The 57,671-nt window shown below is 64.7% G+C and carries 23 protein-coding genes (2 of these 23 cut by a window edge); 14 read left to right on the top strand and 9 right to left on the bottom strand.

The features are described 5' to 3' along the window. The 4 genes from BT179_RS08540 to BT179_RS08525 all read left to right on the top strand — a co-directional run. Nucleotides 1–11,535, top strand: the 3' portion of a protein-coding gene (locus BT179_RS08540) for a non-ribosomal peptide synthetase (protein ID WP_072430714.1). The gene continues 810 nt to the left of window position 1, outside the view; 11,535 of the gene's 12,345 nt are visible here — the last part of the coding sequence; the start codon falls outside the window, past its left edge; the stop codon is at nt 11,533–11,535. After that, entirely contained in the window at nt 11,535–25,070 is a 13,536-nt protein-coding gene (locus BT179_RS08535; RefSeq protein WP_072430713.1) for a non-ribosomal peptide synthetase, read from the top strand. Before BT179_RS08540 ends, BT179_RS08535 begins: the two co-directional genes overlap by 1 nt. Beyond that, nucleotides 25,067–28,312, top strand: a complete 3,246-nt coding sequence (locus BT179_RS08530; RefSeq protein WP_072430712.1) for a non-ribosomal peptide synthetase — start codon at nt 25,067–25,069, stop codon at nt 28,310–28,312. The genes BT179_RS08535 and BT179_RS08530 overlap by 4 nt, the downstream gene beginning before the upstream one ends. 480 nt (nt 28,313–28,792) lie before the next feature. Beyond that, a complete protein-coding gene (locus BT179_RS08525; RefSeq protein WP_072430711.1) occupies nt 28,793–31,261 on the top strand; it encodes a TonB-dependent siderophore receptor in 2,469 nt (822 codons plus the stop codon). A gap of 150 nt (nt 31,262–31,411) precedes the next feature. Here the strand turns inward: BT179_RS08525 and BT179_RS08520 are convergent, their stop codons facing one another. The 5 genes from BT179_RS08520 to pvdM all read right to left on the bottom strand — a co-directional run bounded on the left by BT179_RS08520 (nt 31,412) and on the right by pvdM (nt 40,933). After that, on the bottom strand, nt 31,412–35,569 hold the full coding sequence (locus tag BT179_RS08520; protein ID WP_072430710.1) for a non-ribosomal peptide synthetase: 4,158 nt from the start codon (nt 35,567–35,569) through the stop codon (nt 31,412–31,414). A gap of 37 nt (nt 35,570–35,606) precedes the next feature. Next, nucleotides 35,607–37,265, bottom strand: coding sequence for a cyclic peptide export ABC transporter (locus BT179_RS08515; RefSeq protein ID WP_072430709.1), 1,659 nt, complete (start codon nt 37,263–37,265; stop codon nt 35,607–35,609). A gap of 89 nt (nt 37,266–37,354) precedes the next feature. Continuing rightward, nucleotides 37,355–38,251: a dihydropyoverdine dehydrogenase gene (locus tag BT179_RS08510; RefSeq protein WP_072430708.1), complete on the bottom strand. Its 897-nt coding sequence runs from the start codon at nt 38,249–38,251 to the stop codon at nt 37,355–37,357. Between the two features lie 34 nt (nt 38,252–38,285). After that, nucleotides 38,286–39,566 (bottom strand): pyoverdine-tailoring periplasmic protein PvdN, encoded by a 1,281-nt coding sequence (locus tag BT179_RS08505; RefSeq protein ID WP_072430707.1) that lies wholly within the window; start codon nt 39,564–39,566, stop codon nt 38,286–38,288. Beyond that, a complete protein-coding gene (pvdM, locus tag BT179_RS08500) occupies nt 39,563–40,933 on the bottom strand; it encodes a pyoverdine-tailoring dipeptidase-like protein PvdM (protein ID WP_072392109.1) in 1,371 nt (456 codons plus the stop codon). The genes BT179_RS08505 and pvdM overlap by 4 nt, the downstream gene beginning before the upstream one ends. A gap of 260 nt (nt 40,934–41,193) precedes the next feature. Here pvdM and BT179_RS08495 point away from each other — a divergent pair, with 260 nt between their 5' ends. Then, nucleotides 41,194–42,810 (top strand): pyoverdine maturation tyrosinase PvdP, encoded by a 1,617-nt coding sequence (locus BT179_RS08495; RefSeq protein WP_072430706.1) that lies wholly within the window; start codon nt 41,194–41,196, stop codon nt 42,808–42,810. Nucleotides 42,811–42,912: 102 nt separating this feature from the next. Then, complete coding sequence (locus BT179_RS08490) at nt 42,913–43,218, top strand: hypothetical protein (protein ID WP_072430705.1); 306 nt, start codon at nt 42,913–42,915, stop codon at nt 43,216–43,218. Nucleotides 43,219–43,454: 236 nt separating this feature from the next. On the opposite strand, the gene BT179_RS08485 is transcribed toward BT179_RS08490, so the two are convergent. After that, on the bottom strand, nt 43,455–43,781 hold the full coding sequence (locus tag BT179_RS08485) for a DUF6124 family protein (RefSeq protein ID WP_072392118.1): 327 nt from the start codon (nt 43,779–43,781) through the stop codon (nt 43,455–43,457). Nucleotides 43,782–44,355: 574 nt separating this feature from the next. Here BT179_RS08485 and BT179_RS08480 point away from each other — a divergent pair. Then, nucleotides 44,356–44,763 carry a DUF6088 family protein gene (locus BT179_RS08480; protein WP_072430704.1) on the top strand — a complete coding sequence of 136 codons (408 nt, stop codon included), beginning with the start codon at nt 44,356–44,358 and terminating at the stop codon, nt 44,761–44,763. After that, a complete protein-coding gene (locus BT179_RS08475) occupies nt 44,744–45,706 on the top strand; it encodes a nucleotidyl transferase AbiEii/AbiGii toxin family protein (protein ID WP_072430703.1) in 963 nt (320 codons plus the stop codon). Before BT179_RS08480 ends, BT179_RS08475 begins: the two co-directional genes overlap by 20 nt. A gap of 47 nt (nt 45,707–45,753) precedes the next feature. Here BT179_RS08475 and BT179_RS08470 read toward each other — a convergent pair whose 3' ends face one another. Genes BT179_RS08470 through BT179_RS08460 form a run of 3 tightly spaced genes read right to left on the bottom strand, consistent with a single transcriptional unit; the run spans nt 45,754 to nt 50,281 of the window. Further along, the gene (locus tag BT179_RS08470) at nt 45,754–47,148 is read right to left on the bottom strand and encodes an efflux transporter outer membrane subunit (RefSeq protein WP_072430702.1); all 1,395 of its coding nucleotides are present in this window, start codon (nt 47,146–47,148) and stop codon (nt 45,754–45,756) included. Between the two features lie 10 nt (nt 47,149–47,158). Further along, complete coding sequence (locus BT179_RS08465) at nt 47,159–49,129, bottom strand: MacB family efflux pump subunit (protein ID WP_072430701.1); 1,971 nt, start codon at nt 49,127–49,129, stop codon at nt 47,159–47,161. After that, entirely contained in the window at nt 49,130–50,281 is a 1,152-nt protein-coding gene (locus BT179_RS08460) for an efflux RND transporter periplasmic adaptor subunit (RefSeq protein ID WP_072430700.1), read from the bottom strand. Between the two features lie 311 nt (nt 50,282–50,592). Here BT179_RS08460 and BT179_RS08455 point away from each other — a divergent pair, with 311 nt between their 5' ends. From BT179_RS08455 to BT179_RS08430, 6 genes are all read left to right on the top strand, one after another. Next, nucleotides 50,593–51,075 carry a sigma-70 family RNA polymerase sigma factor gene (locus tag BT179_RS08455; protein WP_072392130.1) on the top strand — a complete coding sequence of 161 codons (483 nt, stop codon included), beginning with the start codon at nt 50,593–50,595 and terminating at the stop codon, nt 51,073–51,075. 153 nt (nt 51,076–51,228) lie between these two features. Further along, complete coding sequence (locus BT179_RS08450; RefSeq protein WP_072430699.1) at nt 51,229–52,563, top strand: lysine N(6)-hydroxylase/L-ornithine N(5)-oxygenase family protein; 1,335 nt, start codon at nt 51,229–51,231, stop codon at nt 52,561–52,563. A 272-nt stretch (nt 52,564–52,835) separates the two neighbouring features. Next, a complete protein-coding gene (locus BT179_RS08445; RefSeq protein WP_072430698.1) occupies nt 52,836–56,117 on the top strand; it encodes an ATP-binding protein in 3,282 nt (1,093 codons plus the stop codon). A 193-nt stretch (nt 56,118–56,310) separates the two neighbouring features. Next, on the top strand, nt 56,311–56,745 hold the full coding sequence (locus BT179_RS08440; RefSeq protein WP_072392139.1) for an ANTAR domain-containing protein: 435 nt from the start codon (nt 56,311–56,313) through the stop codon (nt 56,743–56,745). A gap of 112 nt (nt 56,746–56,857) precedes the next feature. Then, the gene (locus BT179_RS08435) at nt 56,858–57,472 is read left to right on the top strand and encodes a response regulator transcription factor (RefSeq protein WP_072392142.1); all 615 of its coding nucleotides are present in this window, start codon (nt 56,858–56,860) and stop codon (nt 57,470–57,472) included. A gap of 115 nt (nt 57,473–57,587) precedes the next feature. Next, nucleotides 57,588–57,671 carry the 5' portion of a pirin family protein gene (locus BT179_RS08430; RefSeq protein ID WP_072392146.1) on the top strand. Its footprint extends 783 nt past the window's final position, so the window shows 84 of its 867 coding nt (coding positions 1–84); its start codon is at nt 57,588–57,590; its stop codon lies off the right edge, out of view.

Below are 57,671 nucleotides of genomic sequence, written 5' to 3'. Positions count from 1 at the left end.
AGCCGTCATGAATTCGCCATCGACGGCGCCTTGGCCGAGCAGCTGCGCAGCACAGCCCAGCAGCATGGCGTGACGTTGTTCATGCTCTTGCTCGGCGCGTTCAATGTGCTGTTGCATCGCTACAGCGGCCAGTGCGATATCCGTGTCGGCGTGCCCATCGCCAACCGCAATCGCGATGAAATCGAAGGCCTGATCGGCTTTTTCGTCAACACCCAGGTGCTGCGTACCGAGCTCGACGGGCAGACACGGGTGGTAGATCTTCTGCGGGCCGTCAAAGAGGCCGCCCTCGGCGCCCAGGCCCATCAGGACCTGCCGTTCGAACGCCTGGTAGAAGCCTTGAAGCTGGAGCGCAGCCTCAGCCATACGCCACTGTTCCAGGTGATGTACAACCATCAGCCGCAGGTGGCCGACCTCACCCGCATCAGCACGGCATCCGGGCTGGAGCTGGGCATGATCGACTGGCAGGGCCGCACCACCCAGTTCGACCTGACCCTGGACACCTTCGAGAAGGCCGGCAAGCTGCACGCCGCGCTGACCTACGCCAATGACCTGTTCGAAGCCCCGACCATCGCGCGCATGGCGCGGCACTGGCTGCGTCTGCTGGCGGCGATGGTGGCCGATCCATCGCAGCGCATCGGCGAATTGCCCCTGCTCGATGCCGACGAGCATCAGGTCCTGGTGCACGACTGGAACACCACTGCCCAGCGCTACCCCACCGACCGGTGCATGCATCGGCTGATCGAAGCCCAGGTGGCGCGCACTCCGCAGGCCGTGGCGGTGTCTTGCGGCGAGCACAGCCTGACCTACGCCCAGCTCGACGCCCGTGCCAACCAACTGGCCCACCTGCTGATGGCGCAGGGCGTACAGGCGGACAGCCTGGTGGGGATCTGTGTCGAGCGCTCGGTGGAAATGGTTGTTGGCCTGCTGGCGATCCACAAGGCCGGCGGCGCCTATGTGCCACTGGACCCGGAATACCCGCAGGAGCGCCTGGCCTACATGATTCAGGACAGTGGCATCGCCTTGCTGCTGACCCAGGGTTCGCTGTCGGCGGCACTGCCCACCGATGACGTCAGCGTGATCCTGCTTGATCAGCCGGCCGGCTGGCTCGACGCCTACAGCGAACGCCGCCCCGAGGTGGTGGTCGATCCGTTGAGCCTGGCCTATGTGATCTATACCTCCGGTTCCACCGGCCGGCCCAAGGGCGCGGGTAACAGCCATGCCGCGCTGGTCAACCGTCTGTGCTGGATGCAACAGGCCTACAGCCTGGACGGCAGCGATGCGGTGTTGCAGAAGACACCGTTCAGTTTCGACGTGTCGGTATGGGAATTCTTCTGGCCCCTGATGACCGGCGCCCGGCTGGTGATGGCCGCGTCGGGAGCCCATCGCGACCCGCTGCAACTGATCGACAGCATCAACCGTCACGGCATCAGCACGCTGCACTTCGTGCCGTCGATGCTGCAAGCGTTTATCCACGAGCCCGGCGTGGAAACCTGTACCGGGCTCAAGCGCATCGTCTGCAGCGGTGAAGCCTTGCCCCTGGATGCCCAGCATCAGGTCTTCGCCAAGCTGCCGAACGCCGGGCTCTACAATCTGTACGGTCCGACCGAAGCGGCAATCGACGTGACCCACTGGACGTGTGTCGACGAAGACGCCGATTGTGTGCCGATCGGGCAGCCGATCGCCAATCTGCGCACCCATGTGCTCGACGCCCAGCTGAAACCGGTGCCGTGGGGTGTGTCCGGTGAGTTGTACCTGGGCGGGGCGGGGTTGGCGCGCGGTTATCACCGGCGCCCGGCATTGACCGCCGAGCGCTTTGTACCGTGCCCGTTCCATGCCGGCGAGCGCCTGTACCGTACCGGTGATCGCGTGCGCCAGCGTGCCGACGGCGTGATCGAATACCTTGGCCGCCTCGACCATCAGGTCAAGCTGCGTGGCCTGCGCATCGAGCTGGGTGAAATCGAGACCCGGCTGGTGCAACACCCGCTGGTGCGCGAGGCGGTGGTGCTGGTGCAGGACGGCAAGCACCTGGTGGGCTATGTGGTGCTGGAAAACCCCCAGCCGCCCGAGCAGTGGCAACAGGACGTCAAGGCCTGGCTGCTGGGCAGCCTGCCGGAATACATGGTCCCGACCTACCTGATGCCCCTGGCCAGGCTGCCGGTGACCGCCAACGGCAAACTGGATCGCAAGGCCCTGCCGCAACCGGATGCCGCGCCGCAGCAAGCGTTCGTCGCTCCTCAGGATGCGCTGCAGATTGCGCTGGCCGGCATATGGCAGGACGTTCTGGGGCTGGAGCGGGTCGGCCTGGAAGACAATTTCTTCGAACTGGGCGGTGATTCGATCATCTCCATTCAGGTGGTGAGCCGTGCGCGACAGCTCGGTATCCACCTCAATCCACGCGATCTGTTCCAGCACCAGACCGTGCGCAGCCTGGCGCTGGTGGCCAGCGTCGAGCATCACAATGCCGTGGACCAGGGGCCGGTCACCGGCCAAGCCCTGCTCGGACCGATCCAGCATCGGTTCTTCGCGCAGCCGATGCAGGACCGAGCGCACTGGAACCAGTCGTTGCTGCTCAGCCCGCGCGAGCCCGTGGACGCGCAGCGACTCGACGAGGCGCTGACCTGCGTCATCAATCACCACGACGCCTTGCGCCTGCGCTTCGTCGAAGAAGCGGACGGCTGGCGACAGAACCATGGGCCGCTGCTGCAAGGCGCTGGCCTGTGGCTGCGCGATGCGCAATCGGTCGAACAACTGGGTGCGCTGTGCGACGAAGCGCAGCGCAGTCTTTGCCTGCGGGATGGGCCGCTGATGCGGGCGATGCTGGTCAGCCTGGCCGATGGCAGCCAGCGGCTGGCGCTGGTCATCCATCATTTGGTGGTGGACGGCGTGTCATGGCGTGTATTGCTGGAAGATTTGCAGCAGGCCTACGAGCAGTTGGCGGCGGGTGGCGGTGTGACGTTGCCGGCCAAGACCAGTGCGTTCCAGGGCTGGACCGAGCGCCTGAGCGCCGAAGCGTCGCGTTTCGACGACCAGTTGGCCTATTGGAAAGCCCAGCACCAGGGCGCGCAGGACCTGCCATGCGAGCGTCCGCAAGGCAGCCTGGAAAACGCCCATGGCGCCAGGATCCAATGGCGCCTGGACGCCGGGCTGACCCGGCAATTGCTGCAACAGGCACCAGCGGCGTATCGCACCCAGGTCAACGATCTGCTGCTGACCGCGCTGGCTCGCACCGTCAGCGGTTGGAGCGGGCAGCCGGGTACGCTGGTGGAGCTGGAAGGCCATGGCCGCGAAGACCTGTTCGATGACATCGACCTGACCCGAACGGTCGGTTGGTTCACGAGTCTGTTCGCCGTGAACCTGACCGCCGCCGACGACCTCGGCGCTTCCATCAAGGCGATCAAGGAACAATTGCGCAGCGTTCCCGACAAGGGCCTGGGCTATGGCGTGTTGCGCCATCTGGCTGCGCCCCAGGTGCGAGCCGAGCTGGCCGACCTGCCACCGGCGCGCATCACGTTCAATTACCTGGGCCAGTTCGACCGACAGTTCGACGAATCGGCGCTGTTCGAGCCGTCCAGCGAAGGCAGTGGCATCGCCCAGGACCCCACGGCGCCCCTGGCCAACTGGTTGACCGTGGAAGGGCAGGTGTACGGCGGCGAGCTGACCATGAGCTGGGGGTACAGCCGTGAGATGTTCGACAGCGCCACCGTGCAGCGACTGGTGGATCGATACGCCCTCGAACTCACGACGCTGATCGAACATTGTGCCAACCTGGCCGTGCCGCAAGCCACGCCCTCGGATTTCCCCATGGCCCGCATCACCCAGGCGCAGCTCGATGGGCTGCCCGTGCCGACCGGCCAGCTCGACGACCTGTACCCGCTGTCGCCGATGCAGCAGGGGCTGCTGTTCCACACCCTCTACGAGCAGGCCGCGGGCGAATACGTCAACCAGCTGCGGGTGGATGTGCAAGGCCTGGAGGTGGAGCGCTTCCGCGCGGCATGGCAGGCGTGCATCGATGCCCAGGACATCCTGCGCAGCGGCTTCGTCTGGCAGGGCGACCTGCAGCAGCCGTTGCAAATCGTCCACAGGCACCTGCCGGTGCCGTTCACCGTGCTGGACTGGCGTGAGCGTGCCGACCAGGCGCAGGCCCTTGCCGCGCTGGCCGAAGACGAGCGGGCCAAAGGCTTCGACCTGAGCCAGGCACCGCTGTTACGGCTGGTGCTGGTGCAGACCGGTGCCGGGCAATGGCATTTCATCTACACCCATCACCACATTCTGATGGACGGCTGGAGCAATGCGCAGCTGCTCGGCGAAGTGATGCAACGCTACAACGGCCACGCCTCGGCCAGCGTCACAGGGCGATACCGCGACTACATCGCCTGGCTGCAGCGTCAGGACGAGCAACTCGGCAAGGACTACTGGACGGCGCAACTGGCCACCCTGCAAGAACCGACCCGACTGGCCCGGGCCACCTCTGGCAGCGACAGCCAGCGCGGGCACGGCGACCTGTTCCAGACCCTCGATGCCCCGCGCACCCAGGTGCTGGAGCGCTTTGTCCGCCAGCAGAAAGTCACCCTCAACACCTTGGTGCAAGCGGCGTGGCTGTTGCTGCTGCAACGCTACACCGGCCACGACAGCGTGGCCTTCGGTGCCACCGTGGCCGGGCGTCCGGCGGATCTGCCGGGCATCGAGCAACAGGTCGGGTTGTTCATCAACACCCTGCCGGTGATCGCCGCGCCGCGTCCGGATCAATCCGTCGGGGCCTGGCTGCAAGCGGTACAGGCGCAGAACCTGGGCCTGCGGGAGTTCGAGCACACGCCGCTGGCGGATATCCAGCGCTGGGCCGGGCAAGGCGGCGAGGCGCTGTTCGACAACATCCTGGTGTTCGAAAACTATCCGGTTGCCCAGGCCCTGCAGGACGGCGCCGGACAAGGGCTGGTGTTCGGCGAGGTCGCTCACCTGGAGCAGACACATTACCCACTGAGCGTCGCCGTGACCCTCGGCCAGACCCTGGCGCTGCACTACAGCTTCGACCAGGCGCATTTCAGCCCGGCGACCATCGACCAGATCAGTCGTCACCTGATGCACCTGTTGGAAACCTTCGCCGAATCGGCGACCCGCAACCTGGGACAGATCGCCCTGGTGGACGCCGGGGAACAGGCCCGGCAACAGGCCGCCAACCATCGGCAGCCATACCCGACCGACATCGCCGTGCATCAGCGCATCGCCCGCTTGGCGGCGCTGAAGCCCCACGCCACGGCGGCGATCTTCAACGGGCAACGGTTCAGCTATGGCGACATCGACCGTCGAGCCAATCAACTGGCCCATGCCCTGATCGCCCGCGGCGTCGGCCCGGAAACCCTCGTCGGCGTGGCCCTGCCGCGCAGCGAAGGGGTGATCGTCGCGTTGCTGGCGGTGCTCAAGGCCGGCGCCGCCTACGTGCCGCTGGATACCAGCTACCCCCGCGAACGCCTGGCATACCTGATCGAGGATTCGGGGCTGGCGCTGTTGCTGACCGATTCGCGGGTGTCGGCGCAGCTGCCGCTTGAGGGGGCCGCCCAGGTGCTGGAACTCGACAGCCTGGACCTGCGTCAGCAACCCCTCGATGCGCCCGATGTCCAGGTCGATCCGCAGAACCTGGCCTACGTGATCTACACCTCCGGTTCCACCGGTAACCCCAAGGGCGTGAGCGTGGCCCATGGCCCGCTGGCGATGCATTGCCAGGCCATCGGCGAGCGCTATGAAATGCGTGACAGCGATTGCGAATTCCACTTCATGTCCTTCGCCTTCGACGGCGCCCATGAGCGCTGGCTCACCAGCCTGACCCATGGCGCTTCGCTGCTGATTCGCGACGACAGCCTGTGGACGCCGGAGCAGACCTATCACGCGATGCGCGAACACGGCGTGACCGTGGTGGCGTTTCCGCCGGTGTACCTGCAACAACTGGCCGAGCATGCCGAGCGCGAGGGCAACCCGCCGACAGTGCGGATCTACTGCTTCGGCGGCGATGCGGTGCCCAACGCCAGTTTCGAACGGGTCAAGCGCGCCCTAGACCCGGACTTCATCATCAATGGCTACGGCCCCACCGAAACCGTGGTCACGCCGCTGATCTGGAAGGCCGGCCGCGACGTGGCCTGCGGTGCGGCCTATGCGCCGATCGGCAGCCGCATCGGTGATCGCAGTGCCTATGTGCTGGACGCCGACCTCAACCTGCTACCCCAGGGCATGGCCGGTGAGCTGTACCTGGGCGGCACGGGCCTGGCCCGGGGATACCTGAATCGCCCGGGGCTCACGGCCGAGCGCTTCGTCGCCGATCCGTTCAGCAACGGCGGCTTGCTCTACCGCACCGGTGACCTGGTGCGCCAGCGCGCCGACGGCACCTTCGATTACCTGGACCGCATCGACAACCAGGTGAAGATTCGCGGGTTCCGCATCGAGCTGGGCGAAGTCGAAGCCAGCCTGCAAGCCCTGGACGGCGTGCGCGAAGCCGTGGTGGTGGCCCAGGAAGGCACCGCCGGCAGCGGCAAGCGCCTGGTGGCCTATGTCGTGGCCGATGAGTCCGCGGCCCGGCGCCCGGCGTTCGCCGAGCAACTGCGCGAGCAGCTCCAGGCCACCTTGCCGGCGCACATGGTCCCGGCCTATCTGCTACTGCTGGAGCGCTTGCCACTGACGCCCAACGGCAAGCTTGACCGCAAGAACCTGCCCAAGCCTGACGTCAGCCAATTGCAGCAGGATTACGTAGCGCCGCGCAGCACCCTGGAACAACACCTGGCGTCCATCTGGCAGGATGTGCTCAAGCTCGGGCAGGTAGGGCTGCGGGATAACTTCTTCGAACTGGGGGGCGATTCCATCGTCTCGATCCAGGTGGTCAGCCGCGCCCGTCAGGCCGGCATCCACTTCACCCCGAAGGATCTGTTCCAGCACCAGACCATCGAGGCGCTGGCGAGCGTGGCGCGCTCGGGCCAGGCTGGCCCGGTCATCGATCAGGGACCGGTGGTCGGCGAACTGCCGCTGTTGCCGGTACAACGGCTGTTCTTCGAACAGGCGATCCCCGAGCGTCAGCACTGGAACCAGGCGGTGATGCTCAAGCCCACAGAAAGCCTCGATCCCCGGTTGCTGGAGCAGGCCCTGGACGCGCTGCGGGTGCATCACGATGGCCTGCGCTTGAGTTTCACCCCCGGGCAGGCGGGATGGACGGCACATTACCGCTCGCCGGCCAGCCCTTGCGCTGACCTGCTCTGGGTCGTGGATGCGCCGGATGCCGATGCATTGCACGACATCGCCAACCAGGCACAGCGCAGCCTCGACCTGCAGGACGGCCCGTTGTTGCGGGCCGTGCTGGCCAATCTGGCCGATGGCAGCCAGCGGCTGTTGCTGGTGATCCACCATTTGGTGGTGGACGGTGTGTCCTGGCGCATCCTCTTCGAAGACCTGCAAGACGCCTATCGCCAGTTGTCCACCGGCCAACAGGTGCGGCTGCCGACGAAAACCACTTCGGCCCGGGTGTGGGCCGAGCATCTGCAGGACTATGCGCGCAGCGCCGCCTTGCAGGAGGAACTGACGTATTGGCAGGCCTGTCTGGAGGGTGTCGACGGGCAATTGCCGATGGACAATCCACTGGGCGGCCAGCAGGAGCGTCTCGCGCTGACGGTGCGCACCCGACTCGACGCGTCGTTGACCCGTCGATTGCTGCAGGAGGCGCCCCAGGCCTATCGCACCCAGGTCAACGACCTGCTGCTCACCGCCCTGGCCCGGGTCATGGTGCGCTGGACCGGAAGCGACAGCGCCCTGGTCCAGCTCGAAGGTCACGGCCGTGAAGCCCTGTTCGACGATGTCGACCTGACCCGCACCGTCGGCTGGTTCACCAGCCTGTACCCGGCCAGGCTCACCCCGACGGCCGACCTGGGCAGTTCCCTCAAACAGATCAAGGAGCAACTGCGGGCGATCCCGAACAAGGGCATGGGATTCGGTGCCCTGGCCCGACTGGGGGATGACTCGGCGCGGGCGATCCTGGCCGCGCTGCCGACACCGCGCCTGACCTTCAACTACCTGGGCCAGTTCGATGCCAGTTTCGACGAGGCCGACGGTGCCCTGTTCGTACCGGCCAGCGAAGGGGCCGGGGACGAGCTGGACCCGCAAGCGCCGTTGTCCAACCTCCTGGCGCTCAATGGCCAGGTATTCGGCGGTGAACTGAACCTGGGCTGGACCTTCAGCCGCGAGGTGTTCGACCCGGCCACCATCCAGGCCCTGGCGGACGATTACACCCGCGAGCTGCAAGGGCTGATCGAGCATTGCTGTCAGGGCGGGCAGGGCGGCGTGACGCCGTCGGACTTCCCCCTGGCCAGCCTGAGCCAATGGCAACTGGACGGGCTGCCGGTGGCGATGACGCAGATCGCCGACCTCTACCCACTGTCGCCGATGCAGCAGGGGATGCTGTTCCACAGTGTCTATGGCGAGGCCAGCGGCGACTACATCAACCAGTTGCGCCTGGACGTCGAAGGGCTGGACCCGGAGCGCTTCCGCCAGGCCTGGCAGGCGGCGGTGGATGCCCACGACATCCTGCGTACGCGCTTCGTCTGGCAGGGGGACCTGCCGGAGCCGGTGCAACTGGTCAGCAAGCACCTGGAACTGCCCTACCGCCTGCATGACCTGCAAGGCGATCCGCAGCGCGATGAAACCTTGCTGGCGCTGGCCGATGCCGAATGCCGACAACTGGCCCTGGACTCTGCGGCCCTGTTGCGATTGACCATCGCGCGTCTCGATGAGCAGCGCTACCACCTGATCTATACCCATCACCACATCCTGATGGATGGCTGGAGCAACTCGCAGTTGCTCGGCGAGGTGCTGCAACGCTACAGCGGCAATCACGTCGCCGTGCAGGGCAGCCGCTATCGGGACTACATCGCCTGGCTGCAACGCCAGGATGGCGCCGCCAGCCAGGCGTTCTGGATGCCTGCGCTCAAGCGCCTGGAGGCTCCGACGCGCCTGGCCGACGCCATGGCCCGCCCGGCTGAGACCGGCATCGGTTACGGCGACCATGTGCAAGTGCTGGACGAAGGGTTGACCCGACGCCTGGAAACCTTCGCCCGGGCCTCGAAAGTCACCGTCAACACCCTGGTGCAGGCGGCGTGGCTGCTGCTGTTGCAGCGCTACACCGGCAAGGACACCGTGGCCTTTGGCGCGACGGTGGCCGGCCGCCCGGCGGACTTGCCCGGTATCGAGCAGCAGATCGGCCTGTTCATCAACACCTTGCCGGTCATTGCCAGCCCACGGGCCGAACAGTCCCTGGACAGTTGGCTGCAAGCGGTGCAAGGGCAGAACCTGGCGCTGCGGGAATTCGAGCACACCGCATTGCTGGACATCCAGCGCTGGGCCGGCCAGGGCGGTGACGCACTGTTCGACAGCCTGCTGGTGTTCGAGAACTACCCGGTCGCCCAGGCCCTGGAGCAGGGCGCGCCTCAAGGCCTGCGCTTCGGCCCGGCAGCCACCCGGGAGCAGACCAGCTATCCGTTGACCTTGCTGGTGAGCCTGGATCGACAGTTGTCGGTGCACATGAGCTACCAGCGCGCCAGTTTCCAGGCCGACACCGTGGTGCGCCTGGCGGCGCACCTGGCTCAGTTGCTCGGACAGATGACCGGCCAGGGCGAGCGCTGCCTGGGGCAGTTGTCCATGCTCGGCTTCGATGAGCATCAACGCCTGACCCACGACTGGAACCCGGTGGACGCTCCGTTCGAGCAAACCCTGTGCGTCCATCAGGCGATCGCCCGCCAGGCCGAAGCCATGCCGGATGCCCTGGCGGTGACGTTCGCCGAAAACCGTCTCAGCTACAGCGAACTGGACGGTCGCGCCAATCGCCTGGCCCACAAGCTCATCGAACTGGGCGTGGGCCCGGAAGTTCGGGTGGGCGTGGCGATGCCGCGGTCCGAACACTTGCTGGTCGCCTTGCTGGCAGTGCTCAAGGCCGGCGGCGCCTACGTGCCACTGGACCCGGATTATCCGGCCGAGCGCGTGGCCTACATGCTCGACGACAGCCGTGCCCGCGTGCTGCTGACCGAGCAGGCCGTGGCGGTGACCTTGACAGTTCCGGCCGACACCGCCGTGCTGATGCTGGACCGCATCGAGCTTGGGCAATATTCCCTGGATGCGCCGGCGACCGGGGTCACTCCGGACAACCTCGCCTATGTGATCTACACCTCCGGCTCCACCGGCAAGCCCAAGGGCGTGGCGATTGCCCATCGCAACGTGCTGGCGCTGGTCGACTGGTCCAGGTCGGTCTATCGCCGCGACGACATCCAGGGCGTGCTGGCTTGCACTTCGGTGTGCTTCGACCTGTCGGTATGGGAGCTGTTCGTGACCCTGGCCAACGGCGGCTCGCTGATCATCGCCCGCAATGCGCTGGAACTGCCGCAGCTGCCGGCGCGGGATCAGGTACGCCTGGTCAACACCGTGCCATCGGCCATCGCCGCGTTGCAACGCAGCGGCGATATCCCGCCCGGCGTGCGCATCATCAACCTGGCGGGCGAGCCACTGAAGCAGAGCCTGGTGGAGGCGCTGTATCAATCGACCCGCGTCGAACACGTCTACGATCTCTACGGCCCTTCGGAAGACACCACCTATTCCACCTGGGCGCGGCGCTGCGTCGACGGCACGGCGAATATCGGCCGTCCCCTCAAGCACACGGCCAGCTACCTGCTGGATGCCGGTCTGCAACCGGTGCCCCAGGGAGTACCGGCGGAGCTGTACCTGAGCGGCGCGGGCATCACCCGTGGCTATCTCGGGCGAGCGGCGATGACCGCCGAAAAGTACGTGCCCAATCCGTTCTCCACCACCGGCGAGCGCCTGTACCGCACCGGTGACTTGTGCCGTTACCGCGCCGATGGCGTGCTCGAATACCAGGGGCGCATCGACCATCAGGTGAAGATCCGTGGCTTTCGCATCGAGCTGGGGGAAATCGAAGCGCGACTGCTGGCTCAACCGGGGGTACGCGAGGTGGCCGTCCTGGCCCAGGACGCGCCGGGAGGTCCGCAATTGGTGGCCTATGTGGTGGCGCCTGCGCTGGACCGGGAAGCCGACGACCTGCGTGCAGTGCGCGACCGACTCAAGGGCGGGCTCAAGGCGCATCTGCCCGACTACATGGTCCCGGCCCACCTGCTGTTTCTCGACCAACTGCCCATGACCCCGAACGGCAAGCTCGACCGCAAGGCCTTGCCGGCCGTGGAGACCGGCTTGTCCCAAGCCGGCTACGTGGCCCCGGTCAGCGAGCTGGAACGACAGGTCGCGGCGATCTGGGCACAGGTGCTCACCGTGGAACGCGTGGGTCTGAACGATCACTTCTTCGAGCTGGGCGGCCATTCGCTGCTGGCGGTCAACGCCGTCTCGCGCATGGCTCTCGAACTGGGGTTGACCCTGACCCCGCAGCTGATTTTCCAGCACCCCGTCCTGCAGGATTTCGTCGCGCAACTGGACACCGGGGACGGGCCGATCAATGAACAGAAACTGAACAAGCTGGAAGCCCTGCTTGATGAAATGGAGGAAGTCTGATGGACAAGAGTGTTGCTTTGAGGATTGCCAAGCGCTTTATCACTCTGCCCCTGGACAAACGCCGGCTGTACCTGGAAAAGATGCTCGAAGAGGGCGTCTCGCCGGCCAACCTGCCGATTCCCGAGGTGCGTTCCGGGTTCGAGGATATTCCATTGTCCTATGCCCAGGAGCGCCAATGGTTCCTGTGGCAAATGGAGCCCAACAGCTCGGCCTACCACATCCCCAGTGCGCTACGCCTCAAGGGCCCGTTGGATGTACCGGCCCTGGAGCGCAGCTTCAACGCCCTGGTAGAACGCCATGAAAGCCTGCGCACCACCTTCATCGAGCGCGACGAGCGGACAGTGCAGGTGATCCACCGGCAGTTGCCGCTGCGCATCAGCCTCGAGTCGTTGCCCGCGGACTCCACCGCCAGCCTCGAGGACAGCCTCAAGGCCTTCGTCGAGCGCGAGACCGCGCGTCCGTTTGATCTGCGCCTGGGGCCGCTGCTACGGGTTTCCCTGTTGAAAATCGCCGAGGACGACCATGTGCTGGCGCTGATCCAGCACCACATCATTGCCGATGGCTGGTCGATGCAGGTGCTGGTCAATGAACTGGTGAGCCACTACGCGGCGGACACCGTCGGCACGCCGCTGGCCTTGCCGGAATTGCCCGTGCAGTACGCCGACTATGCGATCTGGCAACGCCATTGGCTCGAAGCCGGCGAGCGTGAGCGGCAGTTGGCCTATTGGGTCCGGACCCTGGGCGGCGAGCAACCGGTGCTGGAATTGCCCCTCGATCATCCGCGCCCGCCCGTACAGAGCTTTCGCGGCGCACGGCTGGACCTGGACCTGCCGCCGCAATTGGCGACGGCACTCAAGCAACTGGCCCAGCGCCAAGGGGCCAGCCTGTTCATGGTGTTGCTGGCCTCGTTCCAGGCCTTGCTGCATCGCTACAGTGGCCAACCGCAGATCCGCGTCGGCGTGCCGGTGGCCAACCGCAACCGGGTCGAGACCGAAGGCCTGATCGGCTTCTTCGTCAACACCCAGGTGCTGAACGCCCATGTGGACGGGCAACTGCCGTTCGACCGTCTGCTCGACCAGGTCAAGCAATCGGCCATGGCCGCCCAGGCGCATCAGGACCTGCCGTTCGAGCAGTTGATCGAGGCACTGCAACCGGAGCGCAGCCTCAGCCACAGCCCGATCTTCCAGGTCATGTTCAACCATCAGACCGCAGGCGATGCCCAGGGCCGGCAGTTGCACCTGCCGGGCCTGGGCATCGAAGACCTGGTGTGGGAGGGACGCACAGCCCAATTCGACCTGACCTTGGGCACGTATGAAACCGAGCAGGGAATCGCCGCCGAGCTGACCTATGCCACCGACCTGTTCGAGCCGCAGACCATCGAGCGTCTGGTCCGGCACTGGCAGAACCTGCTGCAGGGTATCGTCGACGCGCCGCAGCGACGCATCGGTGAGCTGCCGCTGCTCGACAGCGACCAGCAACGCCTGATGCAACGGCAATGGCACCGAGTGGTGGAGCAGGGGACACAGGCCACCTGCGTCCACCAGCGCATCGCCGAACAGGCCCGCCAGTCCCCCGATGCGCTGGCCCTGACCATCGATGGCCAAACCCTGACCTACCAGCAACTGGACACCCGGGCCAATCAGCTGGCCCACCGCCTGGTCGCCCTGGGCGTGACGCCTGACCAGCCGGTGGGCATCGCGCTGGAGCGCAGCGCCGAAATGATCGTCGGCCTGCTGGCGATCCTCAAGGCCGGCGGTGCCTACGTGCCGTTGGACCCGGCATATCCCGAGGATCGCCTGGCCTACATGATCCAGGACAGCGGCATCCGCCTGCTGTTGACCCAGGCCCGGCTGCAGGCTGTGTTGCCCATTCCGGCGACCCTCCAGACCCTGCTGCTGGACCAGCCCGACATGGCGCTACAGGATGCTCCCGGCACCTGCCCGGCGGTGCCACTGAGTGCCGAACACCTGGCCTACGTGATCTACACCTCCGGCTCCACCGGCAAACCCAAGGGCGTGATGGTGCGCCATGGCGCATTGAGCAACTTCGTCACCAGCATGATTGCCCAACCCGGCCTGACGGCTGGCGACCGCATGCTGTCGCTGACCACGTTCTCCTTCGACATTTTCGGCCTGGAGATCTACGGGCCGCTGTCGGCCGGGGCCAGCGTGGTGCTGACCGGCCAGAACGTGCACCAGGACCCGGAGGCGGTGCTGGCGCTGGTGGGGCAGCACGATGTGACCATGCTGCAAGCCACGCCTTCGAGCTGGCGCATGCTGCTGGACCACGAACAGGCTCCGCGACTGGCGGGGCGCACCTTCCTCTGCGGCGGCGAGGCATTGCCGCTGGAATTGGCGCAGCGGCTGCTGATGCTTTCGCCCAAGGTCTGGAACCTCTACGGCCCGACCGAGACCACCATCTGGTCGGCGGTGCATCCCTTGAGCCATGACAACAGTCGTCCGTTCCTCGGCAAGCCCCTGGACAACACTGCGCTGTACATCGTCGGCAGCGACCTGACGCTCAACCCGCCCGGCGCCCCGGGTGAACTGCTGATCGGTGGCCAAGGCCTGGCCCGTGGCTACCTCCAGCGCCCGGCGTTGACGGCCGAGCGTTTCGTCCCGGACCCGTTCTCCACCACTGGCGAGCGGCTGTACCGCACCGGCGACCTGACCCGCTATCGGGCCGAGGGCGTGGTGGAGTACATCGGCCGCATCGACCATCAGGTCAAGATCCGCGGCCTGCGTATCGAGCTGGGGGAAATCGAAGCGGCGCTGCTGGCCCAGGACAGTGTGCGTGAAACCGTGGTGATCGCCCATGAAGGCCCGACCGGCGCGCAACTGGTGGCCTATGTGGTGCCCACCGCCAGTCCGATGCCCGACCCGCAAGGCGAGGCCGCGGCGCGCACCGCCCTCAAGGCCGCGCTCAAGGCGCAATTGCCCGAGTACATGGTTCCGGCGCACCTGGTGTTCCTGGCCCAGCTGCCGTTGACGCCCAACGGCAAGGTCGATCGCAAGGCGCTGCCGGCCCCGGATGTCAGCGAGGTGCAAAGGGCCTACGTGGCGCCCCGCAGCCTTCGCGAGCAACAGGTGGCGCAGATCTGGCAGCAAGTGCTCAAGCTCGAACGGGTAGGGCTGCAAGACAACTTCTTCGAGTTGGGCGGTCACTCGCTGCTGGTCACCCAGGTGGTGTCCCGGGTCCGTCGGGTGCTGGGCATCGAGGTGCCGCTGCGCAGCCTGTTCGAACACGGCACGTTGCAGGATTTCGTCGGCGCCCTCGACGCAGGCCAAGGCCCGCAGGCGCCCGCGCTGGTGCCGGTGCCACGTGACAAGCCGCTGCCGCTGTCGTTTGCCCAGGAGCGCCAATGGTTCCTGTGGAAAATGGACCCCGACAGCGCCGCCTACAATATCCCGACCGCCTTGCGCCTGCGCGGTACGCTGGACAAGGACGCCTTGCGTCGCAGCTTCGAAGCGCTGGTGGAGCGTCACGAAAGCCTGCGCACCGCTTTCGTCGAAGACGACGGGCGCACCTGCCAGGTGATCCGTCCACAGGGCCAGGTCAGTGTCGTCGAGCGGCGCCTGGACGGGGAGGACGAGGCCGCCATCCAGGCGTTCCTCGAACAGCAGACCCAAGGCCCGTTCGACCTCCTGAACGACGCGTTGCTGCGCGTGGCGCTGCTGGCGCTGGGCGAGCAGGAGCATATCCTGGTGCTGACCCTGCATCACATCGTGGCCGACGCCTGGTCGTTGCAGGTGATGGTCGATGACCTGATGAGCCTGTATTCGGCATTCGTCGAGGAGCGGCCCGCGCAATTGCCTCCCTTGGCGGTGCAGTACGCCGACTATGCGATCTGGCAGCGGCAATGGATGGACGCCGGCGAGCGGGAGCGCCAACTGGCCTACTGGACCGAGCAGTTGGGCGGCGAACAGCCGCTGCTGGAGTTGCCCACCGACCATCCGCGTCCGGCGCAGCAAAGCCAGCGTGGCGCGCGTTTGCCGATCGTGATCGATCCTTCGTTGAGCGATGCCCTCAAGGCACTGGCCCGACGGGAAAACGTCACCCTGTTCGTGCTCTTGCTCGGCGCTTTCCAGGCGCTGCTGCAACGCTACAGTGGGCAATCCGACATCCGCGTCGGGGTGCCGATCGCCAACCGCCAGCGGCTGGAGACCGAGCGGTTGATCGGGTTCTTCGTCAACACCCAGGTATTGCGAGCCCGGTTCGACAGCCAACTGACCGGCACCGAGCTGCTGCAGCAGCTCAAGCAGACCGCCATGGCGGCGCAGATGTATCAGGACCTGCCGTTCGAGCAACTGGTCGATGCCTTGCAGCCGCAGCGCAACCTGAGTCACAGCCCGCTGTTCCAGGCCATGTTCAACCATCGCAACGAAACCGATGCAGCCTTTGCCAATGGATTGCCCGGCCTGGCAGTCGAGCCCCTGGGCTGGGCGCAGCGCACCGCCCAGTTCGATCTGAGCCTGGACACCGTCGACAGCCCGCAAGGCTTGCATGCGGCCCTGACCTACGCCACGGATCTGTTCGAGCCGGCCACCATCGAGCGCATGGGCCAGCACTGGCTCAACCTGTTGCAGAGCCTGGTGCAGGACCTGCATCGCCCTGTGGCGCAATGCACCTTGCTGGGGGCTGACGAGCGTCGGCGGATGCTCGTCGACTGGAACGCGACGGCGGTTCGCTACCCCCTCCACCGCACGGTGCAAGGCCTGATCGAGGAGCAGGTGCGCAACCACCCGGACGCTCCGGCGCTGATTTTCGGCGAACAGCGCCTGAGCTACGGCGAACTCAACGCCCGGGCCAATCGACTGGCTCATCGGCTGGTCGATCACGGCGTCGGCCCGGACGTGCTGGTGGGCATCGCCGTGGAGCGCTCCGTGGAAATGGTCCTGGGACTGTTGGCGATCCTCAAGGCCGGCGGTGCCTACGTTCCTCTGGACCCGGAATATCCGCGGGAGCGCCTGGCCTATATGTTCGAGGACAGTGGCATCGACCTGCTGCTGACCCAGGGCCATTTGCTGGACCTGCTGCCGATCCCGGGCGGCATGTACAGCCTGCTGCTGGACGCGACTGACGACGGCCTGTATGCCGACCGCGACAGCGATCCGCAGGTCGACGTCCACGGCGAGAACCTGGCGTATGTGATCTATACCTCCGGTTCCACCGGCAAGCCCAAGGGCGCGGGCAACCGGCATTCGGCGCTGGTCAACCGGCTGTGCTGGATGCAGCAGGCCTATGGGCTCGATTCCACGGACAGCGTGTTGCAAAAAACGCCGTTCAGTTTCGATGTGTCGGTGTGGGAGTTCTTCTGGCCGCTGATGACCGGTTCGACCCTGGTGGTGGCCGCGCCGGGGGCACATCGCGACCCGACCCAACTGATCGGGCTGATCACCGCGCACCGCATTACCACGCTGCACTTCGTTCCATCTATGTTACAGGCCTTCGTGCAAGATCCCCACGTAGCCGATTGCACCAGCCTCAAGCGCATCGTCTGCAGCGGTGAAGCGTTGCCGGTGGACGCGCAGCAGCAGGTGTTCGCCAAGCTGCCGAATACCGGCCTGTACAACCTCTACGGCCCCACCGAGGCGGCCATCGACGTGACCCACTGGACCTGTGTCGAGGAGGGTCGCGACAGCGTGCCCATCGGCCAGCCGATCGCCAATCTGGGCACCTATATCCTGGACGACGAACTGGCCCCGGTGCCGGTGGGCGTGATGGGCGAGCTGTACCTGACGGGAGAGGGGCTGGCCCGCGGCTACCATCGCCGCGCCGCGCTGACGGCCGAGCGGTTCGTCACCGGGCCCTTCGGCCAGGGACAACGGCTGTATCGCACCGGTGACCTGGCGCGGTACCGCGCCGATGGCGTGATCGAGTACGCCGGACGCATGGACCACCAGGTGAAGATCCGTGGCCTGCGCATCGAGCTGGGGGAAATCGAAGCGCGCCTGGCCGAGCACGAAGAGGTGCGCGAAACGGTGGTCATCGCTCAGGACGGTACCTTGCTGGTGGCCTACCTGGTGCCCACCCGTGCCGAGCTGCTGGACGCCGACGACGATGCCCGCCAGGCGCTGCAAGCCCGCCTCAGGGATCACCTGGGCCGCGCATTGCCCGACTACATGGTGCCGCAGCGATGGCTGTGGCTGGAAAGGATGCCTGTCAGCCCCAACGGCAAACTGGGGCGCAAGGCACTGCCCCGTGCCGATATCAACGCCAGTCCCAAGGCCTGCGTCGCACCGGGCACGGCCCTGGAACAGGCCCTGGCCGACATCTGGCAAAGCGTGCTGGGGGTTGGGCAGGTGGGTATCCACGACAACTTCTTCGAGCTCGGGGGCGATTCCATCATCTCCATCCAGGTGGTCAGCCGGGCTCGCCAGGCGGGCATCCATTTCAGTCCCAAGGACCTGTTCGTCCACCAGACCATCCAGGGCCTGGCCGGCGTGGCGAGCATGGGCGACAGCGGCCCGGTTATCGACCAAGGCCCGGTGACGGGCGATGCGCCGTTGCTGCCGTTCCAGCAACTGTTCTTCGACCTGGACATGGCCGAGCCGCATCACTGGAACCAATCGTTGCTGCTCAAGGGCAGGCGGCCGGTCCACGCCGGGCATCTGGAGCAGGCGCTGCAAGCGCTGGTTGCCCATCACGATGCCTTGCGCCTGGCCTTCGTCCGTGAGGGCGATGGCTGGCTCGCTCGCCATCGCACACTCGCCGAACAGCACGCGGTGTGGCAAGACTCGCCGCTGTTGTGGACCGCAGAGGTGGCCGATGCCCCGGCGCTCGAACAATTGGCCGAACGGGCCCAGCGCAGCCTCGCACTGGACCATGGCACGCTGTTGCGCGGGGTCTTGGCGAACCTGGCCGACGGCAGCCAGCGGCTGCTGCTGGTGATCCATCACCTGGTGGTGGACGGTGTCTCCTGGCGCATTCTGCTGGAAGACCTGCAACAGGCTTATGCCCAACTGCAAGCCGGACAGCCCCCGGCGCTTGCGGCCAAGACCAGCGCCACCCAGGCCTGGGCGCAACGTTTGCAGGCCCATGCCGGCAGCGCGGCGCTACTGGCCCAGATGGCTTATTGGCAAGGCCAGTTGGCAGGTGCACGCGCCGACCTGCCTTGTGACCGCCCCCAAGGGGGCATGCTCAGGTGCCATGCCGCGCAGGTCCAGACACGCCTGGATAAACAGCAGACCCAGCGCCTCTTGCAGCAAGCGCCGGCGGCGTATCGCACCCAGGTCAACGATCTGCTGCTGACGGCCCTGGCCCGGGTAATCGGCCGCTGGACTGGCGAAGACTCCACCCTGATTCAATTGGAGGGGCATGGCCGCGAGGCGTTGTTCGATGACCTGGACCTGAGCCGCAGCGTGGGCTGGTTCACCAGCCTGTTCCCGGTGCGCCTGACGCCAGCGGCCACTGCGGCGGACTCCATCAAGACCATCAAGGAGCAGTTGCGGGCGATCCCCGACAAGGGGCTCGGATTCGGTGTGCTGCGCTACCTGGGCGACGAGCAGACGCGTCGCACCCTGGCGGCCCTGCCCATGCCTCGCATCACGTTCAACTACCTGGGCCAGTTCGACAGCGGCTTTACCGACGATGCCGACGGCTTGTTTGTCCCGGCCAGTGAATCGGCCGGTGCGCCCCAGAGTCCCCTGGCGCCGCTGGACAACTGGCTGACGCTCAACGGCAGTGTCTATGCCGGTGAGCTGAGCATCGACTGGGCGTTCAGCACACAGATGTTCGACCCGGCCACCGTCCAGGCCCTGGCCCTGGACTACGGCCGGGAATTGCTGGCGCTGATCGAGCATTGCTGCCAGGCGCAGCACCAGGGCTTCACGCCTTCGGACTTCCCCCTGGCCGGCCTGACCCAGGCCCAGCTGGATGCCCTGGCCGTGGCGCCCGGGCAGGTCGAAGACATCTACCCGTTGTCGCCCATGCAGCAGGGCATGCTGTTCCATACTCTCTACGAGCAGCAGGCGGGCAACTACATCAATCAACTGCGCGTGGACGTCGAGGGGCTGCAGGTCGAGCGCTTCCGCCAGGCCTGGCAGGCCGCCATGGATGCCCATGAAGTGCTGCGCAGCAGTTTCGTCTGGGAGGGCGATTTCAAGCGGGCCCTGCAGGTGGTGCACAAACGGGTGGAGGTTGAATTCCTGTTCCACGACGGGCATGCCAACCCCGGGCTGTCCCGGGACCTGGACGCTCTCGCCCTGGCCCAGCGCCAGCAAGGCTTCGCGCTGGACGCCGCGCCGTTGCTGCGCTTGGCCGTGGTGCGGGTGGCGCAGGATCGCTATCACCTGATCTACACCAGCCATCACATCCTGATGGACGGCTGGAGCAATTCGCAGTTGCTCGGTGAAGTGCTGCAGCGCTACAGCGGCCAGGCACCGGCGCGACCGGCTGGATGCTACCGTGACTACATCGACTGGTTGTCGGCCCAGGATCCCCAGGCCAGCGAGCGGTTCTGGCGCGCACAATTGGCCGAGCTGGACGAGCCGACACACCTGGCAGGGGCCTTTGCCCGGGACTCGCGCAGTGAGGTCATCGGTCACGGCGAGTACGAGCAGTGGCTCGATGAGCGCGCCACGGCGCGGCTGCATGCCTTTGCCCGAGAGCAGAAGGTGACAGTCAACACCCTGGTGCAAGCGGCCTGGCAGTTGTTGCTGCAACGCTGCACCGGACAATCGGCGGTGGCCTTCGGCGCCACGGTGGCCGGACGCCCCGCGTCCATTGCCGGCGTGGAGCAGCAGATCGGCCTGTTCATCAACACCTTGCCGGTGATCGGCAGCCCCCGGGCGGAGCACAGCGTCGGCCAATGGTTGCAGGACGTCCAGGGGCGAAACCTGAGCCTGCGCGAGCATGAGCACACGCCCCTGTTCGACATCCAGCGCTGGGCCGGGCAGGGCGGCGCGGCACTGTTCGACACCTTGCTGGTGTTCGAGAACTATCCGGTTTCCCAGGCGTTGCAAGCGGGCGCGCCGGCCACGTTGCGTTTCGGCGAGGTGGCCAATCACGAACAGACCAACTACCCGCTGACCCTGGCAGTGAACCTGGGCGAGACGCTGTCGTTGCTGCTGAGTTACAGCCGCGACAGTTTCGCCCCGGGAGACGTTGCCCGCATCGGCCAGCACCTGGCGCACCTGCTGGAGCAGATCGCTCTGGGTGGCGAGCGCACGGTGGGGCAATTGTCATTGCTCGATGCCGGACAGCTGGCGGTTCAGCAGGGCTGGAACGCCACCGCCATCGAGTACCCCCTCGACCACAGCGTCCATCGCCTGATCGAAGCGCAGGTGCGGAAGACCCCTGACGCCTGCGCGCTGGTCTTCGGCCAGCAACGGCTCAGCTATGCGTTGCTCAATGCCCAGGCCAACCGCCTGGCTCATCTGCTGATGGAGCACGGTGTCGGTCCGGATGTGCTGGTGGGCATCGCCGTGGAGCGTTCGGTGGAAATGGTGGTGGGCCTGCTGGCGATCCTCAAGGCCGGCGGTGCCTATGTCCCGCTGGACCCGGAATATCCACAGGATCGCCTGGCCTACATGTTCGAAGACAGCGGCATTGGCTTTCTGCTGACCCAGGGGCATCTGCTTGACCAGTTGCCCGTGCCGACGGGCCTGCGCAGCCTGGTGCTGGACCAGCCGGGCGACTGGCTGGCGGGGCGCAGCGATGCCAACCCCGCGGTCGAACTGCAGGGCGAAAACCTCGCTTATGTGATCTATACCTCCGGTTCCACCGGCAAGCCCAAGGGCGCCGGCAACCGTCATTCGGCCCTGGTCAACCGCTTGTGCTGGATGCAGGACGCCTACCGGCTGGAGGCGAGCGACAGCGTGCTGCAAAAGACGCCGTTCAGTTTCGACGTCTCGGTCTGGGAGTTTTTCTGGCCTTTGCTGACCGGCTCCACATTGGTGATGGCGCCTGCGGGGGCTCATCGCGATCCGGAGCAATTGATCGAGCTGATCACCACCCATCGGATCACCACGTTGCACTTTGTCCCCTCGATGTTGCAGGTGTTCATGCAGGATCCGGCGGTCAGTCGTTGCCAGAGCCTCAAGCGCATCATCTGCAGCGGCGAAGCGCTGCCGGTGGATGCCCAGTTGCAGGTCTTCGCCAAGCTGCCAGGGGCCGGTCTCTACAACCTGTACGGCCCCACCGAGGCCGCCATCGACGTGACCCACTGGACCTGCGTCGATGAAGGTCGCGATGCGGTGCCGATCGGCCAGCCCATCGCCAACCTGGGCACGTTCATCCTCGACCACAACCTGTCGCCATTGCCGGTGGGGGTGACGGGCGAATTGTACCTGGGCGGCGAAGGCCTGGCCCGCGGTTACCATCGTCGTCCGTCGCTGACGGCCGAGCGATTCGTCACCAGCCCGTTCGGCGACGGTGCGCGCCTGTACCGGACCGGCGACCTGGCGCGCTACCGTGCCGATGGTGTCATCGAGTACGCCGGGCGCATGGACCACCAGGTGAAAATCCGTGGCCTGCGCATCGAGCTGGGTGAAATCGAAGCGCGCCTGGCCGAGCACGACGAGGTCCGCGAAAGCGTGGTCATCGCTCAGGACGGCACGGTGCTGGTGGGCTATGTGGTGCCGCAGTCGCCAGCGTGGCTGGGCGGCGACGGCACTAGCAGCCAGGGGCTGGAGCAGGCGTTGAAGGCCCACTTGAGCCAGCACCTGCCCGACTACATGGTTCCACAGCACTGGTTCGTGCTGGAGCGCATGCCGGTCAGCCCTAACGGCAAGCTTGAGCGTAAGGCCCTGCCACGCTTCGATGCCAGCCAGGCGCAGCAAGGCTTCGCGATGCCCGAGGGCGAACTGGAGCAACGGATCGCCGCTGTCTGGCAAGAAGTGCTGGAAGTGGAGCAGGTCGGGCGCAACGACCATTTCTTCGAGCGCGGCGGCCACTCCCTGCTGGCGACCCAGGCCGTTTCCCGTCTGCGCAGGTTGACCCGTTATCCGCTGAGCCTGCGTGATCTGTTCAACCATCCACAGCTCAAGGCATTGGCGACGCTCATTGCAGGCCATGGGGAGGGGCCGGTGCGGGCGGGGGACTCTGGCGGGGTACGGCTCGTGGCCCATGGGCCGCGGCGCTCGGCACCGCTGTCGCTGGTGCAGCGACGCTTGTGGATCGCGGAACAGTTGTCCGGCGGCACCTCCGCGTATGGCATGCCCATGGCGCTGCGCCTGTGCGGCGAATTGTCGGTGGAGCGCCTGCTAGGCAGCTTTGCTGAGGTGATCCGCCGCCACGATGTGCTGCGCACCGCGTACACCCAGGATGACGAAGGCGACCCGGTGGCGCTGATTGCCGATGAGGTCCGGCTGGACTTCCCGGTAATCGATCTGTCCGGTCTCTCGCCCAGCGCCCAACGCGAGCGGGTGGCCCAGGCGACCCTGGAAAATGCCCGTACGCCGATCGATCTGGAACAGGCGCCGCTGTTGCGCGGGCGGATCCTGCACCTGGGACCGACCGAGCATGTGCTGCTCTACGCCATGCATCACATCATCTCCGATGGCTGGTCCATGGGGCTTTTGATCAACGAACTGGTGCAGGCCTACGAGGCATCCGCCAAGGGCGAGCCGCTGTCGCTGCCGCCCCTGGAGGTCCAGTACCAGGACTTCGCGTTGTGGCAGCAGGCACTGGAAGAGCAAGGGGTGTTGGCGCGTCAGGCCGAGTACTGGAAACAGCGGCTTCGCGGCTACGAGGGACGCCTGGACCTGCCGCTGGACAACCCCCGCGGCCAGACCGCTTCCTATGACGGCGATGCGTTGCAGTTCCAGCTGTCCGCAGCGTTGACCGAGGCCTTGCGCCGGCTGTCCAGCAGCGCTGGCGTCACGCTTTACAGCACCATGCTGGCGTCGTTCCAGGTATTGCTGCACCGAGTCTGCGCGGCACAAGACGTGGTGATCGGGGCGGACGTGGCCGGACGCGAGCGACCGGAGCTGGAGCGCTTGATCGGCTTCTTCGTCAACGTATTGCCCCTGCGTTCGCGCCTTGACGCCCAAGCCACGTTCTCGCGGTTCCTGGGGCAGACCCAGGACGACCTGCTGGGCGCACTGGAGCACCAGGACCTGCCGTTCGACCAGATCGTCGACGTGTCGGGCGTGCCTCGCCACAAGGGCATGAACCCGCTGCTGCAGGTGCTGTTCGTGATGAACAACGTCCCGGTGCGTACCCGTTCCATGGCCGGTCTGAACGTGGAGTTCCTGCCGGCGCTGCAGACCCATTCTAAATTCGACATGGCGCTGTTCGTTGACGAAGAAGAAGGGCAATTGCGCGGTAATTGGCAATTCGCCACAACCTTGTTCGGACACGAGCGCATCCAGTACCTGATCCAGGCCTGGACAGCCCTGTTGGAACAGATCGTCGCTGATCAGGACATTCAATTGGGAGCTATCAGCATGCCAGTCGACAACTTGGCGGCAGCCGTCACGCCTGCCACCGTCCCGGGGCCCAAGGCCGATAAACTGGGCAAGTTCCTCAAGCGTTCCGTGACGCCGCTGGCCAAGGCCCGCCCGGCACGGGTGCGTGAATCGCTGGTGGCGGCGCCCCAGCGATTCCCGTTGATGCTGGAGCCGGGCGAGCCTCACCTGGATGTCATCGAGTGGATCCAGAAGAACCGGCCGTTGATCGAGCAGAAGCTGGCCGAGCACGCCGGCATTCTCTTCCGCGGTTTCGAGCTGGACGGCATCCAGGGCTTCGAGGCGTTCGCTGAAGCCATACAGCCGGGGCTTTATGGTCAGTACGGCGACCTGCCCAAGAAGGAAGGCGGCAAGAACACCTACCGCTCCACGCCGTACCCGGAGCGCAAGATGATCTTGTTCCATAACGAGAGCTCCCATCAGGACCGCTGGCCACGCAAGCAGATGTTCTATTGCGAACAGGCCGCGCCGGTAGGAGGCGCGACCCCGGTGGTGGACTGCCGGTTGATGTACGAACGGCTGCCGGCGGACATCCGCCAGAAGTTCGAGGAAAAGGGGCTGCTCTACGTGCGCACCTTCACCGACAAGCTCGACGTGTCGTGGCAGCACTTCTTCAAGACCGAAGACCGCAGCGAAGTCGAGGCCCGCTGCCGGGCCGGCGGCATCCAGTGGCGCTGGCTCGACAACGACGAGTTGCAGACCCGCACACCGGGGCCCGCGATCATCACGCACCCGATCACCGGTGAGAAGTCGTTCTTCAACCAGGTGCAGTTGCACCACATCTACTGGCTGGACCCGGACGTGAGGGAGGACCTGCTGTCGATGTTCGGCCTGGAACGGATGCCCCGGCATGTCTACTACGGCGACGGCACCCCGATCGAAGACGAGGTGATGCAGCGCATCGGCCAGCTGTACGAAGCCTGCGCGGTGCGTTTCGACTGGCGCAAAGGCGATGTGATCCTGCTGGACAACATGCTGGTGGCCCACGCCCGGGATCCGTTCGAAGGCCCCCGCAAGATCGTGGTTGCCATGGGCGACATGTACGACCACAGCAGCCTGGAGCGTCCGTCGGTCGCCGGGCAAACCGCCCTGGGCGAACTCAATACCGAGGAAGTCGGAGCATGAACGAGGTCACGATGGACGCGCAGGATCCGGGTTTCGCCCTGGCGCCCGAACAACAGCGGGTACTGGAGCAGTTGCCGAACACGGCGACCTGTGGCGAGGCCATGCGCTGGCTGACGGTGCTCATCGATGGCGAGCTCGATCCACAGCGCCTGCAGCTCGCGCTCGATACGTTACTGGCGCAGCAGCCGATGCTGCTGGCGCGCCTGGTCAAGGTCGCCGGCTTCCACGGTCTGCGTCAGGTCGCCAGCGGTGCCGGGCGCTTCCCGCTCACGGTACGGACGGGTGAGCAAGGGGGCGAGCAAGTCCAGGCGCAGATCGAGGAATCGATGGGCCGCGCCTTCGTGGCCGGCGAATCGGAAAGCGTCCAGGCGGCGCTCTATCGCCTGGCGCCGCAGCAATGGCAACTGGTGCTGGGCATCGCCCGCTACGGTGCCGATGCGCAATCCCTGCGCTTGCTGCTCGAGCACCTCCAGCAGGCATACGCTGCGGCTTCGGCACCGGAAGATGAAGCGCCGGGCGACGAAACGCCGGGTGAGTTCGCCCAGTACCTGGAATGGCGCAGCGAAGTGGTGCTCGATGAAGATGCCTCCAGCGCGCGAGCCTACTGGCAGCAACACCTGCAAGGCGTGCAGGCGGACATCGCCACGCCTTGGCTGGCCGATCGGGGCGCCAGTGGCGAGACGGGTGTCGCCGACGCGCGCCTGTCCCTGACCTTGACGCCTGCCCAAGGCGATGCCTTGCAAAGGCTGGCCGAACAGCTCGGTCAGCCCCTCGCCACGTTGCTGCAAGGTGCGTGGTGGCTGCTGCTGGGCCGTCTGGGCGGGCTCGAGCAGACGCTGGTGGGTGTGCGTCACGACAGCCGCGAGGATTACGATTACTTCGCCAACGCCGTGGGGGTGTTCGAAAAAAACTTGCCCCTGTGCGTTTCGTTGCCGGCCACCCAGCCGTTCAACGAGTGGTTGGCGGCGCTGGCGGTGCGCCTTGAAGAACACCGAACCTGGCAGGAATACTGGGCGCCGGAACTGACCCCCGAGGCGGCGCGCCCGGCCTATGGCTTTACGGCAGGGCAGGCGCCGACTGCCGGCCACGCCGGCGGCCTGGCCTGGGTCGTGTCGCAAAGCGCCGGTGTGCAGGCCGATGGGTTCGAGCTGCTGTTGCAGGTTCGATTGCAGGATGATCGGCGACTAGCCTCGATCGACCTGTGTTATGCCCGTTCGCGTTATGCCCCTGCCTCGGCCACAGCCCTGTTGGAGCAGTACGGCGTGCTGCTGGCCTCGATCCTCGCAACGCCGCAAAGCCCATTGGCGCGGCTCAGCCTGCTGGGACACGTCGAGGAGCAGCGCCTGCTGGCGATCAACCCGGCGATGCAGGCATTGCCGGACAACCGTTACCTGCCGCAGCGCATCGCCGACCTGGCCGTTGCAACGCCCCATGCCATGGCCTTGACCGACGCCCACGAGCAATTGAGCTACGAACAGCTGCATGCCCGGGTCGAGCGCTTGGCGGGAGGGCTCAAGGCGCGTGGGCTGGGGGACGGTTCGATGGTCGCCCTGGCATTGCCGCGCTCGGTCGACCTGGTGATTGCGATGCTGGCGGCCTGGCGCGTGGGGGCGGCCTACCTGCCCCTGGATGCGCAGTGGCCCCAGGCGCGCCAGGCATTGATGCTGGAGCAGGCCGGCGCTACGCTGTTACTGACCGACGCGGCGCATCTGTCGGCCTGGCAGGAGGCGCCGCACACGGTACTGACCGTGGCTGAACTCGGTCAGTCGAGCGCGCCATTGGCCGGGCTCGCCACCCGGGGCAACGATGTCGCATACGTATTGTTCACATCCGGCTCCACCGGCGTGCCCAAAGGCGTGGTGATCGAGCATCGACAGTTGCTCAACTACACCGCCCAGGCCAGCCAGGCACTGGGACTGGAGCAGTGCAGGCACGTGGGTTTGAGCTCCACCGTGGCGGCGGACCTGGGCAACACGGCCCTGTTTGGCGCGTTGTTCAACGGGGCGGCCTTGCATGTAGCCAGTGATGAGCAGATGCAGGACGGCGTGTTGTTCGCCGAGTACCTGCAGCGACACGCGATCGACTGCCTGAAGATCGTACCGTCGCATCTGGCGGCGCTGCTCGACACTGAGCGGGCGACGCTGCCGCGAACGTTGATTCTCGGGGGGGAACCGATTGCCGCTCCGTTGATCGAGCGCATTGCGCGGGTGCGTGGCGATTGCCGGGTGTTCAACCACTATGGGCCGACCGAGGCCACCGTTGGCGTGATGATCCATCCGTTGACCCTGGACGGTGGTGCCGACGATTGCTCGGCCCTCAGCCAGGTGCTGGGCAATAACCGGGTCTACGTGCTGGACGCCGACCTGCGCCTGGCGCCGGTGGGCATGCTGGGTGAGTTGTATCTGGGCGGCGCGCAGCTGTGCCGGGGCTATCTGGATGCCGAAGCCGATGGGCAAGCGTTCATCCAGAGTCCTTTCGATCCGGCGCAGCGGTTGTATCGCACCGGCGACCTGGCGCGTTACCGCGCGGACGGTGCGATCCAGTTGCATGGTCGGCGCGATCAGCAGGTCAAGGTGCGCGGGTTCCGTATCGAACTGGCGGAAATCGAGGCCGAGCTGCTGCGCCTGCCAGGGGTGGCTGAAGCACTGGTGCTGCCGGCAGCGTCGGCCGAACAGGGACTGCTGGCCTTCGTCGTGGCGCAGCCGGGGCAATCGGTGGGCTTGCTGGACGCCGCGCGTAGCGGGCTGAGCGCTCGCCTGCCCAGTGTGATGGTGCCAGCGCACCTGCAACTGATCGAACAATTCCCACGGTTGGCCAACGGCAAGATTGATCGCAAGGCGCTGCAACAGCTGGCCGGCGCGGCGGCGAATAGCCAGGACGCCGCGCCGCGCGATGGACTGGAGCAGTTGCTTGCCACGCGTATGGCGCAGTTGCTGGGGCTGGAGCGAATCGGCATCGACCGCGACTTCTTCGCCGCAGGGGGGCATTCGTTGCTGGTGATCAAGTTGGTGGCCGGTATCCGCAAGCTGCTGCAGTGCGAGATCCATCCAGGGCTGGTCTTCGATCATCCGACGGTGGCGTCCCTGGCGTCGGCCTTGAAGGCGGTGGAAAGCAGCCCGGGGCAACTGGAAAAAATGGCCCAGGTGCGTTTGCGCATGGATGCGATGAGCCCCGAGGAAAAGGCCCGCTTGACCGAACAGGCGCGGCAGCAGCAAGCCGCCAGGGTCGCCCAGGGCAACTGACCCGGCGGCAGACCTGAGCCCGGGCTCATCACGTCGGCCCCAGGCTCTGCGCGGGAATGCCTCGCCGGGCGCCCAGCGTTCGGCGGTTGAAGGGAAAAAGGGACGTCCCTTGCTGTGAACCCGCCGCTAGCGCGGGAGCGATCATGGATAAGCAGGAACGAAGGCCGTCGCTTGACTGCGACGGCCTTTTTTTAAACTTTGTTACGTGAATGATAAATAAACTCATTCCGGTTTTTTGCAGATGCTTCGTCTTACTAAGGTGTGTAGGCAAATCGGGTCGGGCAGGGCAGCCCGGACAGCGGATTTGTCCAGCAAGAAAATTGCCGTCATCCAGCCGCATGACCGCGCCCGGGGAGGGGCCGGTCAGCGCGCACTGATGCATTGCCAGGGGCAATCGTCAGGGCGGGTTCACCAGTGCTGGCGGACGGCGGGCCATTCGGCCCCATGGACCTTTCACTTCTACCAATAATAGAGAGCACGATGTCATCCATTCATGAGTTGAAACCTCTGTTCAAGGCACTCGTCATGTCCCGCGGCCTGCGCTCGCGTGGCGTGTTGACCGGTCTGGGGCTGGCCTGCGCATTGCCCTTCAGCGCTCAGGTGATGGCGCAGGACGTCAGCATCGACATCCCTGCGCAACCGTTGCCCAAGGCCTTGCAGGCGTTCGGTCAGCAGACCAACCAGCAGGTGATCTACAACGCTGACGACCTGGCCGGCCTGAAGAGCAACCGCGTCAGCGGCAAGATGAGTCCCCAGGCCGCCATCGCCGAACTGCTCAAGGGCACCGGCGTAAGCTACAGCCTGGAGGGCAACACGCTGATGCTGGTGCGGGGTTCCGCGGCGGGAGGCCTGGAGCTGGGCGCCACCACCGTCAAGGCCACGGCACCGGACGCGACGACCGAAGGCAGCAACTCATACACCAGCAACGCCGTGACCATCGGCAAGGGCACCCACACCCTCAAGGAAATCCCCCAGTCGATCACCGTCATGACGCGCAAGCAGATGGATGACCAGAACCTGGTGGACCTCAAGGACGCGGTCAACCAGACCACCGGTATCGTCGGCCTGCAGGGCGTCGGCCAAGGCATGATCCTGTCGTCGCGCGGCTTCCAGATCGACGACTGGCAATACGACGGCGTGCCGATCCCGCGCAACACCTACTCCCTGGGCAACTGGGCGACCCAGGACCTGATCTTCTTCGATCGCCTGGAAATCATGCGTGGCGCCTCCGGCCTGCTGCAAGGCACGGGCAGCCCCGGCGGTGCCGTCAACCTGGTGCGCAAGCGAGGCCAGAGCGCCCCGACCGTGACCCTGACCGGCAAGGCCGGCTCCTGGGACCACTACGGCCTGCAACTGGACGCCGGCGGCCCGCTGAACGAAGCCGGCAACATCCGCGGCCGCATCGTCGCCGACGAAGACCAGAGCAATTCCTTCGTTGACCATGCGTGGAACAAGACCCACTCGCTGTACGGCGCGCTGGACATCGACCTGAGCGAGGCCACCACCCTGGGTCTGGCGGTCAGCCGGTCCGAAGGCGAGTCCCGGGGCAACATCCGCGGTCTGCCACGCTACGTCGACGGCTCGATGCCGGACGTTTCGCGTTCGACCTATACCGGCGCGCGCTGGAACCGTTCCGACATCGACGTCACCACGGTCTATGCCGATCTGGAACACCGCTTCAACGAGGACTGGGGCTTCAAGGTGGGCGCGGTGCACATGACCGAGGATAACCAGGCGAAAAACCAGCGGACGCAAAATGGCAACGTGGGCCTTAACCTGGATGGCACCGGTGTGCAATATGCCGACTTCGTGACTGACTTCCAGTCCACCAAGGTCGGCTTGGACATGAACCTGTCCGGCAAGTTCGAAGCCTTGTCGATGCAGCAGGAAGTCATGCTGGGTAGTAACTACTCCCAACTGGAGACCGATGACAAATACGCTCGTACGTTCAACAGCAGCAGCGACAACATCTTCGATCTCGACAACAACCGGCCGGATATCAGCTATGACAGCCTGGTCAACGCTTCGAACGGGCGGGGGACCCTCAGTAAATACGATATCCGCCAGAAGGGTGTGTATGGCACCTGGCGCGTCAAGCCGGTGGACGATCTGACGCTGGTACTGGGCTCTCGTGTCAGTTGGTATGACTACAGCTACAAGTCCAAGACCCAGAACTCGAGCGGCATCACCACGAATACCCCTAGCACTGGAACCGAGACCGGAGAGGTCACGCCCTATGCCGGTGTCATTTATGACCTGAGCCGTGAATGGGCGGTGTATGCCAGCTACACCGATGTCTTCCAGCCGCAGACCAACCTCGACCCCAACGGTTCGGTGCTCAAGCCTATCATCGGTACCAACTACGAGGTCGGCCTCAAGGGTGAGCTGATGGACGGCCGGGTCAATACGTCCCTGGCGGTGTTCCGTTACGACCAGGAAAACCGTGCGATTCCCATCGCCGGCTGTACGGGTGTGAATTGCTCCTCGGCCGCAGGGGAAGTGCGTAGCCAGGGCATCGACGCCGAAATCAGTGGTGAAGTGACGGAGAACCTCCAACTGTTCGCAGGCTACACCTACAACACGACCAAGTACCTGGAAGAGCCGGGCAAAGAGGGCAAGGTCTTCAGCACCTGGACGCCGAAACACATGTTGCGCGCATGGGGCAACTACCGGTTCACCGGCGACTGGAGTCGTCTGAGCACCGGGCTGGGCTTTACTACCCAAAGCCATACCCTGGTCTACGACTATGACCGTGAGATCCCAGGCTACACCGTATGGAATGCCCGCGTTGGCTACCAACTGACGCCGGAGATCGATCTGGCGGTCAACTTCAATAACCTGTTCGACAAGACGTACATTGCGCCCGGTTACAACCAGCTTAATGGCAACAACAACTTTGGCGATCCGCGTAACATGATGTTCACCGTGAAATACACCCCGCAGTTCTGATCCCCGCGTCAACCATAAAAAACCGACCCGCCTTGTGCGGGTCGGTTTTTTATTGGGTTGCGTTCCAGCTACTTTGCAAAAAAACGAAAACCTGTGGCGAGGGCGCCAACTCCCTTGCCACAGGTTTATCGTTTGTTCTTCGGTGTGGCGCTACTGCGTTTGCGCCGCGCTGCCCAGGAATGCTTCCACCAGCGAATCGAGCAAGCCATCGTCGAAGATCATGCTGCGATGGCGTAAAGGCGAGTGCACCGAGCATTGCAGCTCCCCCGTCACGCTGTGGGCCTGGATCAAGGTTTCGCAGAACGCCAGTTCCTGCGCTGTCTTCTCCGTTTGCGTCCACCAGCAACTGGGACGTACCCGTACCGGCTTGAAGGTGAACCCGTCGAAGGCTTCCAGCAATCGGTTATGCACCGAGAACGCCTGGGCGTTCATGACCTCCTCCTTGACGCTTTGCACCACCGACAACAGGTCGCTGCGGCCTGGTTCGATCTGGCTGGCGGCCCAGTCATGGAAGGCCTTGACCGTGCTCTCGGGGTGTTCGCGCCGATAAGCCGCGGTGCGTTCCGTGAGGGTGGGGAACAGCAGGTCGAAATATTCGATGGCTTCCACCAGGTCCTGGGAAGCCAGGTCGGCTTTTTCCTGGCCGGGCACATGCCGACGACGGGGCAACGTCTCCGGGTACAAGTGCTCAGGGATCGTGCTGTCCACCAGGCCCAGGAAACCGACGGTATGGCCCTGGCTTTCCAGCGTCGCGGCGATGTCCAGGGCAATCGTGCCGCCCAGGGACCAGCCCATCAGGTAGTACGGGCCTTGGGGCTGGGCCTTGACGATTTCCCGGCTGTAGTCGGCAATCATCTCGTCCCAGGCTTCGGGACCGACATGGGGTTCGCTGAAGCCGCGGTGCATGACGCCGAAGGTGCGCGCCCGATTCTGCAGTTTGCGCGCCAGGGGTTGGTAGCAGAACACGATGCCTCCGCTGGGGTGCAGGCAAAACAACTGCGGGCAGCTGGCGGGGGCCTGGTTCAAGGTCACCAGGCATTGAGCCTGTTCCCGATGCTTCTGCGAGATGAACAGGGCCAGTTCGGCGATGGTCGGGTTGCTCAGCAGTTCCTGCAGGCGCACCGTGATGTCCAGGCGTGCCTTGAGGCTGGCGATCAGCTCGATTGCCAGGATCGAATGCCCGCCCAGCTCGAAGAAACTGTCGTCGATGCCCACGCGCTCGACCCTGAGGGACTGTTGCCATAGCTGTGCCAGGGCTTGTTCCAACTGGGTGCGAGGCGCCACGTAGCGCGCATGCAGGAGGCTGGCGTCGGGCTCCGGCAAGGCCTTGCGGTCGAGCTTGCCGTTGGCGTTGAGAGGGAGCCGGTCGATGAACAGCAGGTGGCTGGGCACCATGTAGTCCGGCAGGTGCGCCTTGAGTTCGGCCAGCAGGCTTTCGCGCAGCTCGTTGCCGGAGGATGGCGTGGCGATGACGTAGGCCACCAGTTGCAGGCCACCCGGACCATCATGGGTCAGCACGACACAATCCTGCACGGGTGGCAGCCCTTGCAGGCGCGCCTGGATTTCCCCCAGTTCAATGCGGAAACCGCGAATCTTGACCTGGTGATCCAGGCGTCCGATGTATTCGATGCTGCCGTCGGCACGGTAGCGGGCCTGGTCGCCGGTGCGGTACAGGCGTCCGCCCGGCAGCGGGTCGAACGGATCGGGAATGAAGCGGCTGGCGGTCAGGTCGGCGCGCCGGTGATAACCCCGGGCCAGGCCGGCCCGGCCGACGTACAGCTCACCGGTGCAGCCCTTGGGCACCGGGTTCAGGTGCGCATCGAGCAAGTACCAGGACAGATCGACGATGGGCTCGCCGATAGGGCTCGCGGCCTCGCTGTCCAGATCTTGCAACGACAGCGGTCGCCAGGTGACATGGACCGTGGTTTCCGTGATGCCATACATGTTGATCAGCTGTGGCGTGCGGTCCCCGAAGCGTTCGAACCAGGGGCGCAAGCTCTGCACATCGATGGCTTCACCGCCGAAGATCACCTGCCGCAGATGCTGGTCAAGGGGCTGCCGTGACGCGCAGGCAACCTGCGACAACGACTTGAACGCCGACGGTGTCTGGTTCAGCACGGTGACGCGTTCGTGGCACAGCAGGGCATGAAAGTCTTCCGGCGAACGGCTCACGGCGTGGGGCACGATGACCAGCCGGCCGCCATGCAGCAGCGCGCCGAAGATCTCCCACACGGAAAAGTCGAAGGCGTAGGAGTGGAACAGGCACCACACGTCCCGGTGGCCGAAGCTGAACCAGCGGTCCGTGGCCTGGAACAGACGGGTGACATTGTGATGCGCCAGCAACGCCCCTTTGGGCTTGCCCGTGGAACCCGAGGTGTAGATCACATAGGCCAGGTTGTCCGGGTGCACCGGCACATCCGGGTTGTGCTCGGGACATCCGTCATCGACGTCCTGCGGATCCAGTGACAGACAGACCGTACCGGCGGGCAACGCCAACGAATCACGCAGATGCGCCTGGGTCAGGACCCGCGTGATGCCGCTGTCCTGGATCATGTAGGCCAGGCGGTCGGCCGGGTACGCCGGGTCCAGCGGCACGTAGGCGCCGCCGGCCTTGAGAATCGCCAGCAGGCCGATGATCATCTGCGGCGTACGCTGCGCAGCGATCCCCACCAGCACATCGGGCCCCACGCCTTCGGCGATCAGCCGATGGGCCAAGCGGTTGGCCTGCCGGTTGAGGTCGGCATAGCTCAGGTGTTGCCCTTCGAAGGTCAGGGCAATCGCGTCGCCCGTGGTGGCCGCGTGGCTTTCGATCACGTGGTGCAGGCATCGCTCGCGGGGCAGTTGGGTCGGTTGCCGGTTCCAGTCGTCCAGGGTCTGTTGGCGCTCCCGGGAACTCAGCAGTTGCAGTTCGCCCAATGCACATTGCGGGGTGTCGATCAGGCCCTGCAACAGGTTTTGCCAATGCTCGGCCATGCGCTCGATGGTCGCCGTCCGGTAGAGATCACGGCTGTACTCAAACGTCGCCAGTAATTGCTGCGGTGAATAATCGACATCCAGCGACAAGTCGAATTTGGCCTGACTGTCGCCAGTGGGCAGAAATTCCAGTGCCAGTCCATCCTGGATCGACATCGATGTCGTGGGCGCGCCGGTGCGCCAGTTGAACAGGACCTGGAACAGCGGGTTGGAACCCTGTGCGCCGGGGCGTTGCAATTGGTCGAGGATCAGTTCCAACGGGTAGTCGGCATGTTCAAGCGCCGCCAGGGATTGCACGCGCAGGTCGCGAAGAAAATCCAACGCGGTGCGCGTCGAATCGAGCTGCGCCCGATAGACTTGGCTGCTGACGAAAAAACCCACCAGCTCCTGGCTTTCAGGGCTGTTGCGGTTGGCGTTGGGGACGCCGACGGTGAAATCGTTCTGGTTGGCGTACCGGCCCAGCAACAGTTGCCAGGCGCCTAGCGCCACCACGAACGGCGTAAGCCCCTGGCGTCGGCAAAACGTCTCCAGGGCCTGGGCCAGGGCCGGTGCAAGTGTCACCTGGACGCGTCCGGCCATGTGCTGCTGGCTCGCGGCGCGAGCGAAATCCTGAGGCAGTTCCAGAACGGGTAGGTCATGGCCCAGGCACTGGCGCCAGTAGTCGCCGCTGCGCTGGCAGGCCGTGCTCTGCAGGTATTCGCCTCGTTGGTGGGCTGCGTAGTCGGCGTATTGCAGGGGCAAGGCCGGCAACGGTGAAGCGTCGCCGAGTAGGGCGCGGGCGTAGGCCTGGGTCAGGTCCTGCATGAGAATCGTGTTGGACCAGGCGTCGGAGACGATGTGATGCATGTTCAGCAGCAGCACGTGTTCATCGCTGTCCAGCCTGAGCAGCGTTGCCCGCATCAGCGGTGCCTGGCTGAGATCGAAGGGGCGCCTGGCGTGCTGTTCGATGCGCCGTGCGAGCTCGATGGTCCGTGCCTGGTGGTCGAGCGCGCCAAGGTCATCGCGCTGCAGGACCAGCCTGGCGTTGCGCTCGACCACCTGGGCCGCCGCGCCATCGATTTCAGTGATCGCGGTGCGCAGAATGTCGTGTCGGTCTATGACCCGGTTGAGCGCCTGTTCCAGGGCGTCGGCATCGAGCTCGCCCGTCAGGCGCAGGGCCCGTGGCAAGTTGTAGGCCGAACGCGTCGGGTCACGCTGTTGCTCCAGCCACAAGCGTTGCTGGGCGAAGGACAAGGGGGCGCGGTCCAGCCGGTCGCGGCCGGGCCCGTCGGGAATGCTGCCTTCGGCCTCTTCGAGCAGTAGCGTCAGCAGGTCATCATCTAGCAGTTCGTTCATGGTGTTCTCGCGGTAAACAGCATTGCGTCGGGTCGGTTCAGGCAAAGGCCTGCGGGGCTTTTTCACTGATGACCCGACCGGCCTGCATCCGGACCAGTTGGTCGGCGATATCGAAATAACGGTCATCGTGGGAAATGACGATGATGGTCTTGCCCAGCGCTTTGAGTTCCGGCAGCAGCTGCGTATAGAAAATCCGGCGGAACACCGGGTCCTGGTCGGCGGCCCATTCGTCGAAGACCAGCACCGGGCGGCCTTCCAGCCAGGCGTTGAGCAGGGCCAGGCGCTTGCGCTGGCCGGTGGAGAGGTCGGTGGTGCTGAACACGCCGTCGTGGATGCTGACCTTGTGGGCGATTTCCAGGCGTTCCAGGTAGCGGTTGGCCTCTTCAGGCACCTGCTGGTCGCCCTGGACCAGTTCGTCGAACAGGTAGTAGTCGGCGAAGATCGTGGTGAACAACTGGCGGTAATCGTCCCGTCCAGCGGCTGTCACCGGTTTGCCGTCAAGCAGGATATCGCCGCGCTGGGGCGGGTAGAGCCCCAGCAAAAGCTTGATCAGCGTGGTCTTGCCGCCGCCGTTCTCGCCGACGATGAAGACGATTTCACCCTGGGTGATGGACAGGTTGACCGGCCCGAGTGCGAAGGGTTGGCTGCCCTCGACTGCCGGGAAGGCATAATGCACATCGCGTAACTCAAGTCGCTGGATCGTTGCCGTGGCTGCGTTCCTGTCATCGAGCAACAGGTGGGACTCGGGAGAGGAAAACTGCTCGGCCAGTTCGGCGATGCGCTTGAAGGCGATGTTGGCCCGGCTGATGACCGGCAAGGTCATCACCAGGTATTCCAGCGGGCCCTTCATGTACAAAAGCACCAGCACGAAGCCGCTGAGCACGGCCTTGTCGGTACCCAGCCAAAGCGATTGCAGGGCCAGGACCAGGCCGATGACCACGAAGAACAGCATCGAGCCGAAGGTCTTGGCGACCACGAAGGTATTGACCGAGCGGATGTTGGTCGCGCAGATGTCATCGGCGGTCGCTTCGATGCGCTGGCTGAACATGCGCTGGCGGCGTGGACGGTGGATGCGCAGTTCCTTGGCACCGGCGGCGATGGCGCTGTAGTGCTTTTGCAGGGCGTCCTCGGCCTCGCGGGCCGCTTCGAACCCCCTGATGCCCCGCGCCCGGGCCACGTACTGGATGACGGTGCCGATCACCAGCGCCACCAGCAGCACCGCGAACATCGGCAGCGAAAGGTACGCCAGGTAGGCCAGGCAACCGAGGGTGACGGTGAATGCGATGGCCAGTGGAGCGAAGGAAAACGCGAAGTTGCTGACCATGTTGACGTCATGGGTCAGTACCGGGATGAGCCGGTGGCTGCGAAAGCGTTCGATCTGCTCGATGGGGGCCAGCAAGACTTTCTTGCCCAGGGATTTACGCAAGCCGGCGATGATGTTCTGGCCGACATGGTTGGTTCCGATGTCCGAAAGGATCGAGGTCAGCAGGGCCGCCGCGCAGAGTCCCACGAACGTCGCCAGCACCTGCGGCGTGGGCTTGGTCGCGGCATTCAAGGCGTCGTTGATGGTGGCGAGCAGGGCGGTGATGCTCAGGCCACCCAGCATGCCGAGCAGAATCGACGCCACCACAATGAGCCGGAAAGGCTTGAGCAGGCTGAGCACTTCACTGAGGGCTCCGCGGGAGTTCGAGGTCATGGGGTTCCCCTTGTAGGGCCGGTGACGGCAATGGTTCAAGGCGCTGGCGCGAGGCACGGGCAGGGTGGTGTGGGCAGGGCGGTCACGGTTCACATATCCCGGGCCACCCGGAACCCCAGCCAGTCGCCCCGTGCGTCGGGATAGACCGCGTTGCGGTTGCCCGAGCGGGAGAACACCGGCGCTTCGCCCCAGTCATTGCCGCGGATGCGCCGCACCTTGCAGTCGCCGCTGAGCCAGGCGCTGCCGTCGCTCGGGGCGCCGACGTAGTCCGGGTTGTAGCAGTCGGCCGTCCATTCGTAGACGTTGCCGTGCATGTCGTACACCCCGAAGGCGTTAGGCGCGAAGCGTCCGGCGGGGGACGTGAAGTTGTAGCCGTCGGCCGCGCCGTAGGTATTGGCGTGCTGGGCGATGCTATAGTCCTTGCCGTCATCGAAGGGGAAGGGGAACGGGCCGGTGCTGCCGCCGCGGGCCGCGTATTCACGCAACGACTCGCTGACCAGGCGGTATTGTTTCCCGGTCTTTTTCGACAGCCACGCCACGTAGGCATTGGCTTCTTCGAAATTCATGCACACCGCCGGGTGCATGTCGGTGTACTGCTTGCCCGGGTCGCTGCCCTGGTAGTCGGGAACACCGGCCTTGCAGGCACGGCCGGGGCGCTTGTCGGCGTCGGGCATCGTGTAGCCGGTGTCCTGCAGATAAGCGAACCATTCGCCCTTGAGCACTTGGAAGCGGCTGATGGCCACGGGCCTGGCGAATGTCACCGGGTGCATCGGTCCTTCATCGGGTTCGCGGCCGACTTCGTCGTCCGGGGTGCCCATGGTGAAGGTGCCACTGGGCAGCACCACCATTTGCGGGCAGTCCTTGCAGTCCCGGAATACCTGGCCCGGCTGTGCCGCCTGGGCGCCGATGCAGAGCAGGCCGGTGGCGGCGGCGAGGGCCAGCGCGGGCAGTGTCTTCACTGAAAAACTGTGCAACTCACGGTTCATCATCTTTCTCGATAAAGTCAAAGAAGGGAGCGGTTCAGAGCGTCTTGCTCAGCAGCCCCATGAAGTGATCGATCTCGGCTTCGGTATTGAGTAGCCCAGGCGCGGTGCGGACCACTGGGCCGGCGTCGCGATGCACCGCGTCGGCAATCACCCGGTTCTTCATCAGGTAGGCGGCGATCTCGTCGCTCTCGCGGCCCTTGACCCGAAAGAAGGTGAAGCCGGCCGACAGGTCCGGGCTCAAGGGCGTGACCAGCTCGATCTGCGGCTGTGCCAGCAACTGTTTTTTCAAGTAGGTATTGAGGGCATGGATGCGTGCCTGCACGTCGGCCTTGCCCAGTTGCAGGTGCAACTTGAAGGCTTCGTCCGCCGCCCAGCGATGCTCGAAGGCGTGGAAACCCCCTGGCGTCATCACGGTGGAAAACGCGGTGGCTTCGGAGAACGTTGGAATGATCGGCGTGACGTACTTGAGCTCTTCGCTGCGGCTGCATACCAGGCCCGTGCCCCGGGGGCCGAACATCCACTTGTGGGTGCCGGCGATGAAGAAGTCGCAGTTCATCGTCGGGAAATCGAGGTCCTCGACACCGAAGCCGTGCACGCCATCCACCACGTAGACGATGCGCTGGGCGTCGCTGCGGCCCTGGTTGTGCTTGTCGACGAGCGCGCCGATCTTGTCGATGGGCAGCTTGACGCCGCTACCCGAGTGCACCCAGGTCATGCCCAGCACGCGAGTCTGCGGACGAATGCTGCGGTCGATGGTGGCGAGGATTTGCGCCTCGCTGGCCTCGTGGGCGCTTTCGAACAACTTGATCTTGCGCACCTGTGTGCCGTTGCGCTGGGTACGCAGGCCGAGGATGGTGTGGGTGGAGTAGTGTTCGTGGGCGGTGGTGAGGATCTCCTGGTCGGCGCTCACCTGAACGCCGCCATAGATCATCGCCAGGCCTTCGGTGGTGCTGCCGGTAAGGGCGATCTGTTTGGGGCTCGCTTGCAGGTAGCGACCGGCCCAGGTCCGGACGTTTTCCTCGCGTTCTTCGGTGACCCCCAGGTCCCAGTCCATCAACAATCCCGGATTCTTGTCCAGCGCGGCGCGGTGTCGTTCGATGGCTTCGCGTACCGGACGCGGGTGGGTGGTGACCAGGAAGTTGGAAAAATGCAGGTAGTCCGGATCCTGGTCGAACAGCGAGCGCAGCTGTGTCCATTTGTCCCGGGAAATCGGCGGCAACGGATCGGCGATCGCCGGGGCCGGGAGGCTGGCGGCCAGTGGCAGGCCGGCGGCGAGGATGCCGGCCTGCTTCAGGAAAGTACGGCGTTCATTCATGGCTGGACGGCCTTCTGGTTCGAGGCCACGGCTGGCCGGGCGGCTTTCTGCACCTGGTCCCAGACCCGCAGGAAATTGCCGCCCCACAGCTTGGCGATATCGGTTTCGGAGTAGCCACGGGTCAGCAGCTCGGCGGTGACGTTGCGAATGTCGCCCACGTCCTCCCAGCCTTTCACGCCGCCGCCTTCGTTGAAGTCCGAGCTGATGCCGACGTGGTCGATGCCGATCTTGCGCACGGCATAGTCGATGGCATCGCCCAGATCCTTGAGGCTGGCCTTGGGTTCTTCCTCCAGGATGCCGTAGAGCTGGGCGGCGTATTCGCCAAACCGTTGCTCCGGCCAGGCGGCGATGATCGGGTCGCCTGGCATCAGTGCCATCGCCAGGTTAGGCAAAGGCGGCAAATCGAAACGCGCGCGCAGGGCGTTGAGTTTGTCCTGGGTTTTTTGCGTCAGTGGGCGCAGGTACTGGGAAAAACCGACGATCTGCACCACGCCGCCGCTGGCCTTGATCAGTTGCATTTCCTTGTCGCTGAGGTTGCGCGGGATGTCCACCATCGCCCGTGGCGCCGAATGGGAGGCCACCAGTGGTGTGCGGCTCAGTTGTGCGACTTGCTCCAGGGCCTGGGTCGACATCTGCGACACGTCGATGATCACGCCCAGGTCGTTCAGGCGGCCCACGGCTTGCTTGCCGATGTCGGAAAGACCGCCCAGGGCGTCGGCGGAATCGTTGAAGAAGGGCAGCGGCCGCGAAGAGTCGGCCCAGTCGTTGTTGCCGATGTAGCTGAAGCCGAACATGCGCATGCCTCGCGCCGTCCACAGGTCCAGCAGGCTCAGGTCGTGGCCCAGGGGATAGGCATTGAGCATGCTGATGAAAATCGCGAACTTGCCTTCGCCGTGCAGGCGTCGCAAATCATCCGGCGTGTAGGCGATGGCGACCTGGTTGGGAAAATCCCGAACCATGCCGGTGATGATCTTGTAGCGTACCTCCTGCTGGTTGCGCGCCTCTTCGACGAAACCGGCGGTGGGCCTGTGGGGGGCGTTGGGGCCGTTCCACAGCTCGGGCCAGCCGAAGATGGTCAGGGCTGCGCCGGACAGGTGCCCGCGGTTGGCTTTCACCAGGTCGAACTGGCCCTTGCCGTCCTTGTCGGCCTCGTTGCCGGCGGTGCCGAAGTCCAGCGGCACGGTGATGTGACTGTCGAAGGAGAGCAGGCGTTCATGCAGCTCCCGGGCTTGCTTCATCACCTTGACCGGGTAGCCGGGGTTGTCCCGCCACCAGTGGTCCCAGGCCGCGAGGCCACCACCGACCACCAGCGCCAGGGCCAGGGGCACGCCGATGAACAGAGCCTTTTTCGAACGTCGTGTTGTCATTGCCGATCTCAGTCAGGTTCGCCTTGGAAAGACAGGCGCGGGGGCCTTTGCTATCTGGGGGGAACGAGTGATCGGGCGGGAAATTTAGGCGTTCTCGGGCCCGCCATCCCGAGCAAGCTCGCTCCCACCATCTGGAATGCGCTCACCTGTGGGAGCGAGCTTGCTCGCGATGAGGCCCCCCGTTTCCCTATAAATTTGTCAGTCCACCCATCGTTCTAGCTTGGATAAAGCCCGCTCCAGGGCCTGACACAGGTAAGGCAATGACGATTTCTCGACGATGGTTCATGGCAGGCCTGGCGCTGACCGGCGCCGCCGTGCCTGCGGTGTATTACGGGCATCGCGAATTGACCCGGCCGGACCCCACCATCACCCCCGGCGAGGCTTCATTCGATGTGGCGGACGTGGCGGGCCAGCGCCGGGCGGACAAGCTGCGCGGTATCTGGACGATCCGCTTCACGGGACGCGATGCCGGCCTTGACGGTCTGCCGCCCGAGGGGCTGCAGGTATTCCTCGACATCGCCCACAAGGGCCGTGGCCTGGTGGGATGCCTCGATACCGCCGAACGCCTGCGCGCTGGCGACGAGCCTCGTTACCGGCTGCTGGGCGACCTGGCCGGCGCCGACCCCAGGCAATTGAGCTGGCGACTCACCGGTGCCGAGCATGCGGCGCCGGACTACGAATTCATCATGACCCTGGACGAGGTCTGGGCCGGCTTCGGCAATGCCGGCCGCGCCACGCTCAGCGGTCGGGTGTCGCGCCTGGACCGGTCGGCGGCCCTGCCGGAACTCGACAATCAGTTCATCGCCCTCAAGCAAGCGTTCCCCGAAGCCCGCGAACGCACGCCGCTGAGCCCTGCGCTGCTGGCCTGGCTGGTGTCGCCCGAGCATCGTCTGTTCCATCAGCTCTGGCATGCCTCGCGGGATAAATGGCACGCCCTGGACGAAGACAAGCGCGACGCCCTGCGGGGCCTGGGCTGGCAGCCCGGGCCTCGGGACCAGGAGCGTGACGCTCGCGGCCCGCGCAAGGACCGCAACGGCTCGGGCATCGATTTCTTTTTCATGCATCGGCACATGCTGGGGACGGCGCGTTCGTTCCAGCCGCTGCCGTCCTGGCAACGCTTTCCCTTGCCGCAGCCAGAGCTTGACCGTGATCGCCTGGGCTTCGCCCGGTATTTCGACAACCTCGACGGTACGGCCTTGCCGCCGACCTGGCTGGCCGCCGGTGACGAGCAATACGCCCAATGGGTGAGCGACATCAAGACCGCGGAGACCTACCACAGCAATTTCCTGGTCTGGGAGTCGCGTTACCGGGATCCGCGTTACCTGTCGAAACTGACCCTGGGCCAGTTCGGCTCGGAAGTGGAACTGGGCCTGCACGACTGGCTGCACATGCGCTGGGCCTCGGTGCCTCGGGACCCGTCCAACGGCCACCCGGTGCCGTTCGCCCGCGATCAGGCCGACTTTGCCCAGCGCTGGTTCGCCCCGGAGAACGACTTCCTGGGGGATCCGTTTTCGTCCCATGTCAATCCGGTGTTCTGGGCTTTTCATGGCTGGATCGACGACCGCATCGAAGACTGGTTCCGGGCCCATGAGCGTTTCCATCCGGGGGAAGTGAGCCGGCTTGAAGTCAAGGGTGTGCCCTGGTTCGCCCCGGGCCGCTGGGTGGAGATCGCCGACCCCTGGCTGGGCCCGGACACCCATGGCTGCAGTACCACGCCAGGGTTGCAGGTTGGCCGCTCGGTAGAGATGGATCCGGAAACCATGAAGCTGGCCCTGCGCATCACCTTCGGCAGCGATGACAAAAAGCTTTCCAAACTGTTGCGCCGGGTGCCGCAACGGCCCTGGTATGCGCGCAATCTCAAGGCCAGACCTGTGTAGTGCCTGGCGAGGAGACCTGTTAGTTCTTACAGCAGACAGCCTCGTCCTCTCGGCATAGAGTGCCTGCACTGCCATCGGATCATCTGCCAAAGGAGGCTTCGAATGGAAACCAGCAAAGGCATCCTGATTACCTTGACCGAGAAAACCGGGACGACTTTCGGGACGGTGGAGATTGATTTCGTGACCCGCATGACGGGGTTCATCGATGACGACCCGGACACTGAGTTCATCGACTCGATTGTGTCCGCCTACGGCGTCCGGGTGACCAGGACAAACCCGCAAGGTCCCCTCGACAGGGTTTCGGTACATGGAGACATGGACGGGGATAATGACGTTGACGCGGCCGACAGTCAGGCGCTGATCGATCTCGCCATCGCCGCAACCAGGGTGCCCGAACCGGCAGGATAAACCCAGGCCACAGTGACCGCGGTCCGTCAGATACACCGCCATCGCGGGCAAGCCCAGCTCCCACAATGACAGCAGCTTGTCAGATACACGGCGAACCCCTGTGGGAGCGAGCCTGCTCGCGATAGCGGCGGCACATCCAGCATCACCGGTTCAGGTAGACCGCATCGCGAGCAGGGCTCGCTCCCACAAAATGTGGCTCTTTCATATTGGGGGGCTTGATAGGACTTTGCTCAGGGCTACGGCCGTTCGGCGATATCCAGGGCGCGGTTCGCCAGCAGTTCGCCCAACTCGACCATCTGCTGGATCCCCAGCGCAAAATGCCGCCGCGAACCCTCCAGCTCGAACGCCAGTTCACTGGCCATGACATTGACCGAGGCCAGGGTCTCGCTGAGGTTGGCCAGCAGGCATTCCATGTCCACGCCTTCTGCCACGGTGAACAACTGGCCCGGTAATGGATTGGTCTTTTCAGGTTTGGGGTCGAGGTAGAAGGCGAGGGCGCGGTCGGCGGCTTCGTTGAGTTTTTTCGAGTCGTCTTCGGGGGGATTGGGGGTGATCTTGAACATGGTGCAGCTCCTGGTTATTCACGTGGGCTGACATTCATCACTTGCAGATGATGGGTGGCAGCTATGCGCGGGTCTGCAAGACCGGGAAACCAGGCACCCGGCAGACCCGAAGGTCTCCCACACACAGCCGCCATGAAACGAACAAAACCGTCTCGATGGGCTTGCGGCTACGTGCCTGGTTTTCGTCGGGCTTGCAGACCCGATCGCTGAAATCAGCGATCCGGAAACAGTAAAAGCCACGAGCCAGGCACACAAGCCGGCGGATTCTGGCGCAGTTGTAGGCAATGGCGCAAGGCGATGTAGCCTCGCTCGGGAGTCCTAAATGGCAGGATAAACAGAATCAAAGCCGGACACCCTGTGTACGGACATCGCCCACAGCTGCTTCAGAATCCGCCGGCTTGTGCGCTTTGTGCTTCATCGGTAGGTTGAGATTTGTCGCTACTGCTCTCTGAATTGGCCTGTATTCCCCATGCTGATCTATACTGAGCAAGCATGAGCACAGTTTGTATTGAAAAATTCATATGGAACAGTAGGTTGTGTACTTTTCGGGCTTAGGTGCCGTTTGAGGTGAGACATGATTATCGAGGAGCGCATCAGGAGATCAATCGCCTTGCGAAAGGACGACGTGTTTCTGCGCTCTGAATTTTCCAAGTTCGGCAGTTCCGCACAGGTATCCCGAGCGTTGCGTCATCTGGTGGCTAACGGTGTATTGGTCAGACTTGGCGTTGGCGTCTTCGCGAAGGCTAAAAACAGTGTGCTCACCGGCAAGCCAATCCCGATACGTCCGCTTGAAGTTCTGGCGCCTCTGGCTCTGCAGAAGCTTGGCGTGAAGATCACGGCGGGGCGCGCGTTGCGTGAATACAATGCCAGCGACAGTTTGCAGCTTCCCGCCGGCGTTGTTTTTGATACAGGCTCACGCCGTATTATCCGCAAGCTCGGCTTTGGTGGGCGCTACGTAGTTTATGAAAACCATCACGCCTGAGCAGGTTGAGTTGATTGATGCGGTACTGGCTGAGGTTGAGGTCGGTTTTCTGACCGCCAGCATTCTTGAAAAAGACATCCATGTAACCGATGCCTTGCAGCATCTGATGGGAATACAGTTTCCGGGCATTCGATTAGTGTTCTGTGGCGGGACGAGCCTGTCCAAGGCCTATCGATTGATCGAGCGCATGTCAGAAGACGTTGACTTGAAGATCGTATGGGACAAGTCGAGCATGTTCAGTGCTTCGGCTCAAAAGCGACACCTCAGTCAGTTGAAGGCTGAGGTTTCCCAGGGGCTCGCCAGGCTTGGCTTCGAAGAAATCGTGGACGCGCGTATTGCCCGGAATGAAAACCGATATTTCTCCAGTCGTTGGCAATATGCACCTCAATACCCGCACGACTTGAGTTTGCGCCCTTATCTGAGCCTGGAACTGACCGCACGAATGCCTGAGTTCGAAGTGACTCTGCGACCGCTGGAACACTTGGTGGATAGACTTGCCGCAAGGCCTGGGTACTTGGGAAGTATCCCCTGTGTAGCGGTTGAAGAAACACTTGCGGAAAAAGTCATTTCATTTCTTCGGCGTTATGCCCAGCACCAGGCCGGGGCCATGCTTCAGGCGTGGGACGATACATTGGTGCGTCATATCTACGACGTTTATTGCATCAGCCTTGCCGATCCTGCCGTCAGCGAACGAGCCGCCAGCGGTTTCAAAAAACTGGTGAACTTCGACGCCGCTGAATTTGGTCGGCAGTTTCCTCCGTTCGCTGCCGATCCAGGAAAGGTCATGCAGAGAGCCCTCGATCAAAGCAGCTCGGACGCGGCGATTCGTGGCCAGTATGACGCGAGGCTGATGCCGTTGATTTTTGGCTCCATCCGCCCCGGCTTCGACGAGGCTTTTGCAGTGTTTCGTGAACACGCCGAGTTGTTGATTCGAACTCTTTGAATGCTTGGTCAGATTAGCTGGCCTCCGCGTGTTACTTGGTTTTAGCCTTACATCACCTGCCACCCACCACCCAATGCCTTGTACAACGCCACGCTAGCCTGCACCCGCGCCAATCGCAATTGCACGTTCATGTCCTGGGCGGCGTACAGCGTCCGTTGGGTTTCCAGCACCGTGAGCAGGTCTTCTGCGCCGGCCCGGTAGCGGCTCTGGGCGATGTCGAAGGCGGTCTGGGCCTGGTGCAGTTCTTCGGTCTGCCACTGCCGTTGCTGGTCCAGGCCGTCGATGCCGTTCAGGGCTTTCTCGACATCGGCGAAGCCGTTGACGATGGCGGCGCGGTAGAGCTCCAGCAACTCCTCCTGGCGGGCGGTGGCCCTGTCCCGTTCGGCCTTGAGGCGGCCGTTGTTGAAGATCGGCGCGGCCAGGCCGGCGCTGAGGTTGTAGACGTTGTTGCGCAACAGCTGGTCGGCGATGTCGGCACCGGTGGCCAGGCCCAGGCCCAGGGTCACGGAGGGCAGCATCGCGGCGCGGGCCACGGTGACGTCGGCCTGGGCCGCCGCGAGGCGCGCTTCGGCGGCGGCAATGTCCGGCCGCCGGCGCAGCAGCTCGCTGGGTACCCCGGCGTCGACGGACGGCCAGTTCAGGCGGTCGAAGGGTTCATCCTCGATCCGGATCGACTGCACCGGTTGTCCCAGTAAGGTGGCCAGGGTAATCAGGGCTTCCCGGGCCTGTTGCTGCACTTGGGGCAACCGGCGCTGTTGGGCCGCCACCAGGCTTTTTTGCTGGGACAGCTCCAGGGCCGTGGCGCTGCCGGCGTCGTAACGGGTCTGGACCAACTGGAGCACGTTGTGGGCGTTGGCCAGGTTCAGCTCGGCGATGCGCTGTTGTTCGCGAAGGGACAACGCCTGGGTGTAGCTATTGGCGACCCCGCTGAGCAGGGTCAGCTCCACGGTCGCCTGGTCGAACCGGCTGGCTTGCAGTGTGTTCAGCGCGCTGTCCCGGGCCGCCCGTTTACCGCCCCAGAAGTCCAGCTCGTAGGTGGCGCTGAGGTGGGCATCGTAGTAATCGATGGTGCGGTTGTTCCGGTCCACGTCCAGCTGGCTGTAACCCTGGCCCCGCAGCAATTCCTGGCGGTTGCCGTTGAGCCCGGCGGTGATCTCGGGCAGCAGTGGGGCACCGGCGATCACCGCGCTGGCCTGTGCCTGGCGAACCCTGGCCATGGCGGCGGCCAGGTCGTGGCTGTCCAGGCGCGCCTGTTCGATCAGGTGGTTCAATTGCGTGCTGCCAAATTGCGTCCACCATTGCTGGTTATCGGCGCGAGCATTGGGCGTATGGAGGCTCTGCCAGGCCGGTGGTGGCTGGATGCCGCTGTCCGGCGCTGGCACCGGGCTGGCGCAGGCCGCCAATAGCAGGCTGGCGGCCAGGAGGGTCAGGTGCGCTTTCATAGATTGGGATTCATTCACTGGTGAGGGCCGCGACCGGGTCGAGGCGGGCGGCCTTGCGAGCCGGCATGAAGCCGAAGACGACGCCGGTGACCAGGGCGCAGCCGAAGGCGCCGAACACCGCCAGCCATTCGAAGGCCACGGCGATCCTGCCCAGCAGCAACGCGCCGCCCACCAGCAGGGCCAGGCCGATGCCAGCGAGCCCACCCACCACCGAGAGCATGACCGCTTCGGTGAGGAACTGGCGCAGGATGTCGCGCTGGCGAGCGCCGGTGGCCATGCGGATGCCGATCTCACGGGTCCGCTCGCGCACGGTCATGAGCATGATGTTCATCACGCCGATGCCTCCCACCAGCAGCGAGATCGCAGCAATGGCCCCGAGCATCAGCGACAGCGTGCCCTGGGTCCGGGCTTCGGCCTGGATCATCGCGGCGTTGTTGGTCAGTTCGAAATCCTGCTTGCCGTCGTGCAGGCGCAGCAGGGTCCGGGAAATGGCCTGCTCGGCCTCCTTGACCTTGCCCGCGTCCCGGGCGGCGATCACCACGTATTCGGGATGACGGGTGCCGAACAGCCTGACGCTGGCGGCGGAGTAGGGCACGGCGATGCGGTTGTCGGCGTCCGAATCCCCGGAACTGGCGCCTTTTTCCGCCAGTACGCCGACCACCTGGAACGGCATGTTCTCGATCAGGATATAGCGGCCGATGGGATCGGCGATGTCCTTGAGCAGTTTCTGCCGGACCTTGTGGCCGATCACCGCCACCGCCGCCGCGCCTTGTTCATCGGCGTCGGTGAAATAGCTGCCCTCGGTCACCGGCCAGTTGAAGATCGTCGGGAAATTCGTGTCGTTGCCGCCCACGTAACTGGTGTGGTCGAGGTTGCCGAAACGCACGCTGGCGTTGGCGCCGTTGACCGGCATGATGCGTTGCACCTCGGGCAGGGCGGCGAGGGCCGCCAGGTCATGCTCGCTGATGATGCCCTTGGCGGCGCGTGGAGTGGGCGCGGAGCCGTTGAGGTACATGATGTTGGAGCCGAACGCTCCCATCTGCGCCATGACCTGGCGCTTGCTGCCTTCGCCCACCGCCAGCATCACCACCACCGAGGCCACGCCGATGACGATGCCGAGCAGGGTCAGGGCGGTGCGGAAGCGGTTGATCCACATCACCCGCCACGCCGCCTGTACCGCGTCCACCAGCTCGCCTTTCCAGGCGCCGTTGTGTTCGCTGCCGGCGCTCAGGCGCTGGCGCAGGTCCACGGCCTGCAGTGCTTTCGGGTTGGCTCGCGGCGGTGGCGTATCGGTGCGGGCGCTGTCGCTGATGATCAGCCCGTCGCGGACCTCGATGATGCGTTTGGCCCGGGCCGCCACTTCGCGGTCATGGGTAATCAGGATCACCACATGGCCCTGGCTTGCCAGTTCGTCGAGCAAGGCCATGACCTCGATGCCGCTCTGGCTGTCGAGGGCGCCGGTGGGCTCGTCGGCGAGGATGATGTGCCCGCCGTTCATCAAGGCCCGGGCAATCGACACCCGCTGCTGCTGGCCCCCGGACAATTGATGCGGACGGTTGCCGGTGCGGCTGGCCAGGCCCAGGCGTTCGAGCAGGGCGCTGGCCCGGGCGTGACGCTCGGCGGCAGAGGTACCGGCGTAGATGGCCGGCATCTCGACGTTTTCCTGGGCCGTGCCGGACGGGATCAGGTGATAGCCCTGGAACACGAAGCCGAACGCCTCGCGCCGCAACCAGGCCAGTTCGTCGCTGCCCAGGCGAGCGACGTCCTCGCCGGCAAAACGGTACTCGCCGCTGGTAGGGCGATCGAGGCAACCGAGGATGTTCATCAAGGTGGACTTGCCGGAGCCGGACGCCCCGACGATCGCCAGGAAATCCCCGGCATGGATCGACAGGTCGATGCCGCGCAGCACCTCCACCCGCGGACTGTCGCCGCCACCATAGGCCTTGCGGATGTCCCGCAGTTCGATCAGGGGCGTGTCCATTCAGCCCCCGTTGCCAGCGGCCGGACCGATGAGCACCCGCTCGCCCTCGCTGAGGCCGTCGAGGATCTGGGTGCGCAGGCGATCGCTGACGCCGGTCCGGACGCTGCGTGCCTGGACATCGCCGTTGGCGGCCAGCACCCGCACCTGGCCGGCGTTGTCCTGCAAGGCCGCGGTGGGCACGGTCAACACATCGTGGGCCTGGGCGGCGACGAAGAACACCTGGGCGGTCATGTCGGTCATCAGGGCGCGGTCGGCGTTATCCACATCCAGCAACACGGTATAGAGCACCACCCGCTCGGTGCCGCTGCGCCCTCCCGTGGGGCTGCCGCCCTGGCTGGCTTCCAGCGGGCGCGGCGGCACGGGGAGAATCTGGCGCACGGTGCTGCTCCAGCGCCGGCCGCCCCCCGCCAGGGTGGTGAAGTAGGCGGTCATGCCCGGCTTGACGTGACCGATGTCCGCCTCCGACACCTCGGCCCAGACCGTCATCGGCGACAGCCGGGCGATGCGCAGTATCAGCGGTGTCTGTTGCTGGGCATTGAGGGTCTGGCCTTCCCGGGCCCCGACAGCCACCACAGTGCCGGCCATGGGCGCATAGATGCGGGTATAGCCCAGCTCGGCCTCGTCACTGCGCAGGCTGGCCTGGGCCTGGCGGATCTGGGCCTGGAACATGTCGATGCGGGCCTGGGTCGCGCGCACTTCGGCCTGGGCCGTCTGCACGTCTTCCTCGCGGGTGGCGCCGCCGGCCTTGAGCTGCTGCTGACGGCGGAATTTCTGCTGCGCCAGGTCGTGCTGGGCCCGTTGTTCCTGGAGCTGGGCCTTGAGGTTTTCGATGGAGAAGCGCCCGGCATCCAGCCTGGCCTGTTGCGTGGAAGGATCGATTTCCACCAGCAACTGCCCCTCGCGAACCTCGTCGCCGGCCTCCACGTGGATCTTCTGGATCTGCCCGGAGGCCTGTGCGCCCACATCCACATAACGTCGTGGCTGCAACGTTCCCAGGGCGGTCACGCTGTTTTCGATATCGCCCCGGGTGACGGCGACGGTGGCCAGGGGGGCGTTATTCGGTACCACCGCCTGCCAGGCGGCGAAGGCCACGGCTGGGAGCACGGCGAGAGTCAGAAGCCAGGCGCGACGGGTAGGGCGGGGACGTTTCATGCAGGGTTCCGGCCGGTGAAATCGGGCCCGTTCCAGGGAGGCGGGGACGGGGGCTGTTCTGGTAAACGAGCGCTTTGAACGGGAATTTACTGGCTTGAAACACTTGGTAGCAGGTTGAAGGGAAGACAACTCAATCGCCGATCCATGGATGTGGTGGTGGCGGGATTTATCTGTGATACAAACGAATGCTTTAAATCTATATGAGAATTACTATAAATTACGCGATTGAATCTGACACCATCGTGCTACCGCCTTTTCGAGCGGGCCGGGTGGCAGAGGGGTAGCTGTCGCAGCCATTGCGCACGGGAGTCATGTTGGAAAACTACTATCGCGAGCTGGTGTGTTTCCTGAACGCCAGGCTAGGCAACCGCCAGGCGGCCGAGGATGTGGTGCATGACGCCTATGTGCGGGTGCTGGAGCGTGCCAGCGATACGCCCATCGAACAGCCCCGGGCGTTCCTTTATCGCACGGCGCTGAACCTGGTGATCGACGGGCATCGACGCAATACCCTGCGCCAGGTCGAATCCCTGGATGTGCTCGACAGCGAAGAACGTTTCTTCACACCATCGCCCCATACCAGCCTCGACCATGGCCAGCGCCTGGACATGCTGCAACGTGCCCTGGCCGAACTGCCGCCGCTGTGCCGGGAAAGCTTTTTGCTGCGCAAGCTCGAAGGCCTGTCTCACCCGCAGATCGCCGAGCGCCTGGGCATTTCCCGGGCACTGGTGGAAAAGCACATCGTCAATGCCATGAAACACTGCCGTATCCGCGTCCGGCAGTGGGACAAGGGCTGAACCTCGTCGCGCGTTAAATTTCCTTTCATCGTCCTCGTTACCACTCAACAGCAACTACTGACGACTTGCCGGCCCGGTTGCATGGGCACCGCCGGCCGGTTTTCCCGGCTTTTCGCGCCCTGTTGAGGGGCTTCTCTCCAGAGGACACTGGACATGACACAGGCAACTGCAACGCCCCACGTTCACGATTTGATCGGCATCGGCTTCGGCCCCTCGAACCTGGCGTTGGCCATCGCGTTGCAGGAGCGCGGCCCGGTCCAGGGCGAGCTGGATGCGCTGTTCCTCGACAAGCAGGCCGACTATCGCTGGCACGGCAATACCCTGGTGACCCAGAGCGAGCTGCAGATCTCCTTCCTCAAGGACCTGGTGACCCTGCGCAACCCCACCAGCCCCTATTCGTTCGTCAACTACCTCAAGCAGCACGGTCGCCTGGTGGACTTCATCAACCTGGGCACCTTCTACCCGTGTCGCATGGAGTACAACGACTACCTGCGCTGGGTCGCCGCACAGTTCGCCGGGCAGAGCCGCTACGGCGAGGAAGTGTTGCGTATCGAACCGGTGCTGCAGCACCAGCAGGTCGAAGCCCTGCGGGTGATCTCCCGGGACGAGCAGGGCAAGGAGCGAGTGCGTACCGCCCGCTCGGTGGTGGTGAGCGCCGGTGGCACGCCGCGTATTCCGGCGGCATTCAAGGCGTTCAAGGACGATCGCCGGGTGTTCCACCATTCCCGCTACCTGGAGTGCATGGCGGCCCAGCCTTGTGTGAAAGGCCAGCCCATGAACATCGCCATCATCGGCGGCGGCCAGAGTGCCGCGGAAGCCTTCATCGACCTCAACGACAGTTTTCCTTCGGCGCGGGTCGACATGATCCTGCGCGGCTCGGCCCTCAAGCCGGCCGACGACAGCCCGTTCGTCAACGAAGTGTTCTCGCCGGAGTTCACCGACCTGGTGTTCCAGCAACCCCACAGCGAGCGCGAGCGCCTGATCAACGAGTACCACAACACCAATTATTCGGTGGTGGACATCGACCTGATCGAACGCATCTACGGCATCTTCTATCGGCAGAAAGTCTCCGGCATCGCCCGCCACGCGTTCCGTACCCTCACCACTGTGGAAAAAGCCACCGCCACCGACGCGGGCGTGGAGCTGGCGGTACGCAACAACGCCACCGGCGAGGTGAGCGTGCGTCTCTACGACGCCGTGGTGCTGGCCACGGGATACGAGCGCCAGACGCACCGCACCTTGCTGGCGCCGCTTGCGCAATACCTGGGCGACTTCGAAGTGGACCGCAACTACAAGCTGGTCACCGACGAGCGCTGCAAGGCTGCGATCTATATGCAGGGTTTCTGCCAGGCCAGTCATGGTCTGAGCGATACCTTGCTGTCGATCCTGCCGGTGCGCGCCGATGAGATCGCCGGCTCGCTGTATGAGCATGCCAAGCACCACGACCAGAGCCGCCCGGTACGCGACCAACTGCTGGCCGCGGTGTAGACGACATCAGCGCGATCCCTGTGGGGGCAGGCGGCACCCACAGGTCTTGTTCACGTCTTTTCGGCGGGCCTGGGCCATAAGTCGTTGGCCTCAGGCAGGCAAATCCTCGGAAATTTCCTACACTCAATCCACGCCTGTCACCGTTCGATAGGCGTATGGACGGTTCGCTGTTCCCTCGCATTGGCAGTCTGAACCTATCAGCCGGTCACTCGGGCTCGACCTGAAGCCAGCGGTGCGCCGGGCCGATTTCGCCAAGCGAAACCCCGATTCAGATGATGCAGCTTCTACGCACGGGCCTGGTGGCACTGTTGCTGGGCTCGTTGAGTGTGATGCCACAGGCTGGCGCGGCTCCCGAATGGCTGGAGGTACTCGGGCGCTCTCACGTGGACGATTATTCGGTGTCCCTGGAGGCGGCGGACCAGGCTTGGTTGCGGCAGAAGGGCACGTTGCGGCTGGGGGCCTCGGCGCCGGATTACGCACCCTTCAGCATCACCGGCAATGGCCGCGACTATGAGGGCCTGACCGCCGACTACGCGCAGTTGCTCGGGCAGTTGCTGCAGGTCCAGGTGCGGGTGCTGCGCTATCCGTCCCGTGCCGAATCGCTGCAGGCGCTGCGCGAGGGTGAAATCGACCTGCTCGGCACGGCCAACGGCTTCGAGGCCGACGATCCGGCGCTGGTGATGTCGCGGGCCTACGCCGATGACCTGCCCACCCTGGTGGCCCGCATCGACGACAGCCAGGATCTGCCCCCGGACCTGGCGGGCAAGCGGCTGGCGATGCTCTACCACTATTTGCCACCGGAACGGGTCGAGGCGTTCTATCCCGACGCGGCCTTGCAACTGTACCCCTCGACATTGAGTGCCATCGGCGCCGTGGCGTTCGGCCAGGCCGATGTCTATCTGGGGGATTCCATCAGTTCCAACTACCTGATCAGCAAGAATTACCTGAACAACGTCCAGCTGGCGGACTTCTCGCGCCTGGAAGTACAGCCGTTCGCCTTTGCCCTCAGGCGCGACAATGCGCGCCTGCTGCGGCTCGTCAACGCGGCGTTGCAAGCCATTCCCACCGGCGAAAACATGGTGATCCAGCGCCGCTGGAGCGCCGGCGGCGCGAGCATGCCAGGCCAGCAGGCGCTGCATTTCAGCGTCGATGAACAGCGTTGGCTGGAGGCCCATCCGCGGATCAGGGTGGTGATCGACGAGAACTTCCTGCCGCTGACGTTCACTGACGAACAAGGTCATTTGCGGGGCATCAGCGCCGATGTGCTGGCCAGGATCAGCTTGCGCACCGGCCTGAAGTTCGATATCCAGCGTGGCAAATCGGTGTACGACCTGATCGACCAGGTCAGGAGTGGCCGGGCCGATGTGTTGGCGGCAATCACCATCAGCACCGGCGCCGAGGATGACGACACGCTGCGTTTCACCCGGCCGTACCTGACCAACCCCTTCGTGCTGGTGACCTCCCTGAAGGGCAAGGCTCCGTTGACCCTCGACCAGATGGAAGGCAAGCGGCTGGCGCTGGTGCGAGGCAATGTCTTGCAGCCCTACCTGCAGGAAACCTTTGCGAAGGTGCAACTGGTGCCTGCGCAAAACGTGCCCGAGGCCATGGCCATGGTCGCCGCCGGTACCGTGGATGGTGCGGTCAATTCGTTGATCAGCGCCCGCTACATGATCTCGCGCCAATACCGCGACCGGTTGCAGGTCACCAGCACCGTGGGCACCTTGCCGGCACGCATTGCCCTGGCGACCCACCGGGATGCGTCGCAGCTGCATGGCATTCTCGACAAGGCGCTGCTGGGCATCTCTCCCGAGGAAATGGACGAGCTGACCAACCGCTGGCGCAGTGAGGTGGTGATCGATGACAGCTACTGGCTGCGCAACCGCACCACCATCGTCCAGGGATTTGCCATCGCCGCGCTGCTGTTGCTGCTGGCCCTGGGCTGGGTCGCTTATCTGCGGCGGTTGCTGGAGCAATTGCGTGTGGCCAAGGCCAGCGCCGACGACGCCAATCGGGCCAAGACCACGTTCGTGGCAACCATGAGCCATGAAATCCGCACGCCAATGAACGCGGTGATCGGCATGCTGGAGCTGGCGCAGAAAAAAGCCGAACAAGGCGTCGTGGACCGGGAGGCTATCGAGGTCGCTTCCGGGGCGGCCCATGGCTTGCTGGATCTGATCGGCGACATCCTCGACATCGCCCGTATCGAGTCAGGGCGCCTGTCCCTGGCGCCGGAACGGGCCAACCTGCGGCAGTTGGTCGAGTCGGTGGCGCGGATGTTCGAAGGCCTGGCGCGACACAAGCACCTGGACCTGCCCCAGGACCTGGGCGAGGCGGCCAATCGCGATGTGCTGATCGATCCGTTGCGCTTCAAGCAGATCGTCTCGAACCTGCTGGGCAATGCCATCAAGTTCACCGACCGGGGACAGGTGCGCCTGAGCCTGCAGGCCGAGCCAGGGCCTGACGGTGAGCGCCTGGATATTCGCCTGCGGATCGAAGACACCGGTTGCGGGATCGCCCGGCAAGACCAGGAGCAGCTGTTTCGCCCTTTCACCCAGGCCCCTCACTCGCGCCAGTCGGCTCGCAGCGGGGCCGGGCTGGGATTGGTCATCAGCCACACCTTGTGCGAAATGATGGGCGGTAGCCTGACACTGGAGAGTGCGCCGGGGCAGGGGACTCAGGTGGAGGTGCGCCTGAGCCTGCCCTTGCTCGACGCCCTGGCGCCGGTTCCCAAGCTGGAGGTCGAGCCGGCGACGTCGGCCCGGCGGCTGGACATTCTGGTGGTGGACGACCACCCGGCCAACCGTCTGCTGCTGTCCCGGCAGTTGAGCTACCTGGGGCATCGGGTCGAGGTGGCCGAGGACGGTGTCCAGGGGCTGCGCGCCTGGCGCGACGGACACTTCGACGCGGTCATCAGCGACTGCAACATGCCGTCGATGAACGGCTATGAACTGGCCCGGGCCATTCGCGCCGACGAGCGCATCCGAGGCCAGGCGCCAGCAGTGATCCTGGGGTTCACGGCCAATGCCCAGCGCGAGGAAAAGGACCGCTGCGTCGAAGCCGGGATGGATGATTGCCTGTTCAAGCCCATCGGTCTCACGGGGCTGAGGGCGCGCCTGGAGGACGTCATCGATGCCCGGGCCGGCGGGACGGAGTCCGCCGCGGCCATCGACGACCTCGACTTGAGCAGCCTTGAAGAACTGACGGGGGGCGACACCGCTTCGCTCAGGGAGCTGCTGGGCACCTTGCTGCGCAGCAATACCGACGACGAGGCACATCTGGTGCACCTGGCAGACCGCCGCGATGTGCCTGGGCTCGCGGACCTGGCGCATCGGATCAAGGGCGGGGCGCGGATGATCCAGGCACAACACCTGATCGCCGCCTGCGAAGCCCTGGAGGATGCCTGCCGAAGCGCCGACGCCTCATCGGTGGCCAGTGCGGTGGAGGATCTGCGCCAGGCCATGGAGCAACTGGCCCAACGTCTGCAGGACCATCTGGCGGGAGGAACCGCCCGTGCCGGACCGCGAAGCGATACCGGCGGTTTTTTGCGCGAATGACATGGCAATCCTTGCGTCGGGGATGGCTTTTTCCGACTCTTTTTAGGACTCGTCCTACAGCGCCCCCGAAAAGCTTCCTCTAGCCTGACGCCCCTTAACGTTCACGAGCCGGCTTCTGGCACTTTGTACGAAAGTCGCGCAGGCACTTTCGGTACGAAGCCTAGCCGTCGCGTTGTCATTGGGATGCCTTGTCATGCCGAACAAAGCACTACGTATCATGATTGCCGATACACAACATTCTCATCGGATGAGGCTCGAGTTCCTGTTCAACCAGCAGGGCTATTACCGCATTGCCCCCGTGAGCCACGCGCAGGAACTGATGACACTGGTGGAGTACACCAGCGAGCCGTTCGACCTGCTTGTCGTCGATGCCTGCCTGGCAGACGGCGTGCTGCAACTGCCCGGTCTTTTCCTCGACAACCCCCAGCTGCGTCACGGGCTGATCTACAACACCCGCCAGGCCGGGCTGTTGTCGGTTCCGGTCTCGCGTCGCTCCAGTGTGCAGCTGCATCCTGCGCCACTGCCCGACCTGGCTTCACTGGCGCGCCTGATGGAACAGGTCGATCCCCAGGAACACGGGGTGGGGCAGACCTGGAGAAGCTCCGCCATCCAGGGGCTCGGCGGCTGATCTCGACCATTGGTCGGGACTGTCAGACCTGACAGGTGGCCCGGCCTGCCGCCTGTGCAAGAGTCCGGTGCAGTCATGGCATCGGTGTCGTCAATTCATCTGGGGAATAGCCTTGAAGAACGTGTTGATCGTGGATGACCACCCTGTCATACGGGGGGCGCTGCGGCTGATTTGCCAGAACGAAGGGTTTTCACGCGTCAGAGACGCCAGCGGCGTGGCCGATGCCAGGGCGCTCATCAAGGAAAGTGCGCCGGACCTGGTGATTCTGGACCTGGTGATGAATGGTTTCGATGGCCTGGACCTGCTGGTCTGGATCATGGCCCAGCACCCCGAATGCGCGGTGCTGGTATTCACCTCCCAGGATGCCCAGCACTTCTGTAACCGTTGCATCTCGGCGGGAGCGAGGGGCTTCGTGACCAAGCGAAGCGACCTGAAGGAACTGGCCAAGGCGCTGCACGCCTTGAAGTCCGGTTATTCCTATTTCCCCCAGATGCCTGTCCGGCTCGACCTGCGGCAGCGCACCGAACAGCAGGCCCTGGAAAGCCTTTCCACCCGGGAGCTGTCCATCCTGCGGATGCTCGCCATGGGCATGCGGGGCAAGGATGTGGCCGAATCCCTGTTCCTCAGCCCGAAGACCGTCAGCACCTACAAGACCCGTCTGCTGGAAAAGCTGGGCTTGAAGACCCTGGTGGGGTTGTCGGATTTTGCCAAGCGCAATCACCTGTAAACCGTGATCGTCCTTCAGGTAGAACGCTGAGGCTGGTTTTTGCAGCCTAGCGGATCGACGGTGTGGCTTTTAATCTGTCTCCATGGCTTGGCCCTACCGGATTTGGAGACGCAGCATGAAAAGCATCATCGGCCTTTACACCAGCCCCCGGCCCCATTGGGTCGGCGACGGTTTCCCGGTTCGTACCCTGTTTTCCTAC

Source organism: Pseudomonas sp. NFACC43 (genome assembly GCF_900119645.1).
Lineage (GTDB): Bacteria > Pseudomonadota > Gammaproteobacteria > Pseudomonadales > Pseudomonadaceae > Aquipseudomonas.
Note: the sequence above shows the minus strand (reverse complement) of the source record. Positions and strands in the feature narration are given on the sequence as shown.

Bases quoted from the DNA above. Each gene is read 5' to 3' on its own strand.
- BT179_RS08535 (WP_072430713.1), top strand. From the start codon at position 11,535: ATGGACAAGAGTGTTGCTTTGAGGATTGCCAAGCGCTTTATCACTCTG.
- BT179_RS08530 (WP_072430712.1), top strand. From the start codon at position 25,067: ATGAACGAGGTCACGATGGACGCGCAGGATCCGGGTTTCGCCCTGGCG.
- BT179_RS08525 (WP_072430711.1), top strand. From the start codon at position 28,793: ATGTCATCCATTCATGAGTTGAAACCTCTGTTCAAGGCACTCGTCATG.
- BT179_RS08520 (WP_072430710.1), bottom strand. From the start codon at position 35,569: ATGAACGAACTGCTAGATGATGACCTGCTGACGCTACTGCTCGAAGAG.
- BT179_RS08515 (WP_072430709.1), bottom strand. From the start codon at position 37,265: ATGACCTCGAACTCCCGCGGAGCCCTCAGTGAAGTGCTCAGCCTGCTC.
- BT179_RS08510 (WP_072430708.1), bottom strand. From the start codon at position 38,251: ATGAACCGTGAGTTGCACAGTTTTTCAGTGAAGACACTGCCCGCGCTG.
- BT179_RS08505 (WP_072430707.1), bottom strand. From the start codon at position 39,566: ATGAATGAACGCCGTACTTTCCTGAAGCAGGCCGGCATCCTCGCCGCC.
- pvdM (WP_072392109.1), bottom strand. From the start codon at position 40,933: ATGACAACACGACGTTCGAAAAAGGCTCTGTTCATCGGCGTGCCCCTG.
- BT179_RS08495 (WP_072430706.1), top strand. From the start codon at position 41,194: ATGACGATTTCTCGACGATGGTTCATGGCAGGCCTGGCGCTGACCGGC.
- BT179_RS08490 (WP_072430705.1), top strand. From the start codon at position 42,913: ATGGAAACCAGCAAAGGCATCCTGATTACCTTGACCGAGAAAACCGGG.
- BT179_RS08485 (WP_072392118.1), bottom strand. From the start codon at position 43,781: ATGTTCAAGATCACCCCCAATCCCCCCGAAGACGACTCGAAAAAACTC.
- BT179_RS08480 (WP_072430704.1), top strand. From the start codon at position 44,356: ATGATTATCGAGGAGCGCATCAGGAGATCAATCGCCTTGCGAAAGGAC.
- BT179_RS08475 (WP_072430703.1), top strand. From the start codon at position 44,744: ATGAAAACCATCACGCCTGAGCAGGTTGAGTTGATTGATGCGGTACTG.
- BT179_RS08470 (WP_072430702.1), bottom strand. From the start codon at position 47,148: ATGAAAGCGCACCTGACCCTCCTGGCCGCCAGCCTGCTATTGGCGGCC.
- BT179_RS08465 (WP_072430701.1), bottom strand. From the start codon at position 49,129: ATGGACACGCCCCTGATCGAACTGCGGGACATCCGCAAGGCCTATGGT.
- BT179_RS08460 (WP_072430700.1), bottom strand. From the start codon at position 50,281: ATGAAACGTCCCCGCCCTACCCGTCGCGCCTGGCTTCTGACTCTCGCC.
- BT179_RS08455 (WP_072392130.1), top strand. From the start codon at position 50,593: ATGTTGGAAAACTACTATCGCGAGCTGGTGTGTTTCCTGAACGCCAGG.
- BT179_RS08450 (WP_072430699.1), top strand. From the start codon at position 51,229: ATGACACAGGCAACTGCAACGCCCCACGTTCACGATTTGATCGGCATC.
- BT179_RS08445 (WP_072430698.1), top strand. From the start codon at position 52,836: ATGATGCAGCTTCTACGCACGGGCCTGGTGGCACTGTTGCTGGGCTCG.
- BT179_RS08440 (WP_072392139.1), top strand. From the start codon at position 56,311: ATGCCGAACAAAGCACTACGTATCATGATTGCCGATACACAACATTCT.